Here is a 57,671-nt window from a genome sequence, read left to right on the forward strand (position 1 = left end):
TTACGGCGAACTGTAGGGGGCCTTGAGCCCAATTCGCCTGCGCACCTGCCGCGCTATGCAAAATTTCTATCTTTTTGCGCCAAGGTAGCCTTTCAATTTCGTCCCAAAACGAGATCTGACGAGAGCCTAGGGTATTGACGTAAGCCTCGATGGAAAAGGCCATGAACACAACGACACAGGGGTATTCTCCTTCAGTCAGCTCTCCTTTCTTCAATCGGCCAATCATCAGGTAGAAGGCTTGCAGTGCTGTTGACTGAGCCGTGAAGTGCATATACGGCCGCCACTGAACTGTCCCCATGAAATTTTTCTTCCATTCGAAGTGAGCGAGGATAAGTGCAATTTGGTAAACCGAGAAGGCTTGGGAAAGTTTCAACTTTTTCGGCAGCAGGTAGATCAGCCGGCATGATGCCGCAGGGTGGGCAACGTTGTTTCAGCCCCTTAGGTAACGACGAAAGTCCTCCAATTTAAGGATTGAAGTGACTACTTGCGGAAGCGATCCTAAAAGTTGCGGAACTGATCCTCAAATCTCAGCCACAAAAAAACCCCGTAGACCTTGATCTACGGGGCTTTCGAATGTGGAGGCCGAAGCCGGAATCGAACCGGCGTGGGCGGATTTGCAATCCGCTGCATAACCATTTTGCTATTCGGCCAAAGATTTTTGAACTCAGATATTCAAGATCAAAAATAAAATCTTGCTCGTACGATCAAATCGTCTCAAGCCTATGAATCTTCAGTCATTCAGGTGGTTGCCCTTAGCTGATGGCGCGCATTATGTACGAGAAGAACGATGCTGGCAACCCCCTGAATTCTAATAATTTTTAGTAGATCACCCAGCCCGCTGTCTCACGTCATTACCCTCCCGATTTTGCAGGCTCGCATCAATCTACAAGGTGGATCTGCCTGTCCTACTAAACGCGTCACTTTTGCCCACAGCCTCTTTAGACGTTGGCCGACTTCCACCCACTAAGTGCTGACGTAAAGTCTCGCCGCCGTTAACGAACGGACTGACGCACTTTTTTGGAGCTTTGCAATGAACAAATTATGGATGTCTGCAGCTGCTGCTGTAGTGGTATTGACTACAACAGGCTGCATGAGCCACAACGTTAGCCAGCCTAACGCTCCGATAGCAGGCACTGTAACTGCCGACCTGAAGGCAAACATTGACGTAGGCGGGGAAATTACTGGCCAGTCAACTTCAAACATTTTGTTTGGCGTGCTGAAAATCAGTGGCGACAGCGAGTTCGCAGACGGTGTGACCTATGGCGGCCCTGCTCCAGCTTTCAGCCTGCCAGATCCAATATCGGCGACCAAAGCCGCCGCTGCGTACAAAGCGGTCAAGAGCTCAGGCTCTGATTTGATCGTTGCCCCGCGCTATGCCGTGTCTGTTGAAGACTATTTCATCTTCAAAAAGGTGAATGTGACCGTGACCGGCAATAAAGGCAGCATCAAAAACATTCGCTAAGTGATTGTATGCTCCAGTCTGCTGTGCAAATGGCTCTCGGGCTGATTCCCCCAGTCAGTACATACCCCGCTTGCGCAGTCTCAGCTGATGACCTGCAAAAGCCGCGAGCGCCTATTGTCAGCAGCCTGGTTCGGCGGGACTCATGTCCCGCCACCTGCCCTCATATCACTACATTGCGGATAAAGCGCAGGACCACATCACCATCGTTGCGGTAAGCATGAGGCTTGTTACTGGGGTACATGTAAAACTCGTTCGCACCTACCAGCAGTACTTGATCGTCAATGACCAAGGTCAAGCAGCCTTCAAATACGTAGAGCTGTTCGCTCCAGCCTTCGGCATCTGCCTGAGACTGATACTGCTCCCCCGGCTCCAGTGTCCATTCCCACAACTCCACTTCTTTTTTGGCCACAGCCTTGGCCAATAACACGGCTTTGCTTCGTGCAGTTGAACCCGTCCAGGCCACTTCATTGATACGACTGGTATCAGCGGCCCCCGGTGCTTGTATCAAGTCACTGAATGCGACATCCAACGCTTCGGCTACACGATCGAGGGTGCTCAAACTGACATTTTTCTCGCCCGCTTCTATAGCCACCAACATGCGACGACTGACCCCCGACACTTCGGCCAATGAACTCTGGCTCATGTGCGCAAGCAGTCTCAGACGTCTTACGTTCTGGCTGACATGCTGTAAAACCGATGCGCGCTGTGAATTTTCTTTGGGCACTATATTGCTCACCTTGTGGGGCTGCGCAGTATACTGCTCAGCTTTGGCGCATTGTGCGTCCCACCACCGGCAGCGTGCAAGGCAATGACGATGTTGAAACATTCCAAACTGTTATCTCTTACGTCCCGTTTCAGCAAGGCCGAGTGCGTTCTGATCCTCATTACTGTGGTCTGGGGCATGACATTTCTACTCGTCCAGAACGCGTTGACGTCAAGCGGTCCGATGTTTTTTGTCGGCCTGCGTTTTGCTGCTGCTGCCCTGTTCGTGGCCTTGTTTTCGATTCGCAACCTGCGCGGCTTCACGGCGCTGGAAATAAAGGCTGGGGTGTTTATCGGCGTGGCTATCATGCTCGGTTACGGTTTGCAGACCATCGGTTTACAAACCATTCCCAGTAGTCAGTCAGCTTTTATTACCGCCCTCTATGTCCCTTTCGTACCACTTTTACAGTGGTTGGTACTGGGGCGCCGGCCAGGTCTGATGCCGAGCATAGGGATCGTTCTGGCATTTTCAGGATTGATGCTGTTGTCCGGCCCTGGCGGCGCATCGCTGAACTTCAGCCCAGGTGAAATCACAACGCTGATCAGCGCTATTGCCATCGCCGCAGAAATAATCCTCATCAGCGCCTATGCTGGCAAGGTCGATGTTCGCCGAGTCACGGTCATACAACTGAGTACGGCGTCTCTATTGGCGTTCTTGATGACAGTTCCCACACAGGAGGCCATCCCTGATTTCTCATGGCTTCTGTTAGCCAGCGCGCTGGGGTTGGGTGCTGCCAGTGCCGTGATTCAGGTTGCCATGAACTGGGCACAGAAGAGTGTTTCGCCTACCCGAGCCACGCTTATTTATGCGGGAGAACCGGTCTGGGCGGGGATCGCAGGGCGTTTGGCCGGCGAGCGCCTACCCGCCATTGCCTTACTCGGTGCGGTGCTGATTGTTGCGGCAGTCATCGTGAGTGAGTTAAAACTCAAGGGTAAAGCTCTCGGTGATACGGAGGCGAAGCCTAATAATAAAGCCTGTGACTGATGCTCTAGGCACAACCCCACACTCTAATGCGCATATACAGGGAGGTAATTGAGCAGTGTCACTGACTCTTTGCACACATTTTGTAGGATTCATCTCCAGCTTGCTTATTGGTGATCGACCTGCCGCCACGTATGATCGCTCACAAACTCCTGCAGATTAGAAGCCTATGTCCCTGATAGTTCTACTGCTTCTGCCCTTTGTAGGCAGCTGTCTGGCGGCTGTTTTGCCGCACAACGCGCGTAACAGTGAATCCCTGCTGGCCGGTCTGATTGCTCTGATCGGTACAATCCAGGTTGCCCTGCTCTACCCACAAATCGCACACGGTGGCGTGATTCGTGAAGAGTTTATGTGGCTGCCCAGTCTTGGGTTGAATTTCGTCCTGCGCATGGACGGGTTCGCATGGCTGTTCTCGATTCTGGTATTGGGTATTGGCACGCTGGTGTCGTTGTATGCCCGCTACTACATGTCCCCTGATGATCCGGTACCGCGCTTCTTTGCTTTTTTTCTAGCCTTTATGGGGGCGATGCTCGGCCTGGTCATTTCAGGCAATTTGATCCAGATCGTGTTTTTCTGGGAGCTCACCAGCCTTTTTTCTTTCTTGTTGATTGGTTACTGGCACCATCGCTCAGATGCCCGACGCGGCGCCTATATGGCGTTGATGGTCACAGGCGCGGGTGGGTTGTGCTTACTGGCGGGGGTCATGCTGCTTGGCCATGTCGTCGGCAGCTATGATCTGGATGCCGTGCTGGCAGCAGGCGACAAAATTCGCGCCCACAGCCTGTATCCGATTCTGCTCCCTCTCATCCTCATCGGCGCCCTGAGCAAAAGTGCGCAATTCCCGTTTCACTTCTGGTTGCCCCATGCCATGGCGGCACCGACACCCGTCTCGGCTTATCTTCACTCGGCAACCATGGTCAAGGCCGGTGTGTTTTTGCTCGCCCGCCTCTGGCCCTCGCTGTCGGGCACTGAGGAGTGGTTCTGGATCGTCAGCGGGGCTGGCGCTTGCACCCTTGTGCTCGGCGCCTACTGTGCAATGTTTCAAAACGACCTCAAGGGCCTGCTGGCTTATTCGACCATCAGCCACTTGGGCCTGATAACGTTGCTGCTTGGTCTTAATAGCCCTTTGGCCGCCGTCGCTGCGGTGTTCCACATTCTTAACCACGCGACCTTCAAAGCGTCACTGTTTATGGCCGCGGGCATCATCGACCATGAGACGGGTACCCGGGACATCCGCAAACTCAGCGGTCTGTTCAAGCTAATGCCCTACACCGCGACGCTGGCCATGGTTGCCAGTGCCTCGATGGCAGGCGTGCCGTTGCTGAACGGTTTCCTCTCCAAAGAGATGTTCTTCGCCGAAACAGTGTTTATCAACTCCACCGCCTGGGTTGAAATCGCCTTGCCGGTGATTGCTACCATCGCCGGTACTTTCAGCGTTGCCTACGCCCTGCGCTTTACCGTGGACGTGTTCTTCGGCCCACCGCCCACCGACCTGCCGCTAACACCCCACGAGCCGCCGCGCTGGATGCGTGCCCCGGTTGAGCTACTGGTGTTTACCTGCCTGATGGTCGGTATTTTTCCAGCGCATACCGTAGGCCCATTACTGGCCGCTGCTGCGCAACCGGTGGTGGGGGGTGAACTGCCTGAATACAGCCTTGCCATCTGGCACGGTTTGAATGCACCGATGATCATGAGCCTGATCGCCATGTCCGGCGGCATCCTGCTGTATGTAGTACTGCGCAAACAGCTCAAGCTGGGCCGTTATGCGTTGCCCCCACTGATCAGATTCTTCAATGGCAAGCGCTTCTTTGAGCGCAGCGTGGTGGTACTGATGCGCGGGGCACGGCGCATTGAGCGGCGCATCAGCACTCATCGCCTGCAAAGCCAGTTATTCCTGCTCATCATGGTCGCGGTCATTGCAGGCCTGATTCCCATGTACAACGGCGGTCTGAGCTGGGGTGATCGGCCGAAAATACCGGGGTCGATCGTCTTCGTGACCCTGTGGCTGCTGGCAATTGCCTGTGCATTGGGCGCTGCCTGGCAAGCCAAGTATCACCGTCTGGCAGCGCTGACCATGGTCAGCGTCTGCGGCCTCATGACCTGCGTGACCTTTGTATGGTTCTCGGCGCCTGATCTGGCGCTGACCCAATTGGTGGTCGAAGTGGTGACCACCGTGCTTATTCTGCTCGGCCTGCGCTGGCTGCCTCGTCGTATCGAAGAGGTCTCTCCACTGCCCGGCACGTTGCGCAGAGCGCGTATCCGTCGTCTGCGCGACTTGTTGCTGTCCGCTGCAGTAGGCGGCGGAATGGCCTTGCTGTCTTACGCCATGCTGACGCGACAGACCCCAAACGATATTTCCTCGTTTTACCTCAGTCGCGCCTTGCCTGAAGGCGGCGGCAGCAATGTGGTCAATGTCATGCTGGTGGACTTCCGGGGTTTCGACACGCTGGGTGAGATCACCGTACTGGTCGCTGTGGCGTTGACGGTATTTGCCCTGTTACGTCGCTTCCGCCCTCCAAAAGAGAGCATGCAATTGCCCGCCCAACAGCGCCTGCTGGCCAAGGACGTCGTCACTGACCTGGTTAACCCGCGCAGCGCCAGCGATACCGCCCTGGGCTTTATGATGGTGCCTGCCGTGCTGGTGCGCTTGCTGCTGCCGATTGCTTTTATGGTGTCGATGTATCTGTTTATGCGAGGCCATAATCAGCCAGGTGGCGGCTTTGTCGCCGGGTTGGTGATGAGCGTCGCGTTTATCCTGCAATACATGGTGGCAGGTACGCAGTGGGTCGAAGCGCAGATGAGTTTGCGACCTTTGCGCTGGATGGGCACAGGCCTGCTGTGCGCCACTCTGACCGGGGTTGGCTCGATCCCGCTGGGCTATCCGTTCCTGACAACCCATACCGCGCACTTCAATTTGCCACTGCTGGGCGATATCCACGTCGCCAGCGCACTGTTTTTCGACATAGGCGTTTACGCCGTCGTAGTCGGTGCCACCTTGCTGATCCTCACGGCACTGGCGCACCAGTCTGTTCGCGCCCATCGCCCAGGTAATCAGCCTGGCGCTCAACCCAAGACGGGAGCCGCCTGATGGAAGAAGTCATTGCAATTGCAATTGGAGTACTCGCGGCGTCCGGGACCTGGCTGGTCCTGCGCCCGCGTACTTTTCAAGTGGTCATGGGCCTGTGCCTGCTGTCCTACGGGGTCAACCTGTTTATCTTCAGCATGGGCAGCCTGTTTATCGGCAAAGAGCCGGTGATCAAGGACGGCGTGCCACAAGACCTGCTCAATTACACAGACCCGCTGCCACAGGCTCTGGTTTTGACCGCCATCGTCATCAGTTTTGCCATGACCGCTTTGTTTCTGGTGGTCTTGCTGGCCTCTCGAGGCCTGACCGGTACCGACCACGTTGATGGCCGGGAGCCTAAAGAATGAATTTGATGCCCCATCTGATCGTCGCGCCCATTTTGCTGCCGTTGCTCACAGCGGCATGCATGCTGTTACTGGGTGAAAAGCGTCGCCCGCTCAAGGCCCGAATCAACCTGATCTCCACCTTGACGGGCGTGGGCATTGCGGCCTTGTTGCTGCTCTGGACTCAACAACAATCAGCGCCAGCCGCGATCGGCGTATACCTGCCCAGCAACTGGAATGTTCCGTTCGGGATTGCCCTGGTAGTCGATCGTTTATCCGCCTTGATGCTGGTATTGACCTCAATCATGGCCAGTTGCGCACTGCTGTTTGCCATGGCGCGCTGGGACCGGGCCGGCGCCAGCTTTCATGCCCTGTTCCAGATACAGCTGATGGGCCTGTACGGCGCATTCCTGACCGCAGACATTTTCAATTTGTTTGTGTTCTTCGAAGTGCTGCTCGCCGCTTCCTATGGATTGATGCTTCACGGTTCAGGCAAAGCACGCGTGTCCGCGGGCCTGCACTACATCTCCATCAACCTGCTGGCATCTTCTTTGTTCCTGATCGGTGCGGCCTTGATTTACGGCGTCACTGGCACGCTGAACATGGCGGATCTGGCGCTTAAAATTCCGCTGGTTACGGAAGCCGATCGCGGCCTGCTGCATGCTGGCGCGGCCATTCTGGCCATCGCCTTTCTGGCCAAGGCAGGCATGTGGCCCCTTAACTTCTGGCTGGTCCCTGCCTATTCGGCTGCCAGCGCACCGGTCGCCGCCTTGTTCGCGATCATGACCAAAGTCGGGGTGTATACCCTGCTGCGGCTATGGACACTGCTGTTTTCAGGGCAGGCCGGGGCTTCGGCCTACTTTGGCAGTGACTGGCTGATTTACGGTGGCATGGCCACTATTGTCTGCGCCGCCATTGCCATTCTTGCGGCCCAGCGTCTGGAGCGCCTGGCCAGTCTGAGCATTCTGGTGTCCGCAGGCATCCTGCTGTCGGCGATCGGCTTCGCCCAACCCAACCTGACCGCTGCAGCACTGTTTTATCTGATCAGTTCTTCGCTGGCCTTGTGTGCCTTGTTCTTGCTGGCTGAGTTGATTGAGCGCTCACGCTCTTCCAACGAAATGATGCTGGAGGACGATGTCGGTCAACTGCCAAGTCTGATGGAATCATTGAACCCACCAAGGGGCACCAATCTGGATGACGAGCAAAAAGCCGTCGTCGGGCAGATCATTCCCTGGACCATGGCCCTTCTGGGGTTGAGCTTTATCGCTTGCGCACTGCTGATCATTGGCATGCCACCCCTCTCCGGCTTTATCGGCAAGCTCAGTCTGCTCAACGCATTGCTCAACCCTTCCGGGTTGGGAAATGCACCCGACGCACCGATCTCGACTGCCGCGTGGTGCCTTGTGGCCCTGTTGATACTCTCAGGTCTGGCGTCCTTGATTGCGTTTTCGCGAATGGGCATTCAGCGTTTCTGGACACCTCTTGAGCGGCCCTCGCCCTTGCTGCGTCGCTATGAGTACATCCCCATTGTGCTGCTGCTTGGTTTGACCGTGGTGTTGACCTTCAAGGCCGAGCCCGTTTTGAACTACACACAAGCCGCTGCCGACAGCCTGAATAATCCCGAGCATTACGTCATGTCGGTGATAGGCACGCGCCCCATACCGAGCCCTGAAGCCAAGGCGGCGATGCTGGAGGTACAGCCATGAAGCGTCTTTTTCCCGCGCCATGGTTGTCTTTGTCGTTATGGGTGCTGTGGCTACTGCTCAATCTCTCACTGAGTGCCGGTAACCTGTTGCTCGGTGCAGTGCTGGGCTTTCTCGCGCCACTGATGTTCGCGCCGCTGCGACCGCTGCCCATCCGTATTCGCCGCCCCGGGGTGATGATCAAGCTGTTCTTTATGGTGGGCCGTGACGTTGTCATGTCGAACATTGCCGTGGCCTGGGGCGTGCTCAGGGCGGGGCACCATCCGCCGCGCTCGCGTTTTATAAAAATTCCGCTGGATTTGCGCGATGCCAACGGGCTGGCTGCCTTGTCGATGATTACTACAGTGGTGCCGGGCACTATCTGGTCAGAGCTGGCGTTGGATCGCAGCGTTCTTCTGTTGCATGTGTTCGACCTGGATGACGAAGTGACGTTTATCGAGCATTTCAAAACTGCCTACGAACGCCCCCTCATGGAGATCTTTGAATGAGTGCCCTGCTCTCCAATGCCATCTTGCTCAGTCTGTTTATATTTAGCGTGGCCATGGTGCTGACCGTAATCCGGCTGTTCAAGGGACCGTCTGCTCAGGATCGGGTACTGGCCCTGGACTACCTGTACATACTGGCGATGCTGATGATGCTCGTGCTGGGCATCCGTTACGCCAGTGACACCTATTTTGAAGGCGCACTGCTGATTGCTCTGTTCGGCTTTGTCGGTTCGTTTGCACTGGCCAAATTCCTCTTGCGAGGCGAGGTAATCGAATGAATTCAATCAGCGAGTTATCACTGTGGATCGAAATCCCGGTGGCCGGGCTGCTGGTGTTGAGCAGTGTGTTTGCTTTGTGCGGCGCTATCGGATTGCTGCGTCTTAAAGACTTTTTCCAGCGCATGCACCCACCCGCACTGGCATCGACCCTGGGCGCCTGGTGCGTGGCACTGGCTTCAATCCTGTACTTCTCGGCGCTCAAGTCGACGTTGGTGCTGCACGCGTGGCTGATCCCGATTCTACTGGCGATCACGGTACCCGTGACGACGTTGCTACTGGCCCGAACGTCATTGTTTCGCAAGCGCATGGCTGGCGAAGATGTACCGCCGGAAGTCAGCAGTGGCGGGGGCAATGAAGGCGGGAGCTAAAATTTTTAGCCCCCGTACAGCTCTACATCCAGCCCAACCAACTCCAGTACGTCGCGCCAAACAACAACATCAGCAAGTAGCCTACCGCCGTAACAATCAGCCCAACCTTGGCAAACTGTTTGGCGGTAAAGGTTTGCGTACCGAGACAGACCATGTTTTGTGGCGCATTGATGGGCAAAATAAATCCGTAGCTGACCACAAAGCCGAGCAACATGGTCATGCCTAACCGATTGAATTCCCCCGGCAGGGTTTGCAGCACGGCAATCAAAATCGGCAACAGCGCCGAGGTCAAGGCCGTTGCACTGGCAAAGCCCAAGTGAATCAGAATCAGAAACGCGCCCAGAATGGCGAAAATCCCCAACGGCCCGACCTGATCCAGCCCGGTATTTTCAACTACCTGAGCACCCAACCATTGTCCGGCTTGGGTGGTCAGTAACGCAGTACCCAAACTGATCCCGACCCCGAACACAATGACCGTGCCCCACGGGATACGCGACTGAACGTCTTTCCAGGTCATTACGCCGTAGCGCGGCAACAGTAAAAACACCAACCCAGCGTAGGTCGTCGAGGTGGTGTCAAAGCTGTGCAGTTTGCCTTCTGTGGCCCATGCCAGCAGCAAGGCGATGGAGACCGCCATCAAGCGTTTCTGCGGCGCCGTCATCGGGCCCAATTCGGCCAGCGATTGTTCAACCGCTTCCTTGCCACCGGGAATGCTGTCGCTTTCCGGTGGCAGCATCTTAAGCACCACAAACAGCAACACCGCCGACATGATGATGGCCCACGGCGCCCCTGCAATCAGCCAGTCGAGCCAGTTCACCCGTTCGCCGAGCATTTTGTCCATAAAGCCCACGGTCAGCAGGTTCTGCGCAGCGGCGGTTTGAATCCCGACGTTCCAGATGCTGGTGCCTTGAGCCACGACAATCATGATGCCTGCGGCGATATTGGAGCGTTTGTCCACGCCAAACGCCAGGATCACGCCCATCATGATTGGCACCACACACGCACTGCGAGCAGTGGCACTGGGCACCACCAGGCTAAGCAGGATAGTCACCGCAATGGCGCCCAGCAAAATGCGCCGGGTACTGGTGCCGATACGCGACAGCGTCACCAACGCAATACGCCGGTCCAGTCCGGTATGGGTCATGGCGGCGGCAATGAACAAGGCGCCGGCTACCAGCGCCAGCGCGGCATTGGAGAACCCGGTCAAGGCCATGGTGATGCCGGCATTGGTGCCATACAGCTTGCTCGGGTCTTGCAATGTGGGGGCCATGCCAATCAAGAACGCCATGAGCGACGTGATCATGATCGCACTGGCTTCGTAGGACACCGCCTCGGTGATCCACACCACTACGGCGAAAGCCAGAATTGCCAGCATGCGATGCCCGGCAACGGGCAAGTCGGCGGGCAATGGCAAGAGCAGCACCCCCACCATCACCAATACGGCAATCACCAGGCCCAAGGGCAGCTTCATTTTTGCCGCGGATGGCTGCGGTGTAGTTGTGGGGGCGTTCATGGCCTTCTCCTGATCCCTGAAAACGCATGGAGCATAGGCTAAGAGTGAGGCAATGGCCTTGATACGGGTCAAGCACACTCACCCGGCGCAGACTACTTGGTCAGGCGCACTTCCTTGGACGGCCTATAGCCAAAGTACGCGCTGTAGCATTTGCTGAAATGACTGGGTGAAACAAACCCGCAGGCCACCAACACATCGACCTGCGACAGCTCAGTGTGTTGCAACAACCGCCGCGCTTCCGTGATGCGCAGTTCCAGGTAATAGCGCTGTGGCGTAGTGCCCAACTGCTCTTTGAACAAACGTTCGAGCTGACGTCGAGAACGCCCCACGTAGACAGCCAATTGCTCCAGCTCCAGCGGCTCTTCCAGGTTGGCATCCATCAACTTGACGACTTCACGCAACGGCGCACTCACGCAAATATTTTCGGCAGGTTTGATGCGCCGATAGCGTGATTCTTCGAACGCGAGAATATCCTCAATTCCCTCGATCAACGCCTTGTCATGCAGCCCCTTGATCCAGGCCAACGCCATCTGAAAGGCCCCCGTGGGGCTTGAGGCTGTCAGTCGATCACGATCAATCACAAAAGACTCGCTGGTGACCTGTGCGGTCTTGGCGACTTCCGCCAATGCAGGACGGTGTTCGGGATGAATGGCGCATCGGTAACCGTCAAGCAGTCCGGCGCAGGCCAGAAACCAGGCGCCGTTCCATAAACCGCCTAAGCTGACCTTGGCCTGTGCAGCCGCCCTGAGCAGGCACGTCAGTTCGTCGTTGGTTTTCAATTCAGTGCGGTAGCCACCGCAAATAACCAGCAAGTCCAGTTCGTTCACCATCGCCGGACTAATCCGCGCATCCGGTCTGATCACCAGCCCCAAGTCACTCACCACCTCGCCATCACTCAATCCATAAGTACGCGATGAGAACAGCCCGGCGCGCAGCAAGTTGGCAGTAATAATCGTGTCCAGTGCCTGGGTAAATGCGGGCAGCGAAAAATGTTCAAGCAACACAAAACCCGTGCGTACCAGCGGGCCCGTTGTGCTGGGTGTGTCTTTCACAAAGCGCAGGTTTTTGCCCTGCATGCCGCCGCTGAATTGACGTCGCTCGGTCAAGATCCGATCCATTTTCTGAGGTGGGCGATCACGCATTTAGATGCGTTTACTTGTTGGCGCCATGCTAACCGCCATCCCGCTAAAAAGCTCCTGCTGGCGGTAAGCGAATGCTCTGAATTGCCGGCGACAAAAAAACCCGCATCACGTCCTGCTTAATGCAGTGCGTGATGCGGGTTTTCAACGACGACAGCATTTTGAACGCTGTAGATGCTTCCTTAGAGAACCGCCGCCAAACGCGAACCCTGATTAATCGCGCGCTTGGCATCCAGCTCAGCCGCCACATCCGCACCGCCAATCAGGTGTACGCTCTGCCCTGCCGCAACCAGACCGTCCTGCAACTCGCGCAAAGGATCTTGCCCGGCACAGATCACAATGTTATCGACCGCCAACAGCTGTGGCTCACCACCGCCAATACTGATATGCAAACCTTGATCGTCGATGCTCAGGTATTCAACATCGTTGAGCATGTGCACATGCTTGCTTTTGAGCCCTGCGCGATGAATCCAGCCCGTGGTCTTGCCCAGCCCTTCACCCACCTTGGTTTTTTTGCGTTGCAGCAAAAACACTTCGCGTGCCGGTGCTGGCACTTGTGGCTGGATACCGGCAACACCGCCACGGGCTTCAAGCTTGCAATCAATGCCCCACTCCTTCCAGAACGCATCGCGATTCTGGCTGGTGGCAACACCCTGATGAACCAAGAACTCGGACACATCAAAACCAATGCCGCCCGCACCGATCACAGCAACCTTGGTACCCACCGGCTTGCGCTCAAGGATGACATCCAGATAACTCAACACTTTAGGATGGTCGATGCCCGCAATCGCCGGTGTGCGCGGGGCAATGCCAGTGGCCAGAATAACTTCGTCATAGTTGGCCTCCAGCAATTGCTCAACATTGACGCGGGTGTTGAGGCATACCTCTACGCCGGTGGTTTGCAACTTGCGCTTGAAGTAACGCAGGGTTTCGAAAAACTCTTCTTTGCCCGGCACACGCTTGGCCACGTTAAATTGCCCGCCAATCTCGCTGGCCGAATCAAACAGTGTCACTTGATGGCCACGTTCCGCCGCCACGGTAGCCGCCGCCAAGCCCGCAGGGCCAGCACCGACCACGGCGATATGCTTCACCGCCACGGTCGGCAGGTAGTTCAGTTCAGTCTCATGGCACGCGCGCGGGTTGACCAGACAACTGGTGAGCTTGCCGCCAAAGGTGTGATCCAGGCAGGCCTGATTGCAGCCAATACAGGTGTTGATCTCATCACTGCGCCCCGCCGCTGCCTTGTTGACGAACTCCGGGTCGGCCAGGAATGGACGGGCCATGGACACCATGTCCGCGTCGCCCTCGGCCAATATCTGCTCGGCAATTTCCGGGGTGTTGATACGGTTCGTAGTGATCAACGGCACCTGAACCGCGCCACGCAGCTTGGCCGTTACTTTGCTGAAAGCTCCCCGGGGAACCTTGGTGGCAATGGTCGGAATACGCGCTTCGTGCCAGCCAATGCCGGTGTTGATCAGCGTGGCACCCACCTGCTCCACCGCTTGCGCCAACTGCACGATTTCTTCCCAGACGCTGCCACCGGCGACCAGGTCGAGCATCGACAGGCGATAAATGATAATGAAGTTCGGGCCAACGGCTTCTCTCACACGACGCACGATTTCCACCGGCAGACGCATGCGGTTTTCGTAGCTGCCGCCCCAGCGGTCGGTGCGATGGTTGGTCTGAGCCGCCAGAAACTGGTTAATCAGATACCCCTCAGAACCCATGATCTCAACGCCATCGTAGCCCGCACTCTGAGCCAATTTGGCGCAGGTTACGAAGTCACTGATCTGCTTCTCGATACCGGCTTCGTCCAGCTCTTTGGGAGTGAACGGGTTAATGGGCGCTTGAAGCGCGCTGGGGGCTACTTGCCGCGGGCTGTAAGCGTAACGCCCGGCGTGGAGGATTTGCAGGCATATCTTGCCCCCGGCATCATGTACCGCGCGAGTCACGACCACGTGTTTTTCTGCTTCTTCAACCGTGCTCAACTTGGCCGCGCCGCTGTACACACCGCCCTCATCATTAGGCGCAATGCCGCCTGTGACGATCAGGCCGACGCCGCCTCTGGCCCGCTCGGCAAAGTAAGCCGCCATGCGCTCAAAGCCGCCGGGCTTTTCTTCCAGACCGGTGTGCATCGAGCCCATCAGGGTACGGTTGCGCAACGTGGTAAAGCCCAAATCCAACGGGGCCATCAAATGCGGGTAAGGCTGGGCAATCATCAGGTCGCTCCACAACAAATCGTTCACGGAACGAGGAGGCTCTGCGGCCCCCGTCGTTGAATATCAGGCACATTAAAGACCTGACACCGCTCGCTCAATGCCCCAAAGTGACAAAATAATAACCTTACTGCACACCGCCCTCCCCTCATTCCGGTTCAGGGTAGGCAGCAAATACTGACTTGACCTCCAAATACTCCTCAAAGCCAAAGCGCCCCCACTCACGACCGTTACCGGATTGTTTATAGCCGCCAAACGGTGCCGAATTATCTGCCTTGCTGCCATTGAGGTGAACCATGCCGGTACGCAACTGACGGGCCACTTGCAATGCACGTTCGGTACTGCCCGCCGTCACATAGCCCGACAGCCCGTAAACCGTGTCGTTGGCCATGTCGATGGCGTGGGCTTCGCTGTCATACGGCATGATCGCCAGCACCGGGCCAAATACCTCTTCTTGAGCGATCAGCATGCCCGGCTCTACGTCGGCAAAGATCGTCGGTTGCACATACAGCCCATGCTCATAGCCCTTTGGCCGCCCCATACCGCCGACAACCAAGCGTGAGCCTTGACTGATCGCTTCGCCGATCAGCGCCTGAACACGCTCGAATTGTGCGTGGTTGGCCACCGGGCCCAGGGCCGTGAGCGGATTTGAATCATCGAAACAGACTTCACTGACGACTTGCCGGGCTATCTCGATCACCCGAGCCTGTAATGCTCTGGGCACCAGCATGCGCGTCGGGGCGTTACACGATTGCCCACTGTTGCGCAGACAACCGAGCACGCCGTGGCGAACCGCCGCGGTCAGGTCGGCGTCGGGCAAGATGATGTTTGGCGATTTGCCTCCCAGCTCCTGCGCCACGCGCTTGACCGTATCGGCGGACGCCTTGGCCACCGCTACACCAGCGCGAGTCGAGCCGGTGAAAGACATCATGTCAATGCCGGGGTGACGTGAGAGTGCCTCGCCAACCACCGGCCCCTCACCATTGATGAGGTTGAAGACACCTTTGGGTACACCGGCTTCGTGCAGAATCCGGGCAAAAATCAGCGCCGACAAAGGCGCACGCTCGCTGGGTTTGAGCACCACCGTGCAGCCTGCGGCCATTGCCGGGGCGACTTTGCACGTCATCTGGTTCAGCGGCCAATTCCAGGGCGTAATCAAGCCACACACACCGATCGGCTCGCGAGTGATCAGGGTCGACCCGCAGACCTGGTCAAAACGGTAATCGCGCAATACCTCGAATGCTCGCTGCAAATGCCCCTTGCCGGCGGGCACATGGGCACTGCGAGCCAATGACAGGGGCGCCCCCATTTCCAGGTGAACGGCCTGAGCCAACTCTTCGGCACAGTGCTCGTACCCCTGGATGATCGCCGCCAGTACCTCCAGCCGATCCGCCCGCGCAGACACTGACCACGTTGAAAACGCCATGCGTGCCGCTTGCACGGCACGCTGCACGTCTTCGGCATCACCAAGAGCCAGACGCCCGATCACTTGTTCAGTCGCGGGGTCGACTACCTCAAGCGTCTGCTGACCTGAAGGCGCGCACCATTGCCCGTCGATATAGAACGTGAGCAAATCCATTTTTGCCTCCTCTTTTCAGTCGTCTCAGGCAACGCCCAAGATCGCACTGCGCAGCGTCTCGAAAATTTGTGCAACCTGATCACGGGTGATCACCAGCGGCGGCGATATAACGATGGTGTCACCTGAGCCACGCACCAGCACGCCGTGCTCGAAACAGCTTTGCGCCACGGCTGCACCGCGAGCGCCAACGGCACCTTCACGCGGTGCCAACTCAACCGCGCAGAGCAGGCCAATAGCCCGAACATCGACAACCCATTGCACCCCTTGCAAGGCCAATGCACAGGCCTGCCAAAGCGGCTCGATAGCCCGGGCCTGTTCGTTGATGCCTTGCTCGGCATGCACCTCAAGCGTGGCCAACCCCGCAGCGCAAGCCAGTGGATGGGCCGAGTACGTGTAGCCGTGCATCAACTCGATGGCATTTTCGGGGCCTTGCATAAACGCTTGATACACCGTTGCGCTGACGATCACCCCACCCATGGGCACTGCACCATTGGTCAAGCCCTTGGCCGTGGTCATGATGTCCGGCGTAACGCCCAATGCCTGCGCGGCAAAGCTGCTGCCCAGTCGGCCGAAACCCGTGATGACCTCATCAAAGATCAGCAGAATGCCGTGCCGGTCGCAGATCTCGCGCAACACTTGCAGATAACCAACAGGCGGCGGGTAAACACCGCCGGAGCCGGTCACGGGCTCAATGATGACTGCCGCCACAGTGCCCGGATCTTGAATCTCCAATAATTGAGTAAGCGCGTGGGCGTACTGCAGACCACCTTCCGGCTGGCCGGCACTGAAACGCATGCTCGCGTCATAAGGGAGCGGCAGATGAGCAACCTCACCCAGCAAAGGGCCAAAATCACGTTTCTGCCGACCGATACCCGACACGGACAGGCCACCAAAGCCCATACCGTGATACCCCTTGGCACGGCCGATAAAGCGTGTTCGGCGGCAATCACCACGGGCCTGGTGGTAAGCGCGGGCGATTTTCAGGGCGGTGTCCACGGCCTCCGACCCCGAGTTGGTAAAAAAGACCTGCTCCATGCCTGCCGGGGCAACGTCGATCAAGCGCTCGGCCATTTGCAGAGCGGCGGGATGACTCATTTTGAAGGAAGACACAAAATCCAGACGCCCGGCGGCTTCGCGAATGGCTTCGGTAATTTTTGCCTGACCGTGGCCCGCGTTCACGCACCATAGACCGGCCATGGCATCCAGCACCTGACGGCCGTCCGTGGTGGTGTAGTACATGCCTTGGGCCGAGCTGAACATCATGGCCTGCTGCTTAAACTGACGCATGGGCGTGAAAGGTGCCCAAAAGGCCATTGAATCGCGGCCACTCTCAAGGTGGGCGAGGTCAGTCATAAAAACTCCTGTGTGCTTGAACGGGGGGGAATGAAGGCACTATTGAACGGGCGTGCCGGTCAACGTAGGACGCCATAAAGGGCCAGCATTGGCATTGACGCTGCGGTCCAGAAACAATTGGCCCTGCTCCACGCGACACACCACGCGGTCACTAAAGGCCGTCTCGACAAAACGCCAGTTCATGGTGAACTCATGCTCTGCAGTCCAGCGTCCCTGAGCCACGACAGGCGTGAGGTCCGGCTGATATTGATGATGCAGATAGTTGCCGGTCATGCTGGTCTGGCTTTCAATGCCCTGCGCCAGCCCGACCGCAATTCGATGGGTGCCGCGATGATCGCTCAGGGTGAATTCACAGGCGCCAGCGCTGAAGTCGAAGCTGACATGCGTGACCTGATCTTCGTTGGGTTCAATAGCGAACCGCCCTTGCAACAGAGACCGCGCCGGGGATTCGCACGCGCCTGCGAGTTCGGGCAACTGCAGTCGCTTGATCAATGCCTGCAGCTGTTGTTCAGCAAGGCCGGGCAACCGAACAGGAGTATCCAGCGCAGGAAACAGATGCTCCCACATCAGCGTATGCAAGCGCCGTTCACCCAGGGGTAAACCACAGGTGAAGGCAATCACCGTCTGCTGGTCTGGCAACACAATGCATTGCTGCCCAAATACACCGGAGGCGTAATAACCGCCGTGACGGGTCATCCACCACTGATAGCCGTAGCCATCACGTTTGGCCACGGCCCCTTGCCCGCCTTCTTCACGGCCCAGGAACCGTTTGCCGTCGAACTCGCCCATCCACACATGCTCGACATGATTGCGGGTGGCCTCATCGACCCATTGACCAGAGAGCAGTTGCTGGCCCAGCCACTGACCGCGGTTCAAATGCAACACACCGAATTTGAGTGAATCTTCGGTGGTACAGGTCAACCCGTTGCCCCCAGTGTTATAGCCGCCGGGGGCCATGTCCCAGTCGATACGGCCCATGCCCATCGGCCTGAACAAGCGCTCGGTACACAGTTCATGCAGGGTTTTACCCGATACCCGTGTGGCAATTGCCGAGAGCATGAAACTCGAACCGCTGCTGTAGATGAAGTGCTCGCCCGGTCTGTCCGCTACCGGCTCAGCGAGAAACGCCCTGACCCAACTGTCTTGCAGACCTCGCCAGGCACCACCGGAAATGCCGCGTTGATGCCCGGTACGCATGGTCAGCAAGTCCCTGATAGTCATCGCCGCCAGGTTGTCGCTGATCACGGACGGACAATCATCCGGAAAAAATCCCACCACCTTATCGTCCAGCGACAAACACCCGTCATCGACCAACAAGCCTACTGCGGTTGCGGCCCAGCTCTTGGTGGCGGAATGCTGAACATGCGGGCGATCAGCGCGATACGGCGACCAGTAAGCCTCGGCGACTACAGCTCCGGCGCGGTAAAGCATAAAGCTGTGCAACTCCAGGCCCGCAGCATTGACCGCCTCGATAAAGTCACTGATGCCGCGAGCATCGACGCCTTTTTCGCAAGGCAACGCTCTGGGCAAGTGCATGTCTGTCATTCACGTAATCTCACTTGGAACCGGGGAACCTGAGCCTGTCCCGGCAATGTATTTAGATGACCAATAATACACAATTAAAGACCAGCAAAAGACTTCCAATGTATTTAAATGCAAAATAAATCACGCCGCATGCACAGCCCTCATGGCTTAAACCCCGTAAATACGGCACATGCACGACTGCTGGATTCAGGTATCCTTGTGTCCATTGTGTTTTTGGAACCTTAACGACAATGAGTCAGCTCACATCACTGCAAACCAAAGTCGCCGGGCAGATTCTTAATGCCATTCAGTCAGGCGACTTGCAGCCCGGTGCCCATCTCAAGGAAGTGGAGATTGCCCAACGTTTCGGTGTGTCCCGCTCACCCGTGCGCGGTGCGCTGGTCTGGCTTGCGCAACAACAGCTGATTGAGCCGCTGGCCCAGCAAGGCTTCCGCGTCCCGCTCAATGCCGTCAAAAACATCGGACTCGAAGCGCAGCAACTGCGTGGGGAAGACGAAGAACTGTATCGACGCCTGATTGATGATCGCCTGAACCAGCAACTGCCCGACCAGATCATGGAAAGCGACTTGTTGCGCCGCTATGACGTCAGCAAAGGCGTACTGCGCCGCTGCCTGCTTCGCTTGTCCGATGAGGGGGTGATGCAGCGCAAACATGGCCACGGCTGGATTTTCTTGCCCACGTTGAGCTCCAAAGAGAAGCGCTTTGAAAGCTATCGCTTTCGCATGCTGCTGGAGCCAGCGGGATTACTGGAGCCGACCTTCAAGCTCAATGCAGAACATTTTCAACGTTGCCGTGAGCGGCAGGTCGAATTGCTCGAGGGCCGGGTCGATAACAAAAGCTTCTTTGAAAGCAACGCCGAGTTTCATGAACTGCTGGCGGCGGCGTCGGGTAACACGTTTATTCTGCAAGCGGTTCAGCAACAAAACCGCTTGCGGCGCCTGACCGAATTTCACTCGGTCAATAACGTAGAACGAGTAAAAGCCTCTTGCCGGGAGCATTTGGCCATTTTGGACGCACTCGAACAGGGTGATAACCAATGGGCTTCCACGCTGCTCAAGCGCCATCTGGAAGTCGCCAGCCAGATGGGTGTAGCCCGCAGCACCGGAATGCAAACCTCTTAGCAGCTGACGAGCCGCGCGGGGCTGCGTTCGGTCGCGAAGCGATTGCAAGCCCCGATAATGGGTGGAGGCTGCGCCATCGAACGCAGCCTCGCATTACTCGACAGTTGCTGCGCAACTTCCGCTGGTGGCTGTCACCACAACGCCAGGCTATAGCCAATAATCACCCGATTCTCATCGGTGTCACGGGTGTAGTTGCTGTTCGCGGTAGCGTTCTGCCAGCGCAGCGATACGTTCTTGAACGTGCCTGATTGCACAAGATAGGTGAGCGTTGAATCACGCTCCCATTCACGCCCCTCCCCCGCAAAACCGATCACCTTTGCTTTGTCGCCCTTGGCATAGCGGGTCGAAAAGGTCAGGCCCGGAACCCCCAGTGCCGCGAAGTCGTAATCGTACCGCGCATGCCAGCTGCGCTCCCCGGTCTGGGAGAAGTTACCCAGTTGGTACTCAGTAAACAGGAACGTATTGGTGCCATCGACGTAGGTAAACGGCGTTGAACCGTACTGCCCCTGATACCCGCCACCCAGGGTATGGCCTTTATAGCTGTAGGCAACTCGCGTACTCAACGCACGGTTATCAACCTTCCCGGCCAGCCCTGCACCATCTTTACCGGCATCGAAGTAACGGATATCGGTTTTCAGTGCGCCGGGACCCATCGCAAAGCTGTTCTTCACACCCACGTAGTGCTGACGGTAGAGGTCTTGCAGTTGCGCAAACTGGTAACTCACGGTCATATCGGGAGTGAGCTTGTAATCCCCGCCGGCGTAGCGAAACTGATCACTTTTTGCCGTGCTCTTATACGCCCCGTACTGACTGGTCAGGCCCATGTCTTCATAGTCCATCGAGTCGCGTTGTTGCACTTGATCTATTTGACCAGCCGCCAGAGCCAGGTTCTTGATGTCATTGGATCTCAAGGCCGTGCCCTGGAAACTTTGGGCAAACAACCGGCTGCCGTTGGGTTGCAGCGTGGGCATGTCGGGCACCAGGTAACCGATGTTCAGATCACTCTTGGCGAACCGCACCTTGCCAGTGACGCCCAGCTTTGAATAACTGTCCTCAGCCCGTCGTGCATAGCTGGGCTTACCCGGTTCGGATGTACCGGAACGGGCCAGAATGCCGGTGCCGGAGCGATCAGGGCTGGAGTCAAGTTTGAGCCCCAGCATGCCGATGGCGTCCAGGCCAAACCCTACCGTGCCTTCGGTGTAGCCCGACTGCACTTTGAGGATAAAACCCTGCGCCCACTCTTCACGTTTGGACTGCCCGGCGTCTTCGCGGTAGTCGCGGTTGAAGTAATAGTTTTTCAATTCCAGCGCGGCGCTGCTGTCGCCAATAAAGTCTGCGTGAGCAAGACCTGGCAATAGACTTGCGCCGATCAGACCGGCCCCCGTCACGGCGTGGTTCATCGGTATTTTCATGCTGTTGGCTCCTGGCAGAAGATGATTAATAAGTTGTTTTTGTTTTCTTCGGACATGGCTACGCCCATCACGCGGATCAGCGATCCGCGCACGCTTCATGCCCTGGGGTTTAACGCATCGAGGGTGCTAAAGAGCCCCGGGCACAACGCCCGGTCTGATTCGGTAACCACCGCCTTCGATTTTTTCCAATGGGCTGGCCGCGGCCAGCAGTTGTCGGGTGTAGGGATGTTGCGGCGAATCGAACACGGCTTCACGCGTGCCGATTTCGACCACCTTGCCACGGCTCATGACGGCCACCCGATGGGCAATGCGCTCCACCGCAGACAGGTCGTGAGAGATAAACAGGCAGGCAAAACCGTATTGGCTTTGCAAGCGCTCGAACAGTTCGAGAATCTGCTTCTGGATGGTCATGTCCAGGGCGGAAATGGGTTCATCGGCAATCACCAGTTTTGGCCGTCTGACCAAGGCCCGGCCAATGGCTACCCGCTGACGTTGACCACCGGATAACTGATGCGGGAAACGCGTGGTGAAGTGCTCGGCCAAACCAATGTCCTGAAGGGTTTGACGCACCCGCTCGGCGCGGCTGGCAGCACTCATGCCCGGCTCATGGCGCAGCGGCTCGATAAGGATGTCACCGATTTTCATGCGCGGATTCAAAGATGAAAACGGATCCTGAAAAATCATCTGACACTCAAGACGATGGCTTCGGTTAGCGGCCTTGAGTATGTCCACCCCCTCAAAACGGATACTGCCCGCGCACGGTTTGATCAACCCGACCACAGAACGGCCCAAAGTGGTCTTGCCTGAACCGCTGCCCCCCACCAACGCAAGTGTCTCGCCCCGGGCGATGCTCAGGCTGGCCGAATGCACCACGCGATTGGGCTGTGACGTGCCCCAGAAACTCCTTGCTCCGGGGTGTTCTATGCACACGTTGTCGACTTCCAGCAAAGGCCTGTCTGCGTCTGGCAGCACAGGCAGAGTGCCGCGCAGAGGCAAGGCTTCGAGCAACTGACGGGTGTATTGCGCCTTGGGCGCCAGCAGGATGTCTTCAATGCTGCCCTGCTCCACCGAACGACCGTGGCGCATCACCACAACTTTGTCGGCATAACGCGCAACCAGCGAAAGGTCGTGGCTGATAAATAAAATGGCGGTGCCCTGCTCACGGGTCAACTCGAGCATCAGCTCGATCACGTCCAGTTGCGCCAGACAATCCAGCGCCGTGGTGGGCTCATCGGCTATCAACAGCGCCGGGCGCAGCAGCATCACCGAAGCGAGCATGATCCGTTGACGCATCCCGCCTGAAAATTGATGCGGGTAAGACAGCAGGCAGCCCTCGGCATCGTGGATGCCAATACGTTCCAACATCTGCACGCAGCGCTCATGAATCTGCTGCTTGTTCAGCGAGGTGTGAAGTCGCAAGGCTTCACTCATCTGCCGACCAATCGTCAGGGCCGGGTTAAGCGAGACCATAGGCTCCTGAAAGACCATGCCTACGGTAGCCCCGCGGATCTTGCGCAGAGGCTCAATGCCCAGCGTGGCCAGATCCACGCCTTGCAGATCAATGCGCCCTGCACACACGGTCATGGGCGCGGGCAGCAGGCCGATAACGGCGCGAGCGGCCATGGTCTTGCCACTGCCCGACTCGCCGACCAGCGCGACGATTTCGCCAGGGGCAACACTGAAGCTCAGATCATCGACCGCCAGCGGGCCATCGCTGCCGACACGGATGCTCAGGTGCTCTACGGACAAGAGTGTGGTTGGCTCAGTCATGCTCACTTCCTCATGCGCGGGTCGAGACGATCGCGCAAGGCATCGCCAAACAAGTTGATCGCCAGCAAGGCCAGGCAAATGAACAGGCCCGGGAACAGCCCCAGCCAGCTGGCAGAGGCGATGTAGGGACGGCTGGCGGCAAGCATATTGCCCCAGGTTGCCGCAGGCGGTGGCACGCCCAGCCCGAGGAAACTCAAGGCACTTTCAGACAGCAAGGCCCAACCGAACATGCTGGTAGCCAGCACGCACAGCGGCGCCAGACAGTTGGGCGCGATATGCCTGAACAAGGTGTACAGCTGCGAATTGCCGATCACTCGGGACGCTTCGATAAATTCCAGCTCGCGCAAAGACAGCACACTGCCGCGTACCACGCGCACCACCGAGGGGGTGTAAGCAATACCCAGCGCCAGCACAATGCCGTATTGGCTTGCACCGATAATGGCCATGATGCCCAGCGCCATCAGAATGCCGGGGAATGCCAGCAAGGCATCGTTAACCATCATCAGCAAACGGTCTGTCCAGCCGCGCATGTAGCCGGCAAGCAGGCCGATCAGGGTTCCGGCAACGACCGCCACACTGACGGAAAGCAAGCTGATCCACAGACTGGTACGCGCGCCGATCATGAGGCGACTCAGCACATCACGGCCAAATTCATCGGTGCCCAGCCAGTGCACCGCTGACGGTGGCTTAAGGCGTGCCAGCAGATCAAGACGCAATGGATCGTAGGGTGTCCAGACCAGGCCCAGCAGTGCGATGCCCACCAGCAACAGCAACAAACCGCCCCCTATTAGCGCGTTGGCTGGCGGATAGCGCCAGCTACGGCGCATCAGGCTGACAGGTTCGGCATCGGTGGCAGGCACAGAGACAGGCGGCGCCACAGGTAACTTGGCACTCATAATTTCACCCTCGGATCAAACAGCGGATAGAGCAAATCCACCAACAAGTTGACCAACACATAGATGCCGGTAATCAGCAGCAGGCAGCCCTGAAGCACGGGGTAATCGCGGGCAAAGATCGAGTCGACCATCAAACGGCCAATCCCCGGCAGGGTGAACACGGTCTCCAGTACCGCAATGCCGCCCAACAAGTTGCCCAGAATCAGGCCGATTAATGTCAAAGTCGGCGCGAAGGCATTGCGCAGCGCGTGGCGCCACAACACAGCGCCCTCCGACAACCCCTTGGCTCTGGCGTGGGTAATGTATTCCAGACGCAGCACCTCAATCGTGCTGGCCCTTGCCATACGGGCGATGGAGCCAAACTCCACCAGCGTGAGGGTCACAATCGGCAACACCAGATAGGTCAGCGCCAGCCACGGGTTGTCCCCAAAACTGACGTAGCCCACCACCGGTAACCACTCCAGTTGAATGCCGAAGACATACAGCAAGAGCAAGCCCAGCCAGAAGCTGGGAATCGACAGCAGCACCGTTGCCGAGGCCACCAGACCGAGGTCCAGTGCGCTGTTTTGCTTCCATGCGGCCAGCATGCCGACGGGCACGGCAATCAGCGTGGCCAGCAATACCGAGACCAGTACGATCTGCGCACTCACCGTAAACCGGTCAAAAATAAGCGGCAGCACCGCTTGTTGGCTGGTGATGGAAAAACCCAGGTCGCCACTGAGTACGGCCTTGATCCAAATCAGGTACTGACTCACCAGCGAATGATCCAGCCCCAGAGAGCTGCGCATGTCCGCCAGGCTCTGCGGGTCGGCCATATCGCCCAGCATCAATAGCGCTGGATCGCCCGGAATCAGCCGGATCAAGGCGAACACCATGACCGAAATCAGCAACAGGGTGGGCACGGCCATGGCGAGCCGCTGCAAAATCAAACGAAACATAACGCCCCCCTACGGTTGACTGACCAATTGCACGCCCCACAGCCGAGGCTTGGCAATAGGCCACGAGCGGTAACCTTCCAGGCGCTGCTGATAGGCGCCAATGGTGGTGCCGTTGTAGATGATCACCATCGGCACCTCTTCGATCATCATCGCGTGCAAGGCATCGAACAGCTTCTGACGCCTGGCCGTGTCGGTCTCGCGCAGCATGGCTTGAGCCTGAGGGTTGTCCCAGACCTTGCGGGGCTCCTTGTCCTTGTCACCCATCACAGTGTCAAAGCTCAGTGCCGGATCAAAACGCGGCGAATAGGAGAACGACATCATTTGATAATTACCGCTCTGGTAACGCTCCAGCTGGGTGCCCCACTCCAGTGTCTCCATCTGGATATTCAACCCTGCCGCCTGGGCCATCGCCTGAGTCAGCACGCCCATGTCGAACATCTGCTGATAGCGCTTGTTGACCAGCATTTTGATTGGCTGACCGTGATAACCGGCCTCGCCAAGCAACGCCCGCGCCTTATCCAGGTCATAGGTGTAGCCCTTGCGAGCCACCTCATCGTAGTAAGGGCTGGTTTGGGGAATGGCCGAGTTGTTTGGCGTAGACAAGCCATTGGACAATGCCGCCACCATCTGCACGTAATCCATCGACAAGGCAATGGCACGCCGGATACGCACGTCTTGCAGCAAGGGATCACGGGTCTGGAATAACAGCCCGCAGATGGCCATGATCGGGCTGACCGATATGTTCAGGCCGGGCGTGGCCTTGAGTTCCTCGGCATCAAGCGCAGTGACATCAGGCAACAGGTCGACGCCCTTTGCCAACAAGGCTGCTTTGGCCGATGCCACATCCGGGATCACCACAAAGCGTACTTTATCCACCAACGGTTGTTTGTTGCCGGTGTAGCCGTCAACGGTGGCTTCGCTGCGCGCGCTGTACCCGGCAAAGCGGTTCAACTCCACATATTGCCCACGCTGCCAGTCACCCAACTGAAACGGGCCGGTGCCAATTGGGGCTTTCCACGTACCATCCGCGGCCACTGAATCAGGGTGCAAAATCCCACTGCCGCCGCAGTCAGGACGCGCCATCGACGCTAGAAACAAGCCATTGGGCTGGTCCAGTTGAAAGACCACAGTGTGGGGGTCAGGGGTAGTGATATCGACAACTTTGGCCCCGCCACGCCCATCAAACTCAGGCAAACAACGCCATTGGGTTTTCGGGTTCAGGTAGTGTTGCCAGGTCCATTTCACATCAGCCGCAGTCAACGATGCGCCGTTCTGAAACCTCACGCCATCTCGCAGCGCAAAGGTATAGGTCATGCCGTCGGGCGAGAGATCAATGCTTTTAGCCAGCAGCGGCCCTACAGATGCATCTTCACGATAGGCCACTAGCCCCTCGACCATATGCATGACCACTGCGTCTGTATTCTCGTCGCGATTGACACCCGGCTCAGTGCTGCGGATATCGGCATTGAGGCCGACTTTGATGACTGACGGCGATTCAGCCGCCTGTGCCGTGGTCGCCAGGGCGTAAAGACTCAAAGCCTGCACGCTGACGCTCAACGCTGTTTTAACAATGCTATGCACGGGAGAAGTACTCCATTCCACAAAAGGAGATCCGGACGGTGGCAAAGGCCATGGACAGGGCCGGCGTTAGGGGTAGCGCTGAATTCATTGTTGTTCTTCTTGAAAGTCGATCCGGCGCAGTGAATGCGCTCAGCTCCAACATGGCTTAACACCAAGCGGATATGTATTTTTATAATCGCCAGAGCATAATTGCAGCCTGCTTTCGCCATTGCAATGTTTTTTTAGAATTTAAAATACATTGAAAAGCCAAAAACCAGCCGCCTGAGAGGCTCGACAGGATTCTTGTTTTCACGACTTGCACAACCAACCGCCCGCCCCCGCACAGTCTCAGGCAACGGCCACGGGCCCACGCAGAGCGGCTTGTCAGGAAAAAAACCGGCCAAAGTGTGGTTTTACGTTACCCTTGAGCCAAACCTGAACCCACTGCCCTGTCTCTGCTTACGGCTGTCGCTCTATTTCTCATGCGCAAATTAATTGGCTTCACCTTATTTATTGCCCTTGTGGCCGCTGCCGCCGGTTATGGCGTGTGGACCCAAAAACGTGACGTCGGCCATTACCTGTCCGATCTGCGAATCCAGGTCGCCATCAATGACGGCGTCAATCAAGAGCGCGGCAATCTGCTGGGCATTGAGCCGGAACTGTCACCTCGTGATTATCAAAGCCTGGACCTCGTTCACCTGAAGCTGGGTGCTTACTTGAACAGTGCCCGCGAGGCCGGGCTGATCAATGACAAAACCATTGTGGTGCTACCTGAACACATCGGCACCTGGTTGGTATTTCGCGGTGAAAAGAATGAGCTGTATCAGGCCACCAATCTAAATGACGCCATGCTCTGGCTGGCTATTAGCAACCCACTGGACTTTGCCAACGCATGGCTGCGGGCTGACGGTGAAAGCCGGACCAACGACGCGCACCTGCGCATGAAAGCTGCCAGCATGGCCCGCGATTATCAGACCCTGTTTGGCGGGCTGGCCAAAGAATACGGCGTCACTCTGGTGGCGGGCAGTATCGCCCTGCCCGAGCCCCGCGTGGAAAACGGCGCCTTGCTGCCCGGCAAAGGGCCGCTATACAACATCAGCGTGGTATTTGGTCGCGATGGAACGCCCCTCGGCACCCCGCAACCGCAACTGTTGCCCACCTACGAAGAGCAAAGCTATATCCAGCCCAGCCCCGACCACGAGCTGAATGTGGTCAGCACCCCTGCGGGCCGGCTGGGTATATTGCTGGGCAGTGACAGTTGGTACCCGGAAAACTACCGCACCCTCAACGATAAAGGGGCTCAGCTGATTGCAGTGCCGGCCTTTATCATTGGCCAAGACACCTGGCACAAGCCGTGGGGGGGCTATAAAAGCGTTTCGACACCGAGCGAAATCAGCCTCAAGCCCGGCGAGGTCAGCGAAGGTCAAGCTTGGCATCGCCTGACCCTCACCAGCAGCGTTCCCAGCAGCACGGCCCTGGCCGGGATCACGGTCTTTCATCGCGGCAAATTCTGGGACAAACGCAGTGTTGGAAACGGGTTCATCAGCCGCAATGGCCAGACCAGCCCGGACATCCCCGGTAAAGGCGCCCGACTGTTGAACATTTGGTTGTAAGCCCGTGAAACCGCTAACCATTCGTCTGGGTGACTTGTCGACAGGCTTTGTCGATTGCCTGGCAGACGCTGTGCGCAGCTATGGTTACAACCCACTGCCTTTACTGACTGAATACGGTCTGGACCCGTCGCGCCTTGCACAGCCACTGGCGCGCTTGTCGATTCCCCGTTACATGCGCCTGGGGCACGCGGCAATTATGCTCACCGGCGAACCCGCACTGGGCTTGCGCATGGGCCAGGTCAACCAGCTGCCACACGCAGGGCTGGCCGGTGTCACCGCCGCGCAAGCTCCGACCGTGCGTGAAGCCGCCCGTACCTTGATTCGCTTTGAACCACTTTACGGTTCCAATTATCGGGGCCAGTCGAGCTTGCACGAAGACACTCAGGGTGCATGGCTGCGCTTTTATTCGATCAGCCCGTACAACGACTACAACCGCTTTGTGGTCGACTCGATTATCGCCGGCTGGTTGCAACAGCTTTCTTGCGTCGCAGGCGAGCCGTTGCTCAGCGAGCACATTGACATTGAGTTTGCTGAACCTGAATACGCCCAGGCATACAGCGCAATGAGTCACGCACCGATCAACTTTGGCGCACAGACCAATCAACTTCGCCTGAACCATGCCACCCTCGACCTGCGCAACCCTGTGCACTGCCCGAGCACGTGGGCGCACTTGCTGCAATTATGCGAACGCGAGCTGGAGCAAATGACCCGCACCCGCAGTCTGCGCGAGCGCATTACACAACTGCTGGGCCCGTTGCTCAACGGTGGCCATGAGCCCGGACTCGAAGAAGTTGCAGCACGCCTGAAGCTGCCCACCTGGACCCTGCGCCGCAAGTTGGCTGAAGAAGGTACGCAGTTCCGGGCGATTCTCAATGACACACGACGCGACCTCGCCATGACCTATATCCGTGATACGGAATTGGCCTTCGGCGAAATCGCATTTTTGTTGGGGTTTGCCTCTCCAGAGGCATTTCAGCGGGCATTCAAACGCTGGAACCGGGAAACTCCGGGAGAGTTCCGCCGTCGCCAGCGTCAACCTGACTGAAACACACGAGCCCTTGATTACAGCTCGGTAGCGTCTTCAGCAGGTTCCAGCGGATCCAGCTCGAAAGCCTGAAGCTCGAGCAGTTCTTCTTGATAGTCATCCATGGCTATATCCTCTTTAGGTCTATTCGTTTACGTCATGCCTGAGCGGCTTTGCAGGTGAGCTTAAAGTGCCCGCATGAAGAAAACATGACAGGCTCACAGGCACTTTCACTCCGCCCCCATAAACCTAGCAGACCTTTGTCGGGTTAGCCCTGCCTTATTGAGCGGACGAAGGCTCTACGACAGAGGGTGCAGGGGTTGCAGCCGGTTCTGACTCAGGCAGGCTCTGTGGCAGCTCTGTCGTCACTACCGGAGCTTCTACGGGCGGCACGACCGGCGTAATGGGCGCAGCTTCCACGGGCGGCACGACCGGCTGTGAGCCGAGAGGCTCACTGATCACAGGCTCAGGCTCAGGCTGTGCAGGTGCAGGTGCAGGTGCGGGATCAACAACGGGAGCTGATTCGGCGGGAGCGATGGACTGCGCCGCAGGGGGCGTCTCGATTTTGGCAGGCGCGACCTCTGGCACACCCAGATCAGCCTTTGGCTTATCCGGAATGTGCGCCTCTTTCTTCACGTTCTTGGGCAAAAACACTTCGACCAGGGCGAAAAAGCGGTCATAGAACTGCGCTGAAGACACCGTCTCGCTGGCGACTTTAACCATAGAGTCATCAGACGATCCAATGGGCATCGATACCGAACCCAGCACACCCACACCCAGGCTGGCAGAATTGTTGACCTTCTTCAGCGCATAGCGATCCTGCAACGCGTTGGCAAACATGGTGGAGTGATGCGCCGCACCGCCATCGTCAGCACAGACAATGTTAAAGCTGATTTCCAGATGGCTTTCACCCGTCTGCTGGAAACTCTTGTGGCCACTGATCATTTTCGGATCGTTGCTGGTGATGATATAGCCCTGACTGAGCAGCGCCCGGCGGGCAGCCTCACACGAGGCTTTGTCGGTAACCGGGTAGTTACGCGAGAACGTCCCCGAATCATCGAAGTTTTCATTCTCGTAAACGGCTGCTTTCTTCGATGCACAACCTGCGATACCCACCAGCACAAGGGCTGTCACGACGGTACGCAAGGGAAATGACCTAAACATTGATGATCCTGAAAAGAACGGTACGGGGCGCATTGTGCATCAGTTCGTGTTAATCGGGCGCGCCAATCTCGAGAACGCGCCCTACCTGGCAGCTGATGAGCCATGGGAGGCTCGTGCGCTGCTACAGGATGAAGCCTGTGCGCAATTTTTTACAGGCACAAAAAAAGCGACCCTAAGGTCGCTTTCTTTGCAGCTTCAGAGAGTTCAAGGGCTCTGAAGCAAATATGGCGCAGCGGACGGGACTCGAACCCGCGACCCCCGGCGTGACAGGCCGGTATTCTAACCGACTGAACTACCGCTGCGTATCGCTCGGACTTACGCCCGTTTGAAACTTTTAAAACCTGTGACTGAGCAGCTTCGGTGCTGTTCAATCGCAAGCCAGGCAAGCCTGACTTGTACAAATATGGCGCAGCGGACGGGACTCGAACCCGCGACCCCCGGCGTGACAGGCCGGTATTCTAACCGACTGAACTACCGCTGCGCGTCGGTTGGTTGCTCTTTTCAGAACACCCTTCTCTTTCGAGAAACTCAAGAAGTGGTGGGTGATGACGGGATCGAACCGCCGACCCTCTGCTTGTAAGGCAGATGCTCTCCCAGCTGAGCTAATCACCCTTTGCTTCGTTGAGGCCGCGAAATTTACGCAGGTATTGAACCTAAGTCAAGGACAAGATTGAGTTTTTTTCAAAAACAGCAAAAAAACATCCGACCTCAACCAGAGGAACATGCCTACTCCCCGTACACCATTTTCTTGCTCATACCGCCGTCGACCACAAACTCCTGCCCCGTGACAAAACCCGCATTACGCGAAAGCAGCCAGGCGACCATCGCCGCCACGTCTTCCACCGTGCCGACCCGACCTGCCGGGTGCTGTGCATGATCAGCATCGGTCAACGGCTCTGCACGCCTTGTGGAGGGGTCTCGCGCATCAATCCAGCCTGGGCTGACCGCATTCACCCTGATCTCCGGCCCAAGGCTGATCGCCAGCGCGTGGGTCAAGGCCAGCAAGCCACCCTTGCTCGCCACATAAGCCTCGGTATCAGGCTCAGACTGGCGGGCACGGGTAGAGGCCAGGTTGACGATCGAGCCGCAATGCGCGCGCAAGTAGGGTGCGCAGTGCTTGGCCAGCAACATGGGGCCGGTCAAATTCACCGCCAGCACCCGATTCCAGTGATCGAGATCGAGGCTTTCAAGGGTCATATTGTGTGGGTCGGCAACCGCAGCATTGCTGACCAACGCATCAAGACGCCCAAACTGACCCAGTACTTGTGCCACGCACTGGATAACATCCGCCTCGACCGAAACGTCCATGGCCACAAACCAGGCGTTTTCACCCAGCGCCTTGGCCACTTTCGAACCGCGGGCGCGGTCAATATCGGTCAGCACGACTTGCCAACCTTCACTGATCAGCCACGCTGCAATGCCCAGCCCAATCCCGCGCGCGGCACCGGTCACCAGCGCAACCCGGCCATTACCGGCAACTGGCGCCTGTAGAGTCATCTCGATCACAGTGCTGCCAGACCCCGCGACAAATCGGCTTGCAAGTCGCCGACATCTTCCAGTCCCACTGCAATGCGGATCAGGCTGTCCCGAATGCCCGCGGCTTCACGCTCTTGAGGCGCAAGACGGCCATGAGAGGTTGTGGCCGGATGAGTGATAGTGGTTTTGCTGTCGCCCAGATTAGCCGTGATGGAAATCAGGCGGGTCGCGTCGATAAAGCGCCAGGCGCCCTCTTTACCGCCCTTGACCTCAAAACTGACCACCGCGCCAAAGCCCCGCTGCTGGCGCTGCGCCAACTCATACTGAGGATGGCTGCGAAGACCAGCGTAATGAACCTTCTCGATGCCGTCCTGCTGTTCCAGCCACTCAGCCAGCGCCTGAGCACTGGCGCAATGGGCACGCATGCGCAGATTCAGGGTTTCCAGACCTTTGAGGAAGATCCAGGCATTGAACGGACTGAGGGTTGGCCCGGCAGTGCGCAGGAAACCCACGATCTCCTTCATCAGTTCGCTGCGCCCGGCAACCACCCCGCCCATGCAGCGACCCTGACCGTCGATAAACTTGGTCGCCGAATGCACCACGATGTCTGCGCCCAGCGTTAACGGCTGCTGCAAGGCCGGCGTGCAGAAGCAGTTATCAACCACCAGCAGCGCGCCTTTGGCGTGAGCAATTTCGGCCAATGCGGCAATGTCGACCAACTCGGCCAACGGGTTGGACGGTGACTCGACAAACAGCAACTTGGTGTTGGGCTTGATGGCTGCATCCCAACCCGACAACTCGGCCAGCGGCACGTAATCGACTTCTACGCCAAACCGTTTGAAGTACTTCTCGAACAGGCTGATGGTGGAACCGAATACGCTACGCGACACCAGAATATGGTCGCCCGCGCTGCACAGGCTCATGACCACCGACAAAATGGCCGCCATGCCCGTCGCCGTCGCGACGGCCTGCTCTGCCCCTTCAAGCGCTGCAATGCGCTCTTCAAAAGCCCGCACAGTGGGGTTGGTGTACCGCGAATACACATTGCCCGCCACTTCGCCCGAGAACCGCGCTGCTGCATCGGCAGCGGTGCGGAATACGTAGCTGGATGTCAGGAACATCGCATCACCGTGCTCGCCTTCTGGCGTACGGTGCTGGCCAGCACGCACAGCCAAGGTGTCGAACGCTACGCCCTCAAGGTCGCTATTCAGCCGACCGGCATCCCAATCCTGACTCATGCTGCCCACTCCTTGCTTGTATTGATTGCTTTGTATGCAAATGCAAACCGGCCCATCAGGGCCGGTTTGGTAAACACTTAGTTGTTGTACAAGCCTATCGTCGCACCGACACCTTGAGCAACCACCTTGGAGGCATCGTTGCGCGCACGCTCGATTCGATCCAGGTAGTTTTCATCGACATCGCCTGTCACGTACTTGCCGTCAAACACCGCGCAATCGAACTTGTCGATCTTGATCTTGCCGCCACCTACCGCATCAATCAGATCAGGTAGATCCTGATAGATGAGCCAGTCAGCACCGATCAACTCAGCCACTTCCTGGGTCGTGCGGTTATGGGCGATCAGTTCGTGAGCGCTTGGCATGTCGATGCCGTATACGTTCGGGTAACGCACCGCAGGGGCTGCCGAGCAGAAGTAGACATTCTTGGCGCCCGCTTCGCGGGCCATCTGAATGATCTGCTTGCACGTGGTACCACGCACGATCGAATCATCGACCAGCATCACGTTCTTGCCACGGAACTCAAGCTCAATGGCATTGAGCTTCTGGCGCACGGATTTTTTACGCGCAGCCTGGCCCGGCATGATGAAGGTACGGCCGATGTAACGGTTTTTAACGAAGCCTTCGCGAAACTTGACGCCCAAGTGGTTGGCCAGCTCCAGCGCTGCACAACGGCTGGTGTCCGGAATCGGGATTACCACATCGATATCGTGATCCGGGCGCTCGCGCAAGATCTTGTCAGCCAGCTTTTCGCCCATGCGCAGACGCGCTTTGTACACAGACACACCGTCGATGATCGAATCGGGGCGAGCCAGATATACGTGTTCGAAGATGCACGGCGTCAATTGCGGGTTTACCGCGCACTGACGGGTGTGCATCTGGCCATCTTCAGTGATGTAGACCGCCTCACCTGGCGCAAGGTCACGGATCAGGGTAAAGCCCAATACGTCGAGGGACACGCTTTCGGAAGCGATCATGTACTCGACGCCTTCATCGGTATGACGCTGACCGAAGACAATCGGGCGAATACCGTTAGGGTCGCGGAAGCCTACGATGCCGTAGCCGGTGATCATCGCCACTACGGCGTAACCGCCACGGCAACGGTTGTGAACATCGGTCACTGCGGCGAACACGTCTTCTTCTGTCGGCTGCAACTTGCCGCGCTGAGCCAGTTCATGGGCGAAAACGTTAAGCAGAACTTCCGAATCGGAGTTGGTGTTGACGTGGCGCAAGTCAGATTCGTAAATCTCTTTGGCCAGTTGTTCAACGTTGGTCAAGTTGCCGTTATGCGCCAACGTAATGCCATAGGGCGAGTTGACATAAAACGGCTGTGCTTCAGCTGAAGTCGAGCTGCCAGCGGTTGGATAGCGCACGTGACCAATGCCCACGTTGCCGACCAGACGCTGCATGTGACGCTGATGAAACACATCACGCACCAGCCCGTTGTCCTTGCGCAGAAATAACCGGCCGTTATGACTGGTCACAATACCGGCAGCATCCTGGCCGCGATGCTGAAGGACGGTTAGCGCGTCATACAGCGCCTGATTGACGTTCGACTTACCGACGATACCGACGATGCCACACATGCGACGCAACCCCTACTTTATGGATCTGAACTGAACACCGCTCACTTGGGCTGGGTAGCCGGCAAGAGGTGCTCCTTGAACGGAATATCAGCAGGAACGCTGATTCCGCTGGCGAGCCACTGACTGCTCCACCCCAAAATGAGGTTTTTGGACCAGTCGGCAACCAATAGAAATTGTGGCACGAGCCGCGACTCCTGCCACCACGAGTCTTGCTGTACCGGCCCCAGGCTAAGCAGCCCGACCGCCACAACCACGAGCAATGCACCGCGTGCAGCGCCAAAGGCCATGCCGAGAAACCGATCGGTCCCGGAAAGCCCGGTGACGCGAATCAGTTCGCCGATAAGAAAATTGATCATTGCGCCAACCAGCAAGGTGGCGACAAACATGATGGTGCACCCAGCGATGACGCGGGCGGAAGGTGTTTCGATGTAGGCGGCCAGATACTGCGAGAGTGACCCACCGAACATCCAGGCAACGACCCCGGCAATGACCCAGGTGCACAGCGACAATGCTTCTTTAACGAAGCCGCGCTTCAAGCTGATCAAAGCGGAGATGGCGACAATTACAACGATCGCCCAGTCAACCCAGGTAAATGGCACGGTTCAGCCTACGGTCAGATAAGGCGGCGCATTTTAGCAGAGCGCCGCCACTCAGGTAAGCCGATTTATCACCGCACTCGCAATCAGATTGAACCTTTGATGGCTCTTAACCGCGCTCTGGCTGGAAGCGCACGACAAAACCCTTGAGATTTTGCTGCTTGCCGAGCATATCACGCAGACGATCGGCCTCAGCGCGCTCAAGCAAAGGGCCGACAAAAACCCGGTTCATTCCGCCTGAAGAACGTACGTATGCGTTATAACCTTGATTACGAAGGGTTTTTTGAAGGTTATCCGCACTTGCACGGTTAGACAGGCTCACCAATTGAACCGACCAGCTGACGGGCAGGCCATTGGCGTCTACACGCTTTTGCGTGGTATCGAGCTTGGCAGGCGCTTGTGCAACCGTCTGAGCCGGAGTGACCGCCGGTGGTTTGACTGCCGCAACCGGTTTGCTCACCACAGGAGCAGGTGCCGGTGCCGCAGGCGCCGGAGCAACCTGCTCTTGAGCCACTTCCTCTGGAGGGGCTGGCTCCTCGGCGATAGGCTGCGGCTCAGGCACGGCAACAGGCTCTACCTGAACCTGAGGCATCACCGGCACCTGAGGCGCCGTGGGTGCATCCACCTGGATTTGCCGTTGCTCATCTTCACGGGTGAACAGCATCGGCAAAAAAATCACAGCCAACGCCACCAACACCAGGGCACCGACCATCCGTTGCTTGTATACCTTATCCAGCAAAGCCATTTGCCGACTCCTCCGTGGCGCGCCGCTCCAGCCATTCGAGCGCTTGTGCGACGCAATAAAATGAACCAAACAACAAAATTTCGTCTTGCGGTGTAGCACGCTCGCACTGCGCTTGAAGTGCAGCATCAACACTGTCATACGCCAGAACCGAAGCCCCGAGGCGTTGCAGCGCAGCCTCAAGCTCCTCTGCCGGACGTGTGCGCCCAGTGTCCAGCGGCGCCACGGCCCAGTGGGTAACAACAGGCGCAAGCGTTGACACTACGCCATCAAGGTCCTTGTCCGCCAGCAAGCCAAATACCGCAAGGCGCTTTCCTGCCACCGGACGCTGCTGCAAGCGTTGAAGCAAATAGTGCGCTGCATGGGGGTTATGGCCCACATCAAGCAGCAAATTCAGAGTTTTACCCTGCCAGGTAAAGCGTCGGCGATCCAGGCGCCCGGTAACGTGCGTAGCCAGCAAGGCCTGAACGATCCGTTCAGGCTGCCAGAGCAAGTCCGTCAAGGCATAAGCCTGCAAGGCCAGCGCCGCGTTCTCCATTGGCAAATCCAGCAACGGCAAGTCTCGCAACTCAAGCGCGCTTCCCGCAGCACTCTGCCCTTTCCAGTGCCAGACCGACCCAGCCACAGTCAGGTCAAAGTCACGCCCGCGCAAGAATAGCGGGCAGCCCAACTCACCAGCTTTATCAAGCAAGGGCTGAGGGGGTGCAAGATCGCCGCACAGCGCTGGTTTGCCAGCACGCATGATGCCTGCTTTTTCGTACGCCACTGACTCACGGGTATTACCCAGGTACTCCACGTGATCAACACCGATACTGGTGATCAACGCCATGTCAGCATCGACCAGATTCACCGCATCCAGTCGCCCTCCCAGGCCGACCTCCAGTACCACGGCGTCCAACTGTGCACGCTCGAATAGCCAGAAGGCTGCCAGCGTACCCATCTCAAAATACGTCAGCGAGGTTTCGCCACGCCCGACATCCAGGGCCGCAAACGCCTCGCAGAGCTGTTCATCCGAGACTTCGGCACCGTCGATTTGCACGCGTTCGTTATAGCGCAACAAATGCGGCGAGCTGTAAACCCCAACTTTCAGGCCTTGCGCCCGCAGCATTGAAGCTACAAACGCACAGGTTGAGCCTTTACCGTTAGTTCCAGTAACCGTCACCACCCGAGGCGCGGGCTTGTGCAAGCCCATGCGGATCATTACCTCGCGCGCGCGATCCAGACCCATGTCGATGGCCGCTGGATGCAACTGTTCAAGATAGGCGAGCCACTCGCCAAGGGTGCGCTGGGTCATAGGTTGGCTGGCGCCGGCGGTACTACGATGGTTTCAACAGGCGGCGCGACGAATACCGGGGTCGGCAAGCCCATCATTTGTGCCAGCAAGTTACCCAGACGTGGGCGCAGCTCCTGACGGGCGATGATCAGGTCGATTGCGCCGTGCTCCAGCAGGAACTCACTGCGCTGGAAGCCTTCAGGCAACTTTTCGCGCACGGTTTGCTCGATAACACGCGGCCCGGCAAAGCCGATCAGCGCTTTGGGTTCAGCCACGATCACATCGCCGAGCATCGCCAAACTGGCCGATACACCGCCGTACACCGGATCAGTCAATACCGAAATAAACGGAATACCTTCTTCACGCAGCCGCGCCAGCACCGCAGAGGTCTTGGCCATTTGCATCAGGGAGATCAGGGCTTCCTGCATACGCGCACCACCCGAGGCCGCGAAGCAAATCATCGGGCAGCGGTTTTCGAGTGCGTAGTTGGCGGCACGAACAAAGCGCTCACCCACGATCGCGCCCATCGAGCCGCCCATGAAGGAGAACTCAAACGCCGACACCACCACCGGCATGCCCAGCAACGTACCGCTCATCGAGATCAGTGCGTCCTTCTCACCGGTCTGCTTCTGCGCGCCGACCAGACGGTCTTTGTACTTTTTGCTGTCGCGAAACTTCAGGCGATCAACAGGCTCCAGGTCAGCACCGAGCTCTTCGCGACCTTCGGTGTCCAGGAAAATATTGATGCGGGCACGCGCACCAATGCGCATGTGGTGATTACACTTAGGGCAAACGTCCAGGGTCTTTTCCAGCTCAGGACGATAAAGCACAGCGTCACAAGACGGGCATTTGTGCCACAGGCCTTCAGGTACCGAGCTCTTTTTGACCTCGGAACGCATGATCGAAGGAATCAGCTTGTCTACCAACCAGTTGCTCATGCTTTTTTTCTCCAGTACCGGCGACCTGAACACTTGGGTTCAGGCCCCGTGTATGCCCTTGAGCTAATTTCAATAGATGTACGGCGATGATGCTCGAAGGCAGCGGTCAGCACAGGGCAAACCAGCATAACCCCCAAGAAACCCTCAGCCTTCCCGACAACACGCTCCAGAGCGGCTGCCATGTTAATTTTTGCCCGTCAAACCACAGGGCCCGTCTGCTTTTCACAGCGGTATTGATGGACGGTGGCAGACTGCCAACCGTCACATCACGTATCAGTTTGTTGCACGCACCTTGCGCATGAAGTCACGAATCTTGTCGTGATCCTTGATGCCTTTGCTCTTTTCGACCCCGCCACTGACATCAACGGCATAAGGACGCACCTGAGCAATGGCCTGTACGACGTTGTCGACTGTCAAGCCGCCCGCCAGGATGATGGGGCGGGATAAACCTTGCGGTATCAAAGACCAGTCAAACGCTTGACCAGTTCCCCCAGGCACGCCCTCGACATACGCATCGAGCAATATACCGCTGGCACTTGCATAGGCATGGCAAGCACCGGCGATGTCGTCGCCTGCCTTAACTCGCAGGGCTTTGATGTAAGGGCGGTGATAACCCTCGCATTGCTTAGGGGTTTCATCGCCGTGAAACTGCAACAGGTCCAGTGGTACGGCATCAAGTGTTTCATTGAGCTCGCAAGCACTTGCATTAACGAACAACCCGACCGTTGTCACAAAAGGCGGCAGCGCCGCAATGATGGCCCGCGCTTGCACTGCGGTAACAGCCCGAGGGCTTTTTGCGTAGAACACAAAGCCGATGGCGTCAGCACCGGCCGCAACCGCAGCCAGTGCATCTTCTATGCGGGTAATACCGCAGATCTTGCTGCGAACAACGGACATCTCGATAACACCCCGACACTTGAGCGCGAAAGCCCAGGATGGTAACAAATGCTTATCCGGGCGTCAGCCGTCGAGTTCGGTAAAACCCGTCAAGAAATGTGGGCCAATGTAACGCTCGGGCAACTGAAACTCATCCCGATACTCAACCTGAACCAAATACAGACCATAAGGATGCGCCGTGACGCCCCCAGAACGACGAGCGCGGCTTTCAAGGACCTCTTTAATCCACTCAACCGGCCGTTCGCCTGAGCCGATGGTCATCAATACCCCAGCAATATTGCGCACCATGTGGTGCAAGAAAGCACTGGCGCGAATATCCAGCACAATCATTCGCCCATGACGGGTGACTCGCAGATGATGCATTTCCTTGATCGGCGACTTGGCCTGGCACTGGCCGGCCCGGAAGGCGCTAAAGTCATGAACGCCCAGCAAATACTGGGCGGCCTCAGCCATGCGCTCAACATCCAGCGGACGATGATTCCAGGTCACTTCCTGATTCAAATGTGCCGGGCGGATCTGATCGTTGTAAATCACGTACCGATAACGGCGGGCGATGGCTTTGAAACGCGCATGAAAATCCGCCGGCATGACTTTGGCCCACGTCACACTGATGTCATGGGGCAAGTTGATATTGGCGCCCATGACCCACGCTTTAAGCGAGCGCTCGGCCTGAGTATCGAAGTGCACCACTTGCCCGCAGGCGTGCACACCTGCGTCAGTGCGACCCGCGCACATCAAGGACACCGGCGATGCGGCAACTTTTGACAACGCGTTCTCAAGGGTTTCCTGAACGGTCAATACGCCATTGGCCTGACGCTGCCAGCCACTGTAGCGCGAGCCTTTGTATTCAACGCCCAGCGCGATTCGGTAAAAGCCTTCGGCGGCCATTTCGGCAGCTGGGTTATCTATATTTGCCAAGGAGTTACAGCCTGCTGATTAACGCAAAGTCGGCCATTATAAGGCGACACCGGCCAGACGCCATGAAACAAATGATGAGCGCGCTACAAATCCGGGTGCCACTGACAACAACGGCAGCCATAAAGGCTGCCGCTGGAGTTTCCGGGCTCAGACCATCAGACCAGTCGAGCTAGCATCTCAAGGGCTTCAGCTTGCTGTTCGGGGTTACCTTCAGCGATGACCTCCGCCAGAATATCTCGTGCCCCTTCATCGTCACCCATATCAATGTAAGCCTCCGCCAAATCAAGCTTGGTGGCCGCTTCATCGGTACCCGACAAGAAATCGGGTTCGGGATCATCGGCAAACGCCGACTCAAGAGACGGTTGCTCCAGACTTTGCGACAAGCGCTGCAACTCTGCGTTGACCTTGTCCAGCTCAATGGTAAAGCTGTCGGGCTCAGCGTCTGCTTCAGCCTCTGCGCTCTCCGCCGCCAACGACAGATCAAAATCAGCCGGCAGGCTTAAATCAAGGTCTGACAGTTCATCACCGGGTGCCTGAGCCTCAGCTTGCTGCTTGAGCACCTCCTCAAAACTTTGCTCACTGCCTGGCGCTGGCTGATCCAGTGGTTGTGCAGGCGACAGTTCGGAGGGTGACGCCGTTTCCAGTTCATCAAGGCTCAGGTCGAAGTCGTGATCAAACTCAGGCTCGACCGCACTCTCGTCACGCAGCATTTCATCAACGAACTGCTCTTCAAGTTGTGCGGCAACTGCAGCCGTGGCGATCCCTGTAGCCGCTGCCAACATGGCCGGATAACGCGCTTTGAGTTGCTCGACTTCAGCGTGGTTCTTGCCGTTGGCCACCAACTGACGCTCTTGAGCAATAAAAGCTTCACGCTCGCCCTGCTCGGCGTATACCTGCATCAGTTTGAGACGCAAGTCGCTGCGCTGAGGCTCTTTTTCGATTGCACTTTTGAGCAGCGTGACGGCCTCGTCCAGCTGTTGCAGCGCAATCAGTTGCTCTGCCTGCACCAGCACATCGTCTCCAGGCTTGGCCAGTGACAAAGCGCCAATGACGGGCGCGATAACTGGAGCTGGAGCTGGAGCTGGAGCTGGAGCTGGAGCTGGAGCTTCATCGAGCGTAGGGCTTGGCGGCGGCACTTCAAGGCCAGCGAAGTTACTTTCTGGCAGGTCCAGATCAGACGCAAAATGCGCATCATCCTCCAGCTCCCGTGCCATGCGCTCGTGCCGTTGCGCCGCTTGCAAGGCCTTGCGGCGACGGGCCAGCAGCAGTAACAGCAACAAAAGCAAAACGGCGGCACCGCCTGCCAGGCCCATCAGCATTGGGCTGCCAAGCAGATTGTGAAGACTGCGCTCACCCGCAGAGGCAGGATTCACGCCCTGCGCGGGCGCGGGCGGTACAGCCGTGGCTGGCGCACCTTCTTGCGCAGGCTCGATATCCGACTCTGGAGCATCTACGGCTTGTGCGGCCAACTGAGCCGGGATCGCTGTAGCAGGGTCGCCGGAAGCGGCACCGCCCGCCTCCAGCTTGGCCAGTTGATCATTTTTCAACTCGATCAAGCGTTGCAGCTTGTCCAGCTGGCTTTGCAAATCGTTCATCCGGCTTTGCAGCTCGGTATTTTCACGACGGCTTGAATCCAGACCTTCCTGAGCCATCGCCAGCTGTGCAGCGATATTACTGGCGTCCCCTGCCGCACCTTTACCATTGGCCGGCTGTGCCGCGACCAGGCTCAAGCTGTCACTACGGGCAGCCTTGGCTGGACGCAGGGCCTCTGCTGGCTGACGTCGTGTTGCATCCAGCTGCTGAGGCAATGGCACCGTACGGCGGCCATTACGCCAGTCGGCGTTCTGTGAAGCCACCTCACTGAGCGCCTTGGCCTGCGGCAACTGAACACTCTGCGAGGCATCAGGCAGACGCAATACTTGACCGGTTTTCAGACGATTGATATTGCCATTGATGAACGCATCAGGATTTAGCGCCTGAATGGCCAGCATCGTCTGCTGGACCGAGCCACCATTGGCCGCCTTTGCCGCGATTTCCCACAAGGTGTCGCGTGGCGTAGTGGTGTACTGCGCAGGCGCGCCGGCAGTGGCAGGCACAGTCGCAGCTGAGGCTGCCGCAGCGGTTTGAGGCGAAAACTTCGCAGGGTCGAGCATGACGCTGTAGTCGCGCAGCAAGCGACCACTTGGCCACATCACTTGCACCAGAAATTTTACAAAGGGTTCGGACAGCGGCTGACTGGACGTAACGCGTAGCACACTCTTGCCGTCGGCATTGATCACCGGAGTAAAACGCAACTCATCCAAAAAAGCCGGCCGTGGCACGCCCGCCTTAGTGAATTCGTCCGCAGGCGCCAGGCTCGGCACCACTTCTGCAGCCGTAAGATCCTTGACATCCAGCAACTCGATTTCAGCCAGCAGAGGCTGATTCTGAGTCGATTTCAGAGTCAGCTCTCCGAGCCCAAGTGCCTGCGCCATACCGGATGACAGCGCCGAAGCAGCAGCTATTGCTAACACTAATTTGCGAACCTGAAGCATCGCCTCTTCCTTATTGGTACAGACCTCGTCCTGCGAGATCCGAATAGCTACTGCCCGAAGATTGTGCCCAAGACTTGCGCCTTAAGACACATGACCCCAGAGCGGCTCTTGAACCCTGCTGGAAATTGAGGCCAAGTATCTTTTACGGCAAGTCTTTTATCAACAACTCAGCCAGTTGCACGGCATTTAAGGCGGCGCCTTTACGTACGTTATCTGAAGTTATCCAGAGATTAAGTTCAGAAGTATCGTCCACAGCATGGCGAACACGCCCTACATAAACCACGTCCTGGCCAACAGCATCGCCCACTGCCGTCGGATAGTCGCCTGCGTCAACCAACTCAAGACCGTCTGCGGCCTCAAGCGCTGCATTAACAACATCCAGATCGACTGGCCCCGCCATTTGTACCGACACACTAAAGCTATCGCCAAAAAACACCGGAGCTTGAATGCACGTGACTGAAACTTTAAGTGTCGGCAAATTCAATATTTCACGCAGTTGCGTGACCAGACGTTTTTCCAGCGGAACATGGCCTTGTGCATCGGGCGTACCGACTTGCGCGAGCAAGTTGAAAGCCATCTGACGGTCAAAGAAATTTGATTCAAGCGGATGCAGGTTCAGCAGCGCCGTGGTTTGACGCGCCAACTCGGAAACAGCTTCACGCCCTTGAGCGGAAACGGCCAGGCAGGCCGTCACAGTGACGCGCTGAAAATCGAGTAAGCCGCGCAATGGCGCCAGCGCCACTGCCAGAGCGGTCGCCGACGGGCTTGGACTGCTGACTTGCACGGGCTTGGGCAAACCGGCCAAGACCTGTGCATTGGCCTCGGGCACCACTTGCGGCGCCTGCGAGGCAGGTAAAACACCTGACAAATCAATCACGGTACACCCCGCAGCCGAAGCTTTCGCCGCGTAGCTGGAGGTCACCGCAGGCCCGGCGGCAAAGAAAACCACCTTAACTTTACTGAAGTCGAACACATCGACTTCACGCACTCTGACGTTTTTGCCCCGAAAAGGTACCGAGCTTCCGGCGGACTCGATGCTGGCCAGCAGGTGCAAGTCGGCTACCGGAAAATTGCGCTCTTCAAGGATTTGCACAATGGTTTCGCCGACAGTGCCGGTGGCGCCGACGACGGCGATATCAAAGGACTGGTTCATGGATCTGCCTCAGGCGAAACGTGGGGAGGCGCACTTTAACTGCCTGGGGTGAGTCAGGCAATTAAAGCAAGGTGCGAGGTTGACGCTATAAGCCTTTCAACTGATGTTCAGCCCAAAGCCGTGGCGCATCAGTGACGATCAAGCGGCAGGAACCAGCGTTGCGCCAGCTCTTTTCCAATCACGCCATGGTGAACGTTGACGGCTGCTTGAGGGCTTTGCGTTTTCTTGAGCAACGAATAATAGCTTTCTCTGCGCTGGGATTTGAGTTTCAAGTGAGCCATGCCGTAGTTTTCTTTCGGTGTATCGGCTGCAGCGTAGTGAAAGTGGGCGTACCAGAGCGGGGAGCCTTTCTTGTCATTGATCGCGTATTCCTGAATGAAATCCTGACGCTCACCCGCCAGCTTTATACGATCACCCAGGCAGGCTATCTGCACACGGTCTTGATCGAGCAGATAGCTAAGGTTGCCGTGAGTCGGCGGCAACTCAAGACTTAACTGGGTACGCAGCTCTTTACCTTTGTCTGTCAACCGCGCGGCGCCACTGCGCAGGTTGTCCGCAAGAACAAGATCGGTTTGTACAATCGCGTCCAGGGGCTGTGCGTCAATGGCCTTGCTGAGATCTGCTGCCAACTGAGTCAGGCGATCAGCCTCGTGTTGAAGAACCTCTTCAACCTCCTGCGGGTATCTGGAAATCTTTTTATATTCATCAGCCTTGCGCAGATGCTTGTCGAGATCGGCATAACGTTTGCGCGCTTCACCTTTGAGAAGGTCGAGGGGCCGTGTAGCGACAGGTGCCAGAGGCGCAGCATCTTTTATCTCGTCCCAAACCTCACCGTGTTTTGAATAAGTACCGAGTAGTTGATCGTTGTCCTCAGATCGGACTTCGACTACTTCAATCGGCCACTCCCCCCCCGCCGGAATTACCTTGCCAATCAACTGGCCGCTGTTGCGAGTTTTAATAATTCTTTTTTGAACATGCGCCACAGGCGCCCGCTTGGGTTTGACCGGCAATTCAAAGCCCTTTGCCCCTGGTTTTATTTCAGCCGCCATTTTCTTTGTGACGTCTTGGTAAAGACCATCCAGCAGCGTGATGATTTTATTGAACGATGTGCTATCCAATTCATCTGCGCTGATAATCCCCAAGCCTCGCAAGGCATCCAGCGATTGAGCGTAGGACTCCACCAGACTACTCAAGACTTCAAGGCTTTCACCGCTGCTGAAATCAAAGGTGCTTAGCTCTGCATGAGTACTGATCAGCTTTCTAACAGGCTGCACGAGAGACTCCAGGCTCTTCACCAGCGCCTGATTGCTGTGCCACTCCTTTACGCTGGGTTTTATCAGCCAATTTAAGTACGAGTTTTTAATGGGGACATCAAAGAAGTCGACGTTAGCCTTCTCAAGGCTGGCTTTTTCGAGAGAACTTTCATACCTCGATATGCCCGCCTGATCCAGGCGATCCAGATAGCGTGTTCTGAGTTCAAGCGTAGCAATCATCTTTTCATAGATATCTATGTAATATTTCATGACTTGATCAAAGCGGAGATGCCCCTGCTCGGCGCCCACATCAACGGCTCTGAAAGGAACCCCTTTCAAGTCGTAGTCATAAATAGCCAAGAGATGATTGCACTCCGTCGCCAAGGCTAGTATCCGGCCATCAATATCGTACTTCTTCACATCCGGGAACAAACTTTTAAACTCGTCGAGGTTCTTCAGCAGAAGGAGGTATGAATCGATCAACTCTTGAGTGGCGCTCTCTGCTTTGCGGCGATAAACGCTACGTTGCTGCTCGGAAAAACGCGGATCTCTTTCGGCGCGCTCCATCACCGATATCGACACCTGGAACAGTGCATTCATCTTGGGCGTCTGCTCGTTGAGCTTTACCCACTGAGCAAGCATCTCCTCTCTTCGCGCGTCTTGTTTCTTGCGCAAAGCCTCCACTCGAGAATTGGGCATACCACCCGACAAACGCAGACGCAGATCAAGTGACCACTGGCCGTCCCCATCAGATTTCAAATAAGGGCCAACATTTTTGCTGTCCGCGGGGTCCACAATCATGACGCCTTCCGGCTCCACACTGACCTGATACAACGCGCCCTCAACCAAGGCATGCCACTTGTTGTTAATCACGTACAGCCCTTTACGCGGCACATCCGCACTCGGATTGAGGCGTATCGGTTCAGGCAGCGGAGTGGGCGCTTTTACCTCAAAACGGGCCAACCTATTGCTTTGACTTGGCGTCAAACGATTACGGGCGCTGGCAAAGCTGAAATCCAGGGGCGTGCTGTCCAGATCCGGCATTTCACCATGCAAGGCAACGGCGCCCATGGTGAGTTTAGGAGCGGGTTGTTCGGGCCACCGGTCAGCGATACGCAACGGCGCTCGCGGCCTCACGACTTGATCCCTGACACCATTGGCCAACGGTGGACGCGCAAGAATCGGCGGTCTCGGCGGGAATAGCACCATGGTCAGGTTGAGCAGCAGATCGACCAATCCGAGTTCGCGAGTGATCGGGTCTTCACTGTTGAGTGCCGGAATGTCCTTTATGGCAGCCAGCAACATGACAGACAGCCCTACTGTGAGCAGAGTGGGCACGCTCAAAAAAGGTAGCAGTACGAGGTTGAATATCAGGTTGGTTTGTTCAAGCAATACACCCCAGCGACTCTCGGTGTTGGATACGGAGCTTCTTTGGGCCTGACTCACCAGCGCACTTGCATTGCTGATATACAGAAATTGCATCAACTTGCCGTTATGCAAATATTGCGACAACTCGTCACTGACGCCATCAGTGGACAGCGTGGCAGGTCGAGGCAATTCAATGGGAGCGAAATCGCTGCCCTGTCCAAAGCGTACGTAATGGGGCTCCTGAAAACCGCCATTGTCGTAAATCGGGCGGGCGACATTGCTCAACCAGACCAGCACACTGGTTTGCAGCTCTCCCGGCCGGGCAATAGCCTCCAACAGTGCGGCGCGAGTCGGGAACTCATGCAGCGATTGAGGGTAGAACGGCCGATATAGCACGTGCGGGCCGACTGTCATGTCAGCGGGTTCAATGATGAACATATTGTTGACCACATCCGGGGCTGCGCCAGACCTGCGCACCAGTGCCAGATGCCGAATGACCACCGGCGCACTTTCGACTTGACGGTCGACAGCATTGCTCTGCATCAAGGCCGCGACGTAGCGTGCGCCGCGTGGGGTGAGGCCGTTTTCTTTCTTGAGACTGAGCTCCAGCGCCTGCAAGGGCAAATACGCACTGATTTGATCCGCAAACAGTTGTTCACGCTTGTGTGCATCGCCCGTTGCGCCCAACAGTAAACTCTGGAGCCTCTCTGGATATACCTTGCCGATGTCCGCTCGCTCAATCAGGCCGTTGCGGCTGATGATGTAGCTGGGCGTCAGCCAAACAGGCAATGCCAACCCGTGTAAATGCTTCAGGCTCAGCACCCCCTGCGGCCGCCCCACCAGGTTTTTCAGGGCAAGATCGGTCAGGCTCATGGTCACCTCTTCGGTGACAGGGATTGCATTGGGAAAGCCCGCCGCAGAAAAAAATGTCAACTCTATATGGTCAGGGTTAAACGCTTCGACAGAAACATGACGGGATGAATCAGGTTCCAGACGCATCTGGTCAAGCTGCAATTGCTGCGTCAAGACATCGATGGCAAATGAGCGAATATCTGCAATACCGCTAAGGAAGGTACGGCCCTGGCTGGTTTTCTTGGCGCGCGCCAAGGCCAGGCTGTATTGACGGTACTGGGCCTGATCGGCAGCAGACGCGTGTTTCAACCAGTCAGGTAACTGTGCTTTAAGAGTACCCACCGCAGGCTCATCTGGCGCAGGGCCTGTGAGCATGTACTGCGCCGGGTCACTGAGGGTAAGGCATACCGTCTGCAGCGTCTCGACACCCACGCGTGAAGGCAATTTCAGAGCTCCGAGGCTCTCCAGTTGCCTGCCCAGGATGATCGCGGCTTGCACGTCGAAAACATTGCCCTCGAGCTCGTAGCGCTTGATACGGATTTCATCACTCAAATAGGCTGTGCCTATGCGCTGCCCGCCATATTTGATGACCGCGTCGACAGTGGGAAAAGATCTGATTGTGCCATTGGGCCGACACAAAAGAATCAGGTTGTCACGTACCAGCACGAGGGATGAAGTCAGCCGGGTACTGCTGAGTTGCGCACCAATAAGTGTCGACTCAAGGCAATAAACCTGTGCGCATTGTTCACCGTAGCGGCTTATTCGCGCTTCTCGATCAGGGCACAGAATCACCTGGTTCACTGTTTCGCGAGCCAAGTCACTCAGATCGTCTTGGCGAATCAAACCCATGCTCATGGTGTCCTTGAGCACATCGCTGAACCAGCGCCAGCGGCTGACACCCGTATCTGCCTGGCCAGACCAATATTCAGCCAGCGCATTTTGATAGCCGACGGGCACCGTCCAGGTCAATTCCCTTACCAGGGTGTCAATGACCTTCATATCAAGCAGATCAGGCTCCAGCCAATTGGGGGCGTCATCACAGAGATAGTAGGACTGACCATTGACCTGCTCTAAATTCAATACATTGCCGTTGGCCAGGTAGTCCATGACCCGTTCCAGGAACGGCTGCAATTCCCAGCCCCCGCCCACCCGGGGCATGGCCAGTCGGGTGCGCACCAAGTCAATCTTCAGGGTGGGGTATTTTTGGGATAATGCCGCAGCCAGCATCTGCCGGGTGACACGCTCCAAGGTCGGGCGATCGGCAAACTGTGCCCTGACTGCATTGATCGTTATAGCGAATGGGTTTGGTGGAGTGGGCGTTGACATACAAAGTCCTCGTAAAATGGTGATCAATCGTGGGGTTGATCACGCATTTACCCTCGGACACTGCAAGGCAAGGTGTTAGATGGATATATCAGTCATGTCGCGCTTGAGATAGAACGTGTAGCGATGCCCGGGCACGCACAAAAAAACCGTGTTTCTTTGCAGAAAACACGGTTTTTGTAGTGCATCAGCGAATCAACGCTCCAGCAGAATCCGCAGCATGCGACGCAACGGCTCAGCCGCGCCCCACAACAGCTGGTCGCCCACGGTGAAGGCACCGAGGAACTGCGAACCCATGTTCAGCTTGCGCAGACGGCCAACCGGTACATTGAGGGTGCCCGTCACTTTTGTCGGGCTCAGCTCTTGCATGCTGATGTCACGATGGTTTGGCACCAGCTTGACCCAAGGGTTGTGCTGGCTGATCAGGCCTTCGATGTCAGCGATTGGCACATCTTTGTTCAACTTGATGGTCAGCGCCTGGCTGTGGCAGCGCATCGCACCGATACGCACGCAGATACCGTCCACCGGAACCGGGTTTTTGAAGCGACCCAGAATCTTGTTGGTTTCGGCTTGAGCTTTCCATTCTTCACGGCTTTGACCGTTTGGCAGCTCTTTGTCGATCCACGGGATCAAGCTGCCGGCCAATGGCACGCCAAAGTTTTCAGTCGGATAAGCGTCGCTGCGCATGGCGTCAGCCACACGACGGTCGATGTCGAGGATCGCGCTGGCCGGATCAGCCAGTTGATCGGCAACCGCGGCGTGAGTTGCGCCCATTTGCTTGATCAGTTCACGCATGTTCTGCGCGCCGGCGCCCGAGGCCGCCTGATACGTCATCGCGCTCATCCACTCCACCAGACCGGCTTCAAACAGACCGCCAAGGCCCATTAGCATCAGGCTGACGGTGCAGTTACCGCCGATATAGTTCTTGGTGCCCGCATCCAGTTGATGGTCAATAACCTTGCGGTTGACCGGGTCCAGAATGATGACCGCGTCATCCTGCATGCGCAGGCTCGATGCTGCATCAATCCAATAACCTTGCCAGCCTGCCTCACGCAGCTTGGGGAACACCTCATTGGTGTAGTCGCCGCCTTGGCAAGTCAGGATCACATCGAGGGTTTTTAACTCTTCAATGTTGTAAGCATCCTTCAGCGGGGCAATATCTTTGCCCACGGACGGACCTTGTCCACCGACATTGGAGGTAGTGAAAAACACCGGCTCAATAAGATCGAAATCCTGCTCTTCCAGCATCCGCTGCATGAGCACGGAACCAACCATACCGCGCCAACCGACCAGACCTACACGTTTCATCGCAACTACACCTTTAACAAAAAGTGGGGTCGTTACTTCCACCTACAGGAAGTAACGGGCCCGAGAGATTACAGATTCTGTAGCGCCGCGACTACTGCGTCACCCATTTCCTGTGTTCCGACCTTGGTGCAACCCGTCGACCAGATATCGCCGGTACGCAGTCCCTGGTCCAGAACCAGGCTTACGGCCTTCTCGATGGCGTCAGCTGCAGCCTGCTGATTGAAGCTGTAACGCAGCATCATCGAGACCGACAAAATGGTTGCCAGCGGGTTGGCAATGCCTTGACCTGCGATGTCCGGCGCCGAACCGTGGCACGGTTCGTACATGCCTTTGTTGTGGGCATCCAGCGAGGCCGAAGGCAGCATGCCGATGGAGCCGGTCAGCATTGACGCTTCATCAGACAGGATGTCGCCGAACAGGTTGTCGGTCACGATCACGTCGAACTGCTTGGGTGCACGCACCAGTTGCATGGCAGCGTTGTCGACGTACATGTGGCTCAATTCAACGTCCGGGTAGTCCTTGGCCACTTGCTCGACCACTTCACGCCACAGTTGGCTGGAGGCCAATACGTTGGCTTTGTCGACCGAGCACAGTTTTTTACCACGTACACGGGCCATGTCAAAGCCGACACGGGCAATGCGGCGAATTTCGCTTTCGCTGTAAGGCAGCGTGTCGTAGGCCTGACGCTCGCCGTTTTCCAGCTCACGGGTGCCACGCGGCGCGCCGAAATAGATGCCACCGGTCAACTCGCGAACAATCAGAATATCCAGACCCGAGACGATTTCCGGCTTGAGGCTCGATGCGTCCGCCAGTTGCGGATACAGAATGGCCGGACGCAGGTTGCCGAACAGACCCAATTGCGCACGGATTTTCAGCAGACCCCGTTCAGGGCGAATATCACGTTCGATTGTGTCCCACTTGGGGCCACCTACTGCTCCCAGCAGCACCGCGTCAGCGGCACGAGCACGTTCCAGAGTCTCATCAGCGAGCGGCACGCCGTGCTTGTCGATAGCTGCACCGCCGATGACGTCATGGGTCATCTCGAAGTTCAGGTTGAACTTGTCGTTGGCCAGCGCCAGCACCTTGACCGCTTCGGCCATGATTTCCGGACCGATGCCATCGCCTGGGAGAATCAGAATCTGCTTGCTCATGGGTTCCTCTTTTAATGTCAGTGGATGCCCCCGCAGGCGCATCTTTTAATAGTCGGAGTTACTTCTCGGCCCACAGCACCAGCACATCAGTACTGAACGAACCATCGGCTTCAATTTCAAAATACGTGCGCACCTCAGTGCCCATTGACTGTTGCAACTGGCGAATGGCCGCGCTCATGACCAGCGGCGTACGCATACGCTCGATCCAGGAAGCGAACTCTAAACGCAAACGCTGACGCTGTGTGCTACGCACTTGCAAACCGGCCTCATTGATCTGGTGCAACCACTCACCGGCTGAATAATCACGCACATGACTGGTATCACGCAGCACTTCGACCGTTTGCAAATAGGTGTCGAACAACGGACTGCCAGGCGACATGACATCGATAAAGGCCGCCACCCCGCCCGGCTTGAGCACCCGCCGCACTTCGCGCAGCGCCAGGCCCAAATCGCTCCAATGGTGTGCCGAGTAACGGCTGAACACGTAGTCAAACTCACCATCGGCAAACGGCAAGCGTTCAGCCGCACCGCAGACGGTGCTGATGTTGGCCAGCCCCCGATCAATAGCCGCCGCGCTGACCACGTCGAGCATCTGTTGCGAGAGGTCGTAAGCCACCACCTCTTTTACCAGTGCTGCCACATGAAAACTGACATGACCTGCCCCGCATCCCAAATCCAGCACCCGCGCCTGCGACTTGCCGGCCAACTCGGCCTTTAGCAGGCCGAATTCAGTGCCTTGGGCGTGCACGGAGCTGCTCAAATAGGCCGAAGCCTGTTCGCCGAACTGTTTTTGTACAACCTGGCTGTGCGGGGCGGTGCTGGTCATGACAACTTCCTTTTGAGGTAACGCCAAATCTGTAGCAGTTGCCGAAGGCTACGTCCGGTTGCGAAGCAATCGCAAAGCCTGAAAAAACGTATTCTCTGACTTCACGACGACTGCGTCGCCGGACGCAGCCTGCGGCAGCTGCTACGAAGCTCTAATGCAGTTATGCGTCACGAAACAGCCACGGCTGGCTAGCGCGGTGCTTGCGTTCAAATGCAGCAATCGAATCAGCGTCCTGCAAGGTCAGCCCAATATCGTCGAGGCCGTTGAGCAGGCAATGCTTACGGAATGCATCGATTTCGAAACTCAGAACCTTGCCGTCAGGGCGGGTTACCGTCTGCGCCTCAAGGTCGATCGTGAGCTGGTAACCCGGCTCGGCTTCAACCTGAGCAAACAACACATCCACTTCGGCGTCGCTCAAAATGATCGGCAACAACCCGTTTTTGAAACTGTTGTTGAAGAAGATGTCGGCGTAGCTCGGCGCGATGATGCTGCGAAAGCCGTACTCTTCCAACGCCCACGGCGCGTGCTCACGGCTGGAGCCGCAACCGAAGTTTTCACGGGCCAGCAATACACTGGCGCCCTGATAACGCTCGGCATTGAGCACAAAGTCTTTGTTCAACGGGCGTTTGGAGTTGTCTTGATACGGTTGCCCGACATCCAGATAACGCCACTCGTCAAACAAATTGGGGCCGAAACCGGTGCGCTTGATCGACTTCAAGAACTGCTTGGGAATGATCTGGTCGGTGTCGACGTTGGCACGATCCAAAGGTGCGACAAGCCCGGTGTGCTGGGTAAAAGCTTTCATGTTGCGCTCCTTAGATCAATTCACGGACGTCGATGAAACGACCGTTAACAGCGGCGGCAGCGGCCATGGCCGGGCTCACCAAATGTGTACGACCACCGGCACCCTGACGGCCTTCGAAGTTGCGGTTGGAGGTCGATGCGCAATGCTCGCCCGACTCCAGGCGGTCCGGGTTCATCGCCAAACACATCGAGCAACCCGGCTCACGCCATTCAAAACCGGCTTCGATGAAAATCTTGTCAAGGCCTTCGGACTCAGCCTGAGCTTTCACCAGCCCGGAACCCGGCACCACGATCGCTTGCTTGATGGTGGACGCTACTTTGCGGCCTTTGGCAATCACAGCCGCCGCACGCAAGTCTTCAATCCGCGAGTTGGTGCACGAACCAATAAACACGCGATCGAGCTGGATATCGGTGATGGCCTGATTGGCGCTCAAACCCATGTACTTCAAGGCACGCTCAATAGAACCACGCTTGACCAGATCTGTTTCTTGCGCCGGGTCCGGCACGTTTTGATCAACGGCCAACACCATTTCAGGCGACGTGCCCCAGCTGACTTGTGGCTTGATCTGCGTAGCATCCAGCTCGACCACCGTGTCAAACGTCGCATCAGCGTCGGACACCAGGTCTTTCCACGCCTCTACTGCCAAATCCCACTCAGCCCCTTTGGGCGAGAAAGGACGGCCCTTGACGTAATCCACCGTCTTCTGGTCCGCAGCCACCAAGCCAACGCGGGCACCGGCTTCAATGGACATGTTGCAGATCGTCATGCGGCCTTCAACCGACAGGTCGCGAATCGCGCTGCCCGCGAACTCAATCGCATGACCATTGCCGCCAGCGGTGCCGATCTTGCCAATCACCGCCAGCACGATGTCTTTGGCAGTGACGCCAAACGGCAACTGGCCCTCTACCGAGACGAGCATATTTTTCATTTTTTGGGCGACCAGGCACTGCGTAGCCAGCACGTGCTCGACTTCGGAAGTGCCAATACCGTGGGCCAAGGCGCCGAAGGCACCATGGGTCGAGGTATGGGAGTCGCCACAGACGACGGTCATGCCGGGCAAGGTCGCGCCCTGTTCCGGGCCGATCACGTGAACGATGCCTTGACGCACATCATTCATCTTGAATTCAGTGATGCCATATTCATCACAGTTATCGTCCAGGGTCTGCACCTGCAAACGCGAAACCTGGTCGGCAATCGCTTCGATCCCGCCTTTACGCTCTGGCGTGGTCGGTACGTTATGATCCGGGGTGGCGATGTTGGCATCGATGCGCCATGGCTTGCGCTTGGCCAGACGCAGGCCTTCAAAGGCTTGCGGCGAGGTCACTTCATGGATGATGTGACGGTCGATGTAGATCAGCGCCGAGCCATCGTCGCGCTGCTTGACCAAATGCGAATCCCAGAGCTTGTCGTAGAGCGTTTTGCCGGCCATCAGACGGTTTCCTCATCAGCTACTTTTCTGTGCCAATAACCACTTGGCTTGTGAGGTCGATCCTATGAGGTTACAGTGAATAACTCAAATTCATAATTTTCATGCTTTGGATAACCAACAGGAATTCGAACAGATGGATCTCGCCAATCTCAATGCTTTTATTGCCATTGCTGAAACCGGAAGCTTTTCCGGGGCAGCCGAACGTCTGTTTCTGACTCAGCCCGCCATCAGCAAACGCATTGCCAGCATTGAGCAGCAACTCAAACTCCGCTTGTTCGACCGTTTGGGCCGTGAAGTCAGCTTGACTGAAGCAGGACGAGCGCTACTGCCGCGCGCCTATCAGATTCTCAATGTGCTGGATGACACCCGCAGGGCCCTGAACAACCTCAATGGTGAAGTCAGCGGCCGACTGACCCTGGCCACCAGTCATCACATTGGCCTGCACCGCCTGCCGCCATTGCTGCGCGAGTTCACGCGTCTTTATCCGAAAGTCGCGCTGGATATTCAGTTTCTCGATTCCGAAGTGGCCTACGAAGAAATCCTTCATGGCCGCGCAGAATTGGCCGTAATCACCTTGGCCCCGGAACCTCACTCGCTGATTCGCGCCGTATCGGTGTGGGATGATCCACTGGACTTTGTGGTCGCCCCCGAGCACTCTCTCACCCGTCAACCTGTGGTCAATATGGCTGACATTGCGCATCATCCAGCGGTGTTTCCGGGGGGCAATACTTTTACCCACCATATTGTGCAGCGTCTGTTTGAAGCACAGGGGCTGACACCGAACATCGCCATGAGTACCAACTATCTGGAAACTATCAAAATGATGGTGTCCATTGGTCTGGCCTGGAGTGTGCTGCCACGCACCATGCTGGACGAACAAGTCGCCTCGATCAGTTTGCCCGGCATTCAATTGACCCGACAACTGGGCTACATCGTACATACTGAAAGAACGCTGTCGAATGCCGCACACGCTTTCATGACATTGCTCGATGGTCAGGTCTCAACCCCTTGCAACGAGCCGTCCTGAATCCGACACCTGGTTTCGTGCTCAAGGATCGCAGTACATGGCAAACCCCACGGACGAAGAGCAACCGTTACGCACTCAGGCGCTATGCTGGAACGACGCAAGCTACCTGCTCGCAGCCCTGAATGCCGCACAATCTGGCACTTGGAGCTGGGATCTCGACAGCGGCGAGATCAGTTGGTCAGAAGGCGTCCACGCGTTGTTCGGCCTGGATGCAGGACAGCCATTGCCTGACAATCTCGATAATTTGGGCAGTCTTTCGTTCGAAGACTGGCCCAAGGCACAGCGCGCATTCCAGGAAGTGAGAAACGGAACTGCTCGGCAGAAATTCGTCCACCACCGAATCCGCTGGCCAGACGGCAGCCTGCACTGGCTGGAGGTGCGAGGGAGTTTCATCGACACCCAAGACGCCAGACCTCTCATGCTGGGCGTCATCCGTGAAGTCACGTTTCAACGTGAACGCTTGAGTGTTTCCGAAGACAAATTTGCCAAGGCCTTCCACTCCAGCCCTGACGCCATCACCATCAGCGAACTTGTGAGCGGTCGCTATCTGGAAGTCAATGAGGGGTTTAGTCGACTGACGGGTTATAGCTGCACTGAAGCCATTGGGCACAGCCCTTATGAGCTGGGTATTTGGGGTGACGGCTCAAAACGTCAGGCATTGATTGATGAACTCCACGACAAGGGCCGTATCACCCACCGAGAAATCGTGGGTCGCTCCAAAAGTGGTGACGTGCTCCACCTTGAAGTCTCCATCGAGCCGATCACCCTTAACGAAACGCCGTGCATATTGCTGACGGCCCGCGACATCAGTCAGCTAAAGCTTGCTCAGGCGCAAGTCAGGCACCTGGCCTACCACGACCCGCTCACCAATTTGCCCAATCGTGCCCTGCTGATGGACCGGCTGAGCCAGCAAACCTTGCTGCTCAACCGCCATGGACTGCGCGGCGCATTGCTGTTTCTTGACCTGGACCATTTCAAGCACATCAATGACTCTCTGGGCCATCCCGTGGGCGATTCGGTGTTGCGCATCATCACGGCCCGCCTTGAAACCAGCGTACGCAGTGAAGACACAGTGGCCCGCCTGGGCGGTGACGAGTTTGTCGTGGTGCTGACCGGCCTCAAAGGGACGCTGCAGGAGGTCACACACTCGGTACGCAATACGGCGGATGCGTTGCGCCAGTTGCTGGCCGAGCCCATGTTTCTGGACGGCCAGCGCCTGCAAGTCACGCCCAGCATTGGCATGGTTATCTTGCCTGAGCACGGCACACAGCCTGCCGACCTGCTCAAGCGTGCCGACATAGCCTTGTACCGGGCCAAGGACTGCGGTCGCAACACCGTCCAGCTCTTCGACTTCTCTATGCAAGCCGCCGCCACAGAGCGGATGCGCATCGAAAGCGATTTGCGCACTGCGTTGGCCCGCAACGAGTTCAGCCTGCACTTTCAACCACAAGTCGACGCCCGCGAAAACCGCATCGTCGGGGCCGAAGCGCTGTTGCGCTGGCAACACCCGCACCTGGGTGCACAAGCCCCGGCCGAGTTCATCAGCATCCTTGAAGACAGCGGATTGATCGTTGACGTCGGCACCTGGGCGCTCGAAGAAGCCTGTCGATCATTAAGCCTGTTACTTGATGAAGACTTGATTGACCCGAACAGCTTCAGATTATGCGTCAACATCAGCCCACGGCAGTTTCGCCAAAACGACTTCGTCGAGCGGGTCCAATCCAGTCTGAGCACTCACAGGCTGCCGGCTTCGATACTCAAACTTGAGATTACCGAAGGCATCGTCATTCAGAATCTGGAAGACACCATCGGCACGATGCGCCAACTGATGGCCTTGGGCGTGAGCTTTGCGATGGATGATTTTGGTACGGGCTATTCGTCGCTGACCCATCTGAAACGTCTGCCGGTGGACACGTTGAAGATTGATAAATCGTTCATCCACGACGCCATCAATGACCCAAACGATACCGAGATTATCCGTGCCATTGTTGCAATGGCACACAGCTTGAAGATCACCGTGGTCGCTGAAGGTGTGGAACAGAAGAGCCAGTTAGAGTTCTTGCAGAGCCTGGGCTGCCATCTTTACCAAGGCTATCTGCACAGCCGACCGGTGCCTTTGGCGCAGTTTCAGGCGATGCTCAAGGGCCCGAATGACTGACAAGCCCACCGTGGCTAAAGGCCAGGAAGCCCTCAAACGGACTAATCCCTTCGACCCGGCAGCATGAAATAATCCGCTTCACTTCAACCCATAACAAGAATAAGGACCTGCCATGCAAGCCCCTGAAATTTTCATTCTCAGCGCCCGGCGAACGGCCATCGGCACGTTTGGCGGCGCACTCAAGGATATGCCGCTCTGCGATCTGGCCACCACGGTCGTCAAGGCCGCACTCATCGACAGTCAAGTCGAGGCCGAGCGCATCGGGCACGTGGTCATGGGCAATGTCATTGCCACTGAACCCAAGGACGCCTACCTGGCGCGGGTCGCCGCGATCAACGCGGGTATTCCCAAAGAAACACCGGCATATAACGTGAACCGCCTGTGCGGTTCCGGTTTGCAGGCGATCATTTCTGCCGCTCATACCCTGCAACTGGGCGATGCCGATTTCGCCATTGGCGGCGGCGCGGAATCCATGAGCCGTGGCCCTTACCTGATGCCGTCCGCCCGCTGGGGCGCGCGCATGGGGGATGCA

45 protein-coding genes and 4 tRNA genes (2 of these 49 running past the window's edge) are annotated in these 57,671 nt (G+C 57.0%); 14 read left to right on the forward strand and 35 right to left on the reverse strand.

Annotated features, from left to right (window positions below):
• Both FJD38_RS16185 and FJD38_RS16190 read right to left on the reverse strand, forming a co-directional pair.
• A protein-coding gene (locus FJD38_RS16185) for a hypothetical protein (RefSeq protein ID WP_146386268.1) crosses the window boundary here: on the reverse strand, window positions 1–373 show its 5' portion. 272 nt of this gene lie to the left of the window's left edge; the window shows 373 of its 645 coding nt (coding positions 1–373); it begins with the start codon at window positions 371–373; its stop codon lies off the left edge, out of view.
• 203 nt (window positions 374–576) lie between these two features.
• A tRNA-Cys gene (locus FJD38_RS16190) sits at window positions 577–650 on the reverse strand.
• Between the two features lie 380 nt (window positions 651–1,030).
• Between FJD38_RS16190 and FJD38_RS16195 the strand changes: the two genes are divergently transcribed.
• Window positions 1,031–1,462: a hypothetical protein gene (locus FJD38_RS16195; RefSeq protein WP_122782363.1), complete on the forward strand. Its 432-nt coding sequence runs from the start codon at window positions 1,031–1,033 to the stop codon at window positions 1,460–1,462.
• Window positions 1,463–1,622: 160 nt separating this feature from the next.
• Here the strand turns inward: FJD38_RS16195 and FJD38_RS16200 are convergent, their stop codons facing one another.
• Window positions 1,623–2,186: a helix-turn-helix domain-containing protein gene (locus tag FJD38_RS16200; RefSeq protein WP_122782362.1), complete on the reverse strand. Its 564-nt coding sequence runs from the start codon at window positions 2,184–2,186 to the stop codon at window positions 1,623–1,625.
• A 93-nt stretch (window positions 2,187–2,279) separates the two neighbouring features.
• Between FJD38_RS16200 and FJD38_RS16205 the strand changes: the two genes are divergently transcribed.
• The 7 genes from FJD38_RS16205 to FJD38_RS16235 all read left to right on the forward strand — a co-directional run bounded on the left by FJD38_RS16205 (window position 2,280) and on the right by FJD38_RS16235 (window position 9,448).
• On the forward strand, window positions 2,280–3,209 hold the full coding sequence (locus FJD38_RS16205) for a DMT family transporter (RefSeq protein ID WP_425281169.1): 930 nt from the start codon (window positions 2,280–2,282) through the stop codon (window positions 3,207–3,209).
• Between the two features lie 166 nt (window positions 3,210–3,375).
• On the forward strand, window positions 3,376–6,294 hold the full coding sequence (locus tag FJD38_RS16210; RefSeq protein ID WP_122782360.1) for a monovalent cation/H+ antiporter subunit A: 2,919 nt from the start codon (window positions 3,376–3,378) through the stop codon (window positions 6,292–6,294).
• On the forward strand, window positions 6,294–6,638 hold the full coding sequence (locus FJD38_RS16215) for a Na+/H+ antiporter subunit C (RefSeq protein ID WP_003446102.1): 345 nt from the start codon (window positions 6,294–6,296) through the stop codon (window positions 6,636–6,638). Before FJD38_RS16210 ends, FJD38_RS16215 begins: the two co-directional genes overlap by 1 nt.
• Entirely contained in the window at window positions 6,635–8,320 is a 1,686-nt protein-coding gene (locus FJD38_RS16220; protein WP_122782359.1) for a monovalent cation/H+ antiporter subunit D, read from the forward strand. The genes FJD38_RS16215 and FJD38_RS16220 overlap by 4 nt, the downstream gene beginning before the upstream one ends.
• Window positions 8,317–8,805 carry a Na+/H+ antiporter subunit E gene (locus FJD38_RS16225; protein WP_122782358.1) on the forward strand — a complete coding sequence of 163 codons (489 nt, stop codon included), beginning with the start codon at window positions 8,317–8,319 and terminating at the stop codon, window positions 8,803–8,805. The genes FJD38_RS16220 and FJD38_RS16225 overlap by 4 nt, the downstream gene beginning before the upstream one ends.
• A complete protein-coding gene (locus tag FJD38_RS16230; RefSeq protein WP_122782357.1) occupies window positions 8,802–9,080 on the forward strand; it encodes a K+/H+ antiporter subunit F in 279 nt (92 codons plus the stop codon). Before FJD38_RS16225 ends, FJD38_RS16230 begins: the two co-directional genes overlap by 4 nt.
• Window positions 9,077–9,448 (forward strand): Na+/H+ antiporter subunit G, encoded by a 372-nt coding sequence (locus tag FJD38_RS16235; protein WP_122782356.1) that lies wholly within the window; start codon window positions 9,077–9,079, stop codon window positions 9,446–9,448. Before FJD38_RS16230 ends, FJD38_RS16235 begins: the two co-directional genes overlap by 4 nt.
• A 22-nt stretch (window positions 9,449–9,470) precedes the next feature.
• Here FJD38_RS16235 and FJD38_RS16240 read toward each other — a convergent pair whose 3' ends face one another.
• From FJD38_RS16240 to FJD38_RS16265, 6 genes are all read right to left on the reverse strand, one after another.
• The gene (locus FJD38_RS16240) at window positions 9,471–10,961 is read right to left on the reverse strand and encodes a DASS family sodium-coupled anion symporter (RefSeq protein ID WP_146386270.1); all 1,491 of its coding nucleotides are present in this window, start codon (window positions 10,959–10,961) and stop codon (window positions 9,471–9,473) included.
• 92 nt (window positions 10,962–11,053) lie between these two features.
• On the reverse strand, window positions 11,054–12,079 hold the full coding sequence (locus FJD38_RS16245; RefSeq protein ID WP_146386389.1) for a GlxA family transcriptional regulator: 1,026 nt from the start codon (window positions 12,077–12,079) through the stop codon (window positions 11,054–11,056).
• 203 nt (window positions 12,080–12,282) lie between these two features.
• Complete coding sequence (locus tag FJD38_RS16250; protein ID WP_208727524.1) at window positions 12,283–14,322, reverse strand: NADPH-dependent 2,4-dienoyl-CoA reductase; 2,040 nt, start codon at window positions 14,320–14,322, stop codon at window positions 12,283–12,285.
• A gap of 142 nt (window positions 14,323–14,464) precedes the next feature.
• Complete coding sequence (locus tag FJD38_RS16255; RefSeq protein ID WP_146386274.1) at window positions 14,465–15,895, reverse strand: aldehyde dehydrogenase family protein; 1,431 nt, start codon at window positions 15,893–15,895, stop codon at window positions 14,465–14,467.
• A gap of 24 nt (window positions 15,896–15,919) precedes the next feature.
• Window positions 15,920–17,248: an omega-aminotransferase AptA gene (gene aptA / locus FJD38_RS16260; protein ID WP_146386276.1), complete on the reverse strand. Its 1,329-nt coding sequence runs from the start codon at window positions 17,246–17,248 to the stop codon at window positions 15,920–15,922.
• Window positions 17,249–17,287: 39 nt separating this feature from the next.
• Window positions 17,288–18,793, reverse strand: coding sequence for a serine hydrolase domain-containing protein (locus FJD38_RS16265; protein ID WP_146386278.1), 1,506 nt, complete (start codon window positions 18,791–18,793; stop codon window positions 17,288–17,290).
• A 230-nt stretch (window positions 18,794–19,023) separates the two neighbouring features.
• On the opposite strand from FJD38_RS16265, the gene FJD38_RS16270 reads away from it, so the two are divergent.
• Window positions 19,024–19,914 carry a GntR family transcriptional regulator gene (locus FJD38_RS16270; RefSeq protein WP_122782350.1) on the forward strand — a complete coding sequence of 297 codons (891 nt, stop codon included), beginning with the start codon at window positions 19,024–19,026 and terminating at the stop codon, window positions 19,912–19,914.
• A 131-nt stretch (window positions 19,915–20,045) separates the two neighbouring features.
• Here the strand turns inward: FJD38_RS16270 and FJD38_RS16275 are convergent, their stop codons facing one another.
• The 5 genes from FJD38_RS16275 to FJD38_RS16295 form a co-directional block, all read right to left on the reverse strand.
• Window positions 20,046–21,326 carry an OprD family porin gene (locus FJD38_RS16275; protein ID WP_146386280.1) on the reverse strand — a complete coding sequence of 427 codons (1,281 nt, stop codon included), beginning with the start codon at window positions 21,324–21,326 and terminating at the stop codon, window positions 20,046–20,048.
• A gap of 126 nt (window positions 21,327–21,452) precedes the next feature.
• Window positions 21,453–23,096 carry an ABC transporter ATP-binding protein gene (locus FJD38_RS16280; protein WP_146386282.1) on the reverse strand — a complete coding sequence of 548 codons (1,644 nt, stop codon included), beginning with the start codon at window positions 23,094–23,096 and terminating at the stop codon, window positions 21,453–21,455.
• A gap of 2 nt (window positions 23,097–23,098) precedes the next feature.
• On the reverse strand, window positions 23,099–23,923 hold the full coding sequence (locus FJD38_RS16285) for an ABC transporter permease (protein WP_244302749.1): 825 nt from the start codon (window positions 23,921–23,923) through the stop codon (window positions 23,099–23,101).
• 65 nt (window positions 23,924–23,988) lie between these two features.
• A complete protein-coding gene (locus FJD38_RS16290) occupies window positions 23,989–24,930 on the reverse strand; it encodes an ABC transporter permease (protein ID WP_146386286.1) in 942 nt (313 codons plus the stop codon).
• A 9-nt stretch (window positions 24,931–24,939) separates the two neighbouring features.
• Complete coding sequence (locus FJD38_RS16295) at window positions 24,940–26,511, reverse strand: ABC transporter substrate-binding protein (RefSeq protein ID WP_146386287.1); 1,572 nt, start codon at window positions 26,509–26,511, stop codon at window positions 24,940–24,942.
• A 461-nt stretch (window positions 26,512–26,972) separates the two neighbouring features.
• On the opposite strand from FJD38_RS16295, the gene FJD38_RS16300 reads away from it, so the two are divergent.
• Together FJD38_RS16300 and FJD38_RS16305 are read left to right on the forward strand one after the other, a co-directional pair.
• Window positions 26,973–28,103: a carbon-nitrogen hydrolase family protein gene (locus FJD38_RS16300; protein WP_122782344.1), complete on the forward strand. Its 1,131-nt coding sequence runs from the start codon at window positions 26,973–26,975 to the stop codon at window positions 28,101–28,103.
• A gap of 4 nt (window positions 28,104–28,107) precedes the next feature.
• Window positions 28,108–29,148, forward strand: a complete 1,041-nt coding sequence (locus FJD38_RS16305; protein ID WP_146386289.1) for an AraC family transcriptional regulator — start codon at window positions 28,108–28,110, stop codon at window positions 29,146–29,148.
• A gap of 258 nt (window positions 29,149–29,406) precedes the next feature.
• Here the strand turns inward: FJD38_RS16305 and FJD38_RS16310 are convergent, their stop codons facing one another.
• The 21 genes from FJD38_RS16310 to leuC all read right to left on the reverse strand — a co-directional run bounded on the left by FJD38_RS16310 (window position 29,407) and on the right by leuC (window position 53,954).
• Entirely contained in the window at window positions 29,407–30,291 is an 885-nt protein-coding gene (locus FJD38_RS16310; protein ID WP_146386291.1) for a DUF2242 domain-containing protein, read from the reverse strand.
• 225 nt (window positions 30,292–30,516) lie between these two features.
• Window positions 30,517–30,593 (reverse strand) — tRNA-Asp (locus FJD38_RS16315).
• A gap of 102 nt (window positions 30,594–30,695) precedes the next feature.
• Window positions 30,696–30,772, reverse strand: a tRNA-Asp gene (locus FJD38_RS16320).
• Between the two features lie 55 nt (window positions 30,773–30,827).
• Window positions 30,828–30,903 (reverse strand) — tRNA-Val (locus FJD38_RS16325).
• A 114-nt stretch (window positions 30,904–31,017) separates the two neighbouring features.
• A complete protein-coding gene (locus FJD38_RS16330) occupies window positions 31,018–31,788 on the reverse strand; it encodes an SDR family oxidoreductase (protein ID WP_272492570.1) in 771 nt (256 codons plus the stop codon).
• Window positions 31,789–31,793: 5 nt separating this feature from the next.
• Window positions 31,794–33,005, reverse strand: coding sequence for an O-succinylhomoserine sulfhydrylase (locus FJD38_RS16335; protein ID WP_122782340.1), 1,212 nt, complete (start codon window positions 33,003–33,005; stop codon window positions 31,794–31,796).
• A 77-nt stretch (window positions 33,006–33,082) separates the two neighbouring features.
• Window positions 33,083–34,588 (reverse strand): amidophosphoribosyltransferase, encoded by a 1,506-nt coding sequence (gene purF / locus FJD38_RS16340; protein ID WP_122782339.1) that lies wholly within the window; start codon window positions 34,586–34,588, stop codon window positions 33,083–33,085.
• A 41-nt stretch (window positions 34,589–34,629) separates the two neighbouring features.
• On the reverse strand, window positions 34,630–35,187 hold the full coding sequence (locus FJD38_RS16345; protein WP_122782338.1) for a CvpA family protein: 558 nt from the start codon (window positions 35,185–35,187) through the stop codon (window positions 34,630–34,632).
• A 106-nt stretch (window positions 35,188–35,293) separates the two neighbouring features.
• Window positions 35,294–35,929, reverse strand: coding sequence for an SPOR domain-containing protein (locus tag FJD38_RS16350; RefSeq protein ID WP_122782337.1), 636 nt, complete (start codon window positions 35,927–35,929; stop codon window positions 35,294–35,296).
• Window positions 35,913–37,220, reverse strand: coding sequence for a bifunctional tetrahydrofolate synthase/dihydrofolate synthase (folC, locus tag FJD38_RS16355; protein ID WP_146386295.1), 1,308 nt, complete (start codon window positions 37,218–37,220; stop codon window positions 35,913–35,915). Before folC ends, FJD38_RS16350 begins: the two co-directional genes overlap by 17 nt.
• Window positions 37,217–38,137, reverse strand: a complete 921-nt coding sequence (gene accD, locus FJD38_RS16360; RefSeq protein ID WP_146386297.1) for an acetyl-CoA carboxylase, carboxyltransferase subunit beta — start codon at window positions 38,135–38,137, stop codon at window positions 37,217–37,219. The genes folC and accD overlap by 4 nt, the downstream gene beginning before the upstream one ends.
• Before the next feature lie 273 nt (window positions 38,138–38,410).
• Complete coding sequence (locus FJD38_RS16365) at window positions 38,411–39,034, reverse strand: phosphoribosylanthranilate isomerase (RefSeq protein WP_146386299.1); 624 nt, start codon at window positions 39,032–39,034, stop codon at window positions 38,411–38,413.
• 63 nt (window positions 39,035–39,097) lie between these two features.
• Window positions 39,098–39,922, reverse strand: coding sequence for a tRNA pseudouridine(38-40) synthase TruA (gene truA / locus FJD38_RS16370; protein ID WP_122782333.1), 825 nt, complete (start codon window positions 39,920–39,922; stop codon window positions 39,098–39,100).
• Between the two features lie 185 nt (window positions 39,923–40,107).
• On the reverse strand, window positions 40,108–42,486 hold the full coding sequence (locus tag FJD38_RS16375; RefSeq protein WP_146386301.1) for a FimV/HubP family polar landmark protein: 2,379 nt from the start codon (window positions 42,484–42,486) through the stop codon (window positions 40,108–40,110).
• Window positions 42,487–42,628: 142 nt separating this feature from the next.
• Entirely contained in the window at window positions 42,629–43,639 is a 1,011-nt protein-coding gene (locus FJD38_RS16380) for an aspartate-semialdehyde dehydrogenase (RefSeq protein ID WP_122782331.1), read from the reverse strand.
• A 128-nt stretch (window positions 43,640–43,767) separates the two neighbouring features.
• On the reverse strand, window positions 43,768–48,438 hold the full coding sequence (locus FJD38_RS16385; protein ID WP_146386303.1) for a dermonecrotic toxin domain-containing protein: 4,671 nt from the start codon (window positions 48,436–48,438) through the stop codon (window positions 43,768–43,770).
• A gap of 192 nt (window positions 48,439–48,630) precedes the next feature.
• Window positions 48,631–49,743, reverse strand: a complete 1,113-nt coding sequence (gene asd / locus FJD38_RS16390; protein WP_122782329.1) for an aspartate-semialdehyde dehydrogenase — start codon at window positions 49,741–49,743, stop codon at window positions 48,631–48,633.
• A 68-nt stretch (window positions 49,744–49,811) separates the two neighbouring features.
• Window positions 49,812–50,894, reverse strand: a complete 1,083-nt coding sequence (gene leuB, locus FJD38_RS16395) for a 3-isopropylmalate dehydrogenase (RefSeq protein WP_122782328.1) — start codon at window positions 50,892–50,894, stop codon at window positions 49,812–49,814.
• Between the two features lie 58 nt (window positions 50,895–50,952).
• Complete coding sequence (locus tag FJD38_RS16400) at window positions 50,953–51,720, reverse strand: class I SAM-dependent methyltransferase (protein WP_122782327.1); 768 nt, start codon at window positions 51,718–51,720, stop codon at window positions 50,953–50,955.
• A gap of 160 nt (window positions 51,721–51,880) precedes the next feature.
• Window positions 51,881–52,525, reverse strand: a complete 645-nt coding sequence (leuD, locus tag FJD38_RS16405) for a 3-isopropylmalate dehydratase small subunit (protein ID WP_122782326.1) — start codon at window positions 52,523–52,525, stop codon at window positions 51,881–51,883.
• 10 nt (window positions 52,526–52,535) lie between these two features.
• Complete coding sequence (leuC, locus tag FJD38_RS16410; protein WP_122782325.1) at window positions 52,536–53,954, reverse strand: 3-isopropylmalate dehydratase large subunit; 1,419 nt, start codon at window positions 53,952–53,954, stop codon at window positions 52,536–52,538.
• A gap of 133 nt (window positions 53,955–54,087) precedes the next feature.
• Between leuC and FJD38_RS16415 the strand changes: the two genes are divergently transcribed.
• From FJD38_RS16415 to FJD38_RS16425, 3 genes are all read left to right on the forward strand, one after another.
• Complete coding sequence (locus FJD38_RS16415) at window positions 54,088–54,981, forward strand: LysR family transcriptional regulator (RefSeq protein WP_122782324.1); 894 nt, start codon at window positions 54,088–54,090, stop codon at window positions 54,979–54,981.
• Window positions 54,982–55,018: 37 nt separating this feature from the next.
• A complete protein-coding gene (locus tag FJD38_RS16420) occupies window positions 55,019–57,139 on the forward strand; it encodes a putative bifunctional diguanylate cyclase/phosphodiesterase (protein WP_244302745.1) in 2,121 nt (706 codons plus the stop codon).
• 112 nt (window positions 57,140–57,251) lie between these two features.
• Window positions 57,252–57,671, forward strand: the 5' portion of a protein-coding gene (locus tag FJD38_RS16425) for an acetyl-CoA C-acyltransferase family protein (RefSeq protein ID WP_146386307.1). The gene runs 762 nt beyond the window's last position; only the first 420 of its 1,182 coding nucleotides appear in the window; it begins with the start codon at window positions 57,252–57,254; its stop codon lies off the right edge, out of view.

Source organism: Pseudomonas saxonica, assembly GCF_007858365.1.
Taxonomy (GTDB): Bacteria; Pseudomonadota; Gammaproteobacteria; order Pseudomonadales; family Pseudomonadaceae; genus Aquipseudomonas; species Aquipseudomonas saxonica.

Coding starts and splice junctions, on each gene's coding strand:
- FJD38_RS16385 (WP_146386303.1), bottom strand. CDS start 48,438: ATGTCAACGCCCACTCCACCAAACCCATTCGCTATAACGATCAATGCA.
- FJD38_RS16235 (WP_122782356.1), top strand. CDS start 9,077: ATGAATTCAATCAGCGAGTTATCACTGTGGATCGAAATCCCGGTGGCC.
- FJD38_RS16400 (WP_122782327.1), bottom strand. CDS start 51,720: ATGACCAGCACCGCCCCGCACAGCCAGGTTGTACAAAAACAGTTCGGC.
- purF (WP_122782339.1), bottom strand. CDS start 34,588: ATGTGTGGCATCGTCGGTATCGTCGGTAAGTCGAACGTCAATCAGGCG.
- FJD38_RS16275 (WP_146386280.1), bottom strand. CDS start 21,326: ATGAAAATACCGATGAACCACGCCGTGACGGGGGCCGGTCTGATCGGC.
- FJD38_RS16350 (WP_122782337.1), bottom strand. CDS start 35,929: ATGGCTTTGCTGGATAAGGTATACAAGCAACGGATGGTCGGTGCCCTG.
- FJD38_RS16280 (WP_146386282.1), bottom strand. CDS start 23,096: ATGACTGAGCCAACCACACTCTTGTCCGTAGAGCACCTGAGCATCCGT.
- FJD38_RS16420 (WP_244302745.1), top strand. CDS start 55,019: ATGGCAAACCCCACGGACGAAGAGCAACCGTTACGCACTCAGGCGCTA.
- FJD38_RS16255 (WP_146386274.1), bottom strand. CDS start 15,895: ATGGATTTGCTCACGTTCTATATCGACGGGCAATGGTGCGCGCCTTCA.
- aptA (WP_146386276.1), bottom strand. CDS start 17,248: ATGACTGACCTCGCCCACCTTGAGAGTGGCCGCGATTCAATGGCCTTT.
- FJD38_RS16415 (WP_122782324.1), top strand. CDS start 54,088: ATGGATCTCGCCAATCTCAATGCTTTTATTGCCATTGCTGAAACCGGA.
- FJD38_RS16375 (WP_146386301.1), bottom strand. CDS start 42,486: ATGCTTCAGGTTCGCAAATTAGTGTTAGCAATAGCTGCTGCTTCGGCG.
- FJD38_RS16265 (WP_146386278.1), bottom strand. CDS start 18,793: ATGACAGACATGCACTTGCCCAGAGCGTTGCCTTGCGAAAAAGGCGTC.
- FJD38_RS16195 (WP_122782363.1), top strand. CDS start 1,031: ATGAACAAATTATGGATGTCTGCAGCTGCTGCTGTAGTGGTATTGACT.
- FJD38_RS16330 (WP_272492570.1), bottom strand. CDS start 31,788: ATGACTCTACAGGCGCCAGTTGCCGGTAATGGCCGGGTTGCGCTGGTG.
- accD (WP_146386297.1), bottom strand. CDS start 38,137: ATGAGCAACTGGTTGGTAGACAAGCTGATTCCTTCGATCATGCGTTCC.
- FJD38_RS16285 (WP_244302749.1), bottom strand. CDS start 23,923: ATGCGCCGTAGCTGGCGCTATCCGCCAGCCAACGCGCTAATAGGGGGC.
- FJD38_RS16380 (WP_122782331.1), bottom strand. CDS start 43,639: ATGAACCAGTCCTTTGATATCGCCGTCGTCGGCGCCACCGGCACTGTC.
- leuD (WP_122782326.1), bottom strand. CDS start 52,525: ATGAAAGCTTTTACCCAGCACACCGGGCTTGTCGCACCTTTGGATCGT.
- FJD38_RS16300 (WP_122782344.1), top strand. CDS start 26,973: ATGCGCAAATTAATTGGCTTCACCTTATTTATTGCCCTTGTGGCCGCT.
- FJD38_RS16310 (WP_146386291.1), bottom strand. CDS start 30,291: ATGTTTAGGTCATTTCCCTTGCGTACCGTCGTGACAGCCCTTGTGCTG.
- FJD38_RS16270 (WP_122782350.1), top strand. CDS start 19,024: ATGAGTCAGCTCACATCACTGCAAACCAAAGTCGCCGGGCAGATTCTT.
- FJD38_RS16365 (WP_146386299.1), bottom strand. CDS start 39,034: ATGTCCGTTGTTCGCAGCAAGATCTGCGGTATTACCCGCATAGAAGAT.
- FJD38_RS16335 (WP_122782340.1), bottom strand. CDS start 33,005: ATGAGTCAGGATTGGGATGCCGGTCGGCTGAATAGCGACCTTGAGGGC.
- FJD38_RS16215 (WP_003446102.1), top strand. CDS start 6,294: ATGGAAGAAGTCATTGCAATTGCAATTGGAGTACTCGCGGCGTCCGGG.
- FJD38_RS16225 (WP_122782358.1), top strand. CDS start 8,317: ATGAAGCGTCTTTTTCCCGCGCCATGGTTGTCTTTGTCGTTATGGGTG.
- leuB (WP_122782328.1), bottom strand. CDS start 50,894: ATGAGCAAGCAGATTCTGATTCTCCCAGGCGATGGCATCGGTCCGGAA.
- asd (WP_122782329.1), bottom strand. CDS start 49,743: ATGAAACGTGTAGGTCTGGTCGGTTGGCGCGGTATGGTTGGTTCCGTG.
- FJD38_RS16245 (WP_146386389.1), bottom strand. CDS start 12,079: ATGGATCGGATCTTGACCGAGCGACGTCAATTCAGCGGCGGCATGCAG.
- FJD38_RS16230 (WP_122782357.1), top strand. CDS start 8,802: ATGAGTGCCCTGCTCTCCAATGCCATCTTGCTCAGTCTGTTTATATTT.
- FJD38_RS16290 (WP_146386286.1), bottom strand. CDS start 24,930: ATGTTTCGTTTGATTTTGCAGCGGCTCGCCATGGCCGTGCCCACCCTG.
- leuC (WP_122782325.1), bottom strand. CDS start 53,954: ATGGCCGGCAAAACGCTCTACGACAAGCTCTGGGATTCGCATTTGGTC.
- truA (WP_122782333.1), bottom strand. CDS start 39,922: ATGGCCGCCGAAGGCTTTTACCGAATCGCGCTGGGCGTTGAATACAAA.
- FJD38_RS16240 (WP_146386270.1), bottom strand. CDS start 10,961: ATGAACGCCCCCACAACTACACCGCAGCCATCCGCGGCAAAAATGAAG.
- folC (WP_146386295.1), bottom strand. CDS start 37,220: ATGACCCAGCGCACCCTTGGCGAGTGGCTCGCCTATCTTGAACAGTTG.
- FJD38_RS16220 (WP_122782359.1), top strand. CDS start 6,635: ATGAATTTGATGCCCCATCTGATCGTCGCGCCCATTTTGCTGCCGTTG.
- FJD38_RS16210 (WP_122782360.1), top strand. CDS start 3,376: ATGTCCCTGATAGTTCTACTGCTTCTGCCCTTTGTAGGCAGCTGTCTG.